This window comes from Streptomyces sp. NPDC007346 (assembly GCF_040703535.1).
Lineage (GTDB): Bacteria > Actinomycetota > Actinomycetes > Streptomycetales > Streptomycetaceae > Streptomyces.
Genome location: NZ_JBEYKR010000007.1, coordinates 56967 through 114637, shown reverse-complemented (window position 1 = coordinate 114637; position 57671 = coordinate 56967). Strand labels below are relative to the sequence as shown.

The window sequence follows — 57671 nt, the reverse complement described above, 5'->3', positions numbered from 1 at the left end:
ACTCCTGCGACGCGCCCTCAACTCTTTCGACCTCCCCGACAGCACGGTCGACCTGCTCGGTTCGGCACTGGCGCACAGCAGTTCACTGCACTCGTCGCACCACAGCCCCGTCCTGCACCGGGAGACCTACCGCCACACCTATCTCCTCACCGACGGTTCCGACCTGACGCTGTGGGAGCTGGTGCACAGCGGCGGCCGGGACGATCGAGCCCCCCGTCGGCACGAGCTCTACGCCGACGAGGGTGACGCCCATATCGCCGCGGCCCGGCTCGCCGGAAGCTTCTCGGACACCTCGGCCTTCGGCGACGAGGCAGGCCGGGGCGACCTGGAGATCCTGACGGTTCTGATGTCCGCTCCCCCGGCCCCGGCGCCCCGGATGTACGCCTCCGACAATTCGGCGGACCACGCCCGCCGGGTCCTGCGCCGCGCGGAGAACAGCGACCGGCCGGACGAGAAGAAGGCGCGGTTGCTCCGGTCCGCCTTCGCCCACCACATCACCCAGGTCTTCGGGCGCCAGTGCCAGGTGGACGGCCAGGAGGCCGGGTTCACGCTCTACGAGCACGCCTTCCTGCTGCTGGACGGCAGCGAGACGAGCCTGTGGGAGGTCGAGCACACGGCGACCCCCGACGGCCGCCACATGTGCGAGGTGTACGAGGACGAGCACACCGCCCGAGCGGCGATGGAGAGCCGCATCGGGATCTGCTGACCTCGCCCCCGCGCCGGGACGCGGGGGCAGCGCTCGCCCACCCCTACGCGGGGGACGCGGGGACGGCGCCGCACGTACGGATGCCCGCCCACCCCCACCGGGGTGAACGGGCATCCGTACGAGCCGAGGGGCCGCGGGGCGCTCGGCCTCAGCCGTTGAGCGCCGGCTCCTTGGTGAGCGGGTCCTCGCCCGCCGCCTCGCCTTCGACGTGCGCCTTCGGCCGGGGCGGCAGCGCGAACATCAGCAGGAAGATCACCACGAGCACTCCGGCCACCCACCACAGAGACTGCTGGAACGCGTCCACGAAGGCCGGGCCGATCTCCTGCGGTGCCAGCCGGTCGCCGATCGCGCCGAAGAAGACCACCGACACCAGCCCGAGGCCGAGCGCGGTACCCATCTGCTGCACGGTGTTGATCAGCCCGGACGCCGAGCCGGCGTGCTCCTTGGGGACCTCGGACAGGACCGCGTCGGTCAGCGGGGCCACGATCAGGCCCATCCCGACGCCCATGACGACCAGCGGAATCGCCATCTGCCAGGAGGTGATGGCCATGCCGTAGTGCTCGGCCTCCCAGAGGTAGATCAACAGCCCGGCGACCATCAGGAGCGCGCCCGCCTGGAGGACCTTGCGGCCGAAGCGGGGCACCAGCTTCTGTACGGAGATCCCGGCGGCCACCGAGACGGCGACGGAGAACGGGATGCCCGTCGTACCGGCCCGCAGCACGCTCCAGCCCAGGCCCATCTGCATGTACAGGGTCCAGACCAGGAAGAAGATGCCGAGGCCGACGCCGAAGGTGAGCTGCACGGCGATGCCCGCGGCGAAGCTCTTGACCCGGAACAGCGACAGCTCGATCAGCGGCGATCCGTCGATGATCGCCTTCTGTCGCTGGTGCCACACGAGGAGGGCGAAGACGAACAGGCTGCCCACCATCGAGAAGTGGCCCCAGAGCGGCCAGTCCAGCTCGTGCCCGCGGGTGAGCGGGTAGATGAGCATCAGCATGGCGAGGGTGACCAGTCCGACGCCCATCAGGTCCAGCCGCATGGCCTTGGGGGCCTTGGACTCGGTGATGAACTTCGCGCCGAGGATCAGACCGGCTATCCCCACGGGCAGGTTGATGAGGAAGATCGGCCGCCATTCGAGGCCGAAGAGGTTCCACTCGGTGAGCAGCGCGCCCAGCAGCGGGCCGGAGACCGCGCCGAGGCCGACGATCGCGCCGAAGAGGCCGAAGACCTTGCCGCGCTCGTGCGCCGGGAAGGTAGCGTGCACGATCGAGAGCACCTGGGGCACCATCAGTGCCGCTGTGGCGCCCTGAAGGATGCGGGCGGCGACCAGAATCTCCGGATTGGGTGCCAGGCCGCAGAGGGCCGAGGCGACCGTGAACCCGGCGATGCCGACGAGGAAGAGCCGCTTGCGCCCGTAGATGTCGCCGAGCCGGCCCCCTGTGATCAGTCCAGCCGCGAACGCGAGCGCGTACCCGGCGGTGATCCACTGGATCGCGGAGACGGAGGCGCCGATGTCCCGGGTGATGCTCGGGATCGCGATGTTGACGATCGTGACGTCGACCAGGTCCATGAAGGCCGCGGTCATCACGATGGCGAGAGCGAACCAGCGGCGCCGGTCGGCAGGTACGGGCTGAGGCGGTGCCGTGTTCGGCAGCGCTGCGGAAGAAGACATGAGAAGAAGATATGCATCCAATAGGCCTGATCGTGACCTGTTGGGGACGCATCCTGGATTCCATGACCGACACTCCGGCACGACTGCTGAAACTGCTGTCGCTCCTCCAGACACCGCGCGAGTGGCCGGGCGGTGAGCTGGCCGAACGGCTCGACGTCAGCCCGCGCACGGTCCGCCGCGACATCGACCGGCTGCGCGAACTGGGCTATCCGGTCGAGGCCTCGCGCGGTTCGCTGGGCGGCTACCGCCTGGTCGCGGGGGCCGCCATGCCGCCGCTCGTGCTGGACGACGAGGAGGCGGTCGCCATCGCGGTGGGGCTGCGGGCCGGGGCCGGACACGCCATCGAGGGCGTGGACGAAGCCTCCGTACGGGCGCTGGCGAAGCTGGAACAGGTGCTGCCCTCACGGTTGCGGCACCGGGTCTCGGCGCTGCAGAACGCCACGGTTCCGCTGACCCGGGGCGACGGGGCCACCATCGATCCGCAGACCCTGACGACCCTGGCCTCGGCGGCCACCGCGCAGGAGCGGCTGAGGTTCTCGTACCGCAGCGGTGACGGTACGGAGACGAAGCGGCAGGTGGAGCCGTACCGGCTGGTGAGCACGGGGCGGCGCTGGTACCTGGTGGCGTACGACCTGGTGCGGGAGGACTGGCGGACGTTCCGGGTGGACCGGGTCTCCGAACCGTTCGCGACGGGCGCCCGGTTCGCGCCCCGGCCGCTGCCCGGGGAGGGCGGTGGGGACGGGCAGGGCGGTGGAGGTGCCGGGGACGGGAAGGGCGGCAGGGCGGGGGACGCGGCGCGCTACTTCGCCCGCTCGATGGCGGGCCTTCAGCCGGAGCTACGGCTCGATGTGCGGTTCGCGGCACCGGCGGAGTTCGTGGTGGCGCGGCTGCCGCCGACGCTCGGGGTGCCGGAGCCGGACGGGGAGAACGGCTGCCGGCTGCGGTCCTCGTCCACGGACTCGATGGAGTGGGTGGCGCTGCGGCTGGCGCTGGTGGACTGCGAGTTCACCGTGCAGGGGCCGCCGCAGCTGGTGGCGCACCTGGAGAGGCTGGGCGCCCGGCTGACCCGCGCCGCCTCGTCCGGACCCGGGTCCGGACCCGGACTCGGGCGCGGAGCACGCAGGCCGACGCCGACATCCACGCCGACACCGACGTCACAGGAATCTGCGCCGTAGGAGCCAAGCCGGCCGGCCTGACATGGGTGAGCCCCGGCGCCGGGGGGGGGTGGGCGCCGGGACTCAGTTCCGGGGACCGGTCGGAAAACCGGTCGGGTGACCGGCACGATCCGGTCGGTGAGCCGGTGCGAACCGGCTTGATGGGGAGATTACGGGTTATCGGCTCACGCCGCAGCGTCAAAGCCCGTGTCGTGAGCCATTCGCTTCAATTCGAGTAGTGCGTGCTTCTCTATCTGGCGGATCCGCTCCCGGGTCAGGCCGTGCTGCTTGCCCACTTCGGTCAGCGTCCGCTCACGCCCGTCCTCGATTCCGTACCTCATCTTGATGATGGAGGCGGTCCTGTTGTCGAGCTTGCCGATCAGGTCATCCAGCTCCTCGCTGCGCAGGAGCGTCATCACCGACTGCTCGGGCGAGACGGCGGAGGTGTCCTCCAGCAGGTCGCCGAACTGGGTGTCACCGTTGTCGTCGACCGGCATGTTGAGGCTGACCGGGTCGCGGGCCCAGTCCAGGACGTTGCCCACGCGCTCGGCGTTGGAGTCGAGCTCGGCGGCGATCTCCTCGTGCTCGGGATCGCGTCCGTTCTCCCGGTTGAACTCGCGCTGGACCCGGCGGATCCGGCCGAGCTCCTCCACCAGGTGGACGGGGAGCCGGATCGTGCGGGACTGGTCGGCTATGGACCGGGTGATGGCCTGCCGGATCCACCACGTCGCGTACGTGGAGAACTTGAAGCCCTTGGCGTAGTCGAACTTCTCGACCGCGCGCACCAGGCCCGCGTTGCCCTCCTGGATCAGGTCGAGCAGGGGCAGTCCCGCGCGCGGGTAGCGGCGGGCCACGGCGACGACGAGACGGAGGTTGGAACGGATGAATATGTCCTTGGCGCGCTCGCCCTCGGCGACCAGCGCCTCCAGCTCTTCACGCGTCGCGCCGCGGGCATCGCTCTCCACCTCTCCGTCGAGGATCTGCTGGGCGTAGACGCCCGCCTCGATGGACTGGGAGAGGTCTACTTCCTTGGCGGCGTCGAGCAGCGGTGTACGAGCGATCTCGTCGAGGTACATGCCGACCAGGTCGCGATCGGCGATTTCCCCGCCCACGGCGCGAACACTGCTTGCCCGGTCGGTCCCACCGGAGGTGGTGGACGAACGACGGGCGACGGCACGGGTTGCCATGCGTGCTCCCTTGCTGAGTAGGTCGCGACACCTTTTCGGGTGCCCTGCATCCGATGGAAACAACGACTGGAATCCGGACAGAATTCCCAAGCCGCCCATTCATTTTCGCGATCATGCAGTACCCTGTCCGGCGCCGACCGCCGGAAACCCGGCGTGGGTACCCGCGTAAGCGCAGGTCAGACCCGTTACGAAGGGCGTCGGCAGCCCTGGCGGGGAGCCGACGACTCCGTTTCGGTGAGGGCTCGCTCACACGGGGCCACTCCCATGGGCCCACTCCCCCGTCCATAGGCCACCCCCCATGGGCCACACCGCCCACGGTCCACGGTCCGCTCGCGAACGTTCCTCACCACGACAAACGTCTGCCGCAGGTCCGAACGTTCCACGCCGCCGATCTCGCGTGTACCCCGGAAGACGACCCGTATCGCCTCGGGGTTGCCCGCGCCCCTCGGGACCTCGGAGCCGCCCGTGTCGCCTCGGGTTGCCCGGACCGCCTGAGGGTTGATGCCCGTAGCGCCCGGGTGTGTCGCCCGTACCGCCCCGGGGGTTGTCGCCTGTGCCGCCCCGGGGGGGCAGGGCCCAGGGCTCGGGCCCTAGGTCCGCAGGAGGAGGTCTCGGCCCCGGTGGACCGGGACCTCAGCCCGATCCGCCCGGCCGCCCGCGCCCCTACCGTGAGGCCCATGACGGACACCCAGCGCGGCCACGCGGACACGTCCGGGACTCTCGACGAGGCCCTGGAACGTATCCACCTGTCGGGGCCCGAGCGTGACGGCCGGCTCAGCAATCACGCGCCGATGGCGGTCGAGGCCCTGGTGCGGCGCGGGCAGGCACCGGCCGCGCACCGCTGGCTGGACCGGTACCGCGCCAAGCTGGAGGACATGCCCGGCTCCGTCGAACCGGTGACCGGTCAGAACTGGCACGAGGCCCTCGGTGACATCCGTCGCGTCGCCGACTGGACGCTGTTCTTCGAGCGGGAGACCGCCGACCGCCCCTGGCGTACCGTCCTCGCCGCGTGGTGGCCCCGCCTCCTGCCCGGCATCGCGGGCGGCGCCACGCACGGGGTGATCCGGGTCGGCCACTCCGTGCGCACGCTGCTGGAGGGCGAGGAGACCGCCCCGCGCGTACGGGAGTTCGCCCACGCCCTCGGTTACTGGGCCGCCCGGTACGCGCCCCTGCCCGCCCTGGAACGCCTCACCGCGCCCCCCGGCGCGGCGGCCGCCCTGGACCAGGTGCCGCTCATCGCCGAGCAGGACGGCGACCTGCCGAGCCGGCTGGGCAGGCTCACCGGGTTCCCCGACTGGCCCGGACGCCGGCCCGAGGGGCCGGAGGCCGCCCGCGCCGCGCTCGGGGAGCTGGTACGGGCCGCCACCCACCGTTACGCGACCCACGGCCACGCCTCACCGATCATGCTGGTCCACTCCGCGACCGCGCCCAACGCGGTCCTGCGCACCCTGCCCGCGCTCCCCGACGCCCTGTGGGCGCCGAGCATGCACGCGGCCTGGGCGGCGAGCGCCGCGGTGACCTCCGCGTACGCGCCCCGCGAGGGGCTGCCGGTCGCGGGGCACGGCACGGCCGCCCAGGGCACAGAGAACACAGAGACCGCAGAGCACACCCAGGGCGCACAGGACCCACAGCACTCACAGGGTGCACAGGACCCACAAGATGTGTTCGCTCGGGCCGCGGCTCACGGCGACGACCACACGATCAAGTTCACCGACACGGCACTGGACGTGGGTGACGAGTCCGCACTCGTCGCCGCTGGGCGCGCGATCGAGCTGAACACGCCGGTCTGGTGAAGCGCCCTCAGCCGAACCCGCCGGCCGAAGGCACCAGCGCGCCCGAACGACCTCAGCCGAACTGCACCGAGCGCTTGGCCAGCCCCATCCAGAAGCCGTCGATGACGCTCCGCCCGCGGTCCAGCTCCTCCTCGGCGGCGCCCAGCGTCACGAACAGCGGGGCGAAGTGCTCGGTGCGCGGGTGGGCCAGTCTTCCGGCGGGGGACGTGTGCTCGAAGTCGAGCAGGGCATCGATGTCCTGGTCCCGCAGCGCGCGGTCGCCCCAGTCGTCGAACTCCGCCGACCAGCCGGGGACCCCGCCGCCCGGGTGCCGCAGGGCGGCCAGGTTATGAGTGAAGAAGCCACTGCCCACGATCAGCACGCCCTCGTCGCGCAGCGGAGCGAGCTTGCGTCCGACGGCCATCAGCTTCTGCGGGTCGAGCGTCGGCATGGAGATCTGGAGTACGGGGATGTCGGCGTCCGGGAACATCTCCACCAGCGGTACGTAGGCCCCGTGGTCCAGCCCTCGGTCCGGGACGTCCTGGACCGGCGTACCGGCACCGCGCAGCAGCTTGCGGACGCTGTCGGCCAGCTGCGGTGCGCCGGGGGCGCCGTACCGCACCGTGTAGTAGTGCTCGGGAAATCCCCAGAAGTCGTAGACCAGTGGGGCCGGCTCGACGGCGCCGAGCGCGAGCGGCGCCTCCTCCCAGTGGGCGGAGACCATCAGGATCGCGCGGGGGCGGGGCAGCTCGGCGGACCATGCGGCGAGCTGGCCGGGCCAGACCGGGTCGTCGGCGAGCGGCGGGGCGCCGTGCGAGAGGTAGAGGGCGGGCATGCGCTCCGCGGTGACAGTCATGGCACTCCCCATCCACTGGTTGCACTGGACACTGATCATGGGTCCCTGAGCCCGGGGAGATGTTTCTCCAGGGGTCCTGCGGAATCCCAGCGGCAGGTTCTTGAACCTTCAAGTTCCTACCTTCGGAAACCTTAGCCCTATCTAGTTAAACTTTCAAGAAAAGGTCGTACAGTGGAGTACATGACCACGGCATCCACCGGCGTGACACGCTGGCTCACCGACGAGGAGCAGCGCGTCTGGCGCGCCTACCTGCATGCCACGACGCTGCTGGAGGATCACCTCGACCGCCAGTTGCAGCGGGACGCGGGCATGCCCCACATCTATTACGGACTGCTCGTCCAGCTCTCCCAGGCCCCCCGGCGCCGGATGCGGATGACCGAGCTCGCCAGGAACGTGAAGATCACCCGCTCCCGGCTCTCGCACGCCATCGCCCGGCTGGAGAAGAACGGCTGGGTGCGGCGCGAGGAGTGCCCCTCCGACAAGCGCGGTCAGAACGCGGTCCTCACCGACGAGGGCAACGCGATGCTCGGCCGGTCGGCGCCGGGCCACGTCGACGCCGTACGGCAGGCGCTGTTCGACCGGCTCACGCCCGAGCAGGTGCGCAGCCTCGGCGACATCATGGGGGTGCTCGCCTGCGGGCTCGAACCGGAGGACAGGGACGCGGATCTGCCCTGGCTCCGCTGACCGCACGTACGCGGACGCACGTCTGCCCCGGCTCCGCCGAGCGGCGGAACCAGGGCAGACCTGAGGAGCGGTGACGTCAGGGCGTACGTACGTCAGGACGTCAGGACGTCAGGACGTCATCGGGCCATGACGCGTCAGCGGGTCACGGCACGTCGGTGGACGGTGACACGCCAGTGGGCGATGACACCTCAGTGGGCGACGACCGGGATGCGGAACTCGTCCTCCGCGCCCTCGGCGTCCCCGCCCGAGGCGCCACCCGTCCCGCCGGGGCCCGTCCCCGGGCGGCCGGTGTTGATCAGGACGACCGCGATGGCGGAGGCGACGACGAGGATGCCGACCGCCCACCAGATCGCGCTGGCGAAGCCGCTGACCATGGCCTGGAGCTCCAGGAGCTTCGGGTCCGTGGCGCGGGCCGCGTTGTCGGCGATGTACGCGGTGGTGGCGCCCGCGGCGATGGTGTTCAGCAGGGCGGTGCCAATGGCGCCGCCGACCTGCTGCGAGGTGTTGACCATCGCGGAGGCGACCCCCGCGTCACGCGGCTCGATGCCGTGCGTGGCCAGGGACATGGCCGGCATGAACGCCGTACCCATACCGAGGCCGAGCAGCAGCATGCCGGGCAGGATGACGGCTGTGTAGCTGGTGTTCAGGTCCAGCTGGGTCAGGAGCAGCATGCCGACGGCGGCGACCAGGAAGCCGGGGCCCATCAGCAGCCGCGGCGGGACCCGGGTCATGAGCCGGGTCCCGATCTGGGTGGAGCCGGTGATCATGCCCGCGATCATCGGGAGGAAGGCGAAGCCGGTCCTGACCGGGGAGTAGCCCTTCACGATCTGCAGGTAGTAGGTCAGGAAGAGGAACAGCCCGAACATCGCGATGACGGCGAGCCCCAGCGAGAGGTAGACCCCGCCGCGGTTGCGATCGGTCAGTACGCGCAGCGGCAGCAGCGGCGACTTCACGCGCGACTCGGTCACGACGAAGGCCAGCAGCAGCGCGGCGGCGGCGATGAACATGGTGATGGTCAGCCCGTCCGACCAGCCGGCCGACTCGGCGCGGGTGAAGCCGTAGACCAGGGCGACCAGGCCGAGCGTGGAGAGCACGACGCCGGGGATGTCGAGCGGCGAGCGGTTACGGGCTCCGGAGGGCTCGCGGATGACGAAGTACGCGCCCGCGGCGGCGATCACGGCGAACGGGATGTTGACGAAGAACGTCCAGCGCCAGTTCAGGTACTCGGTGAGGAAGCCGCCGAGGATCAGCCCGACCGCGCCACCGCCACCGGCGATCGCCCCGTAGATGCCGAAGGCCTTGGCGCGCTCCTTGGCGTCGGTGAACATCACGGCGAGCAGCGAGAGGGCCGCCGGGGCGAGCAGGGCGCCGAAGACACCTTGCAGGGCCCGGGAGCCGAACATCATCGCCTCGTTCTGGGCGGCTCCGCCGAGCGCGGAGGCCAGCGCGAAGCCGACCAGCCCGACGACGAAGGTGCGCTTGCGCCCCCAGAGGTCGGCGATCCGGCCACCGAAGAGGAGCAGACCACCGAAGGCGAGCGCGTAGGCCGTGATGACCCACTGCTTGTTGCCCTCGGATATGCCGAGGTCGGTCTGGGCGGAGGGCAGGGCGATGTTCACGATGGTCGCGTCGAGGACGACCATCAGCTGGGCGAGCGCGATGAAGGCCAGCGCTTTCCAGCGACTGGGGTCGGGAATCCGGGAGCCGGACGCTGGGGACAGCCGGGAGCCGGCCGTTGCGGACGACGGGGTGTCAGCCGTTTTTGACATGGGAGTAGCCACCTAGGGACATGCGAGGGCGCCGAGGACGTCGCGAGGAGAGTCGCCGGTACGTGCTGGCGTACGCGTGATGGAGTACGTAAGTGTGTGAACGTAAAAGGGCGTCGGTTCCACAGGAACGTCGGTCCTACAGGGGCGTCGGTTCTACAGGGGCGTCGGTTCTACAGGTTGTCGGCCATGCCGTTGGTCGTGCCGTTGGTCATGGCGTTGGCCATAAGGAGTCGGGGCGGGCGTCATCGGTCGCGGCGCCTCAGGTTCTCCAGGGTCGCCGCCGACCCGGGCAGTACGGAGCGGGCCGGGGCTTCCAGCCCGTCCAGGAACAGTTGCAGATGGCGGTGGGTGAAGCGGTCGATGTCCAGGCAGGCGATGCCGGGCAGCGGCCGGGTGAGCTGGGAGAGGGCGACGAGTACGTCCCCGACGGCGATGTCGGTACGCAGCCGCCCTGCGGACATGGCGCGCGACACGAGTCCTTCTACGGCCTCTTCGAGGCGGTCGCGCTCGGCGAGCAGGTCGGGATGGTCCCTGTCGAAGACGCCGGAGAGCATCGGGCACAGGGCGCCGATCCGTTCGTCGGCGGCCGCGTGCACGAAGCGGCTCAGCGCGGCGAACGGGTCGGCCTCCGCGGCGACGGCCTCTTCGGCCCTCAGGGTGGTGCGGGAGGTGACCGCGAGCACGACCTCATGGGTCAGGGCGGCGCGGTCGGGGAAGTTCCGGTAGAGCGTGGCGTTGCCGACGCCCGCCCGCCGTGCGACGTCGTCGAGCGGCACGTCCGGCCCGAACTCGACGAACAGCTCACGTGCGGCCGTCACGATCCGCTCGCGGTTGCGCAGCGCGTCGGCCCTCGGTCGGGGCGTACGGCGCTGGGCTGCCGGGGCGGTGGTGTCGGCTGCGGTCTCCACGGCTGCGGACCCTCCCTCTCTGTATCGGAGCCCGGCCAGGCTCCGGCCGGACGATGCGCACGCAGTACGTGGTGACCTGCGCGGTGCGTAGCGATGTGCGCGACGTGTAGCTAAGCGCACGATGTGTAGATGCGCGCACGATGTGTAGCTGGGTGATCCCCACCCGTAACTGGGGACCTGATCCCCGTTTCAGGGGGACATCGATGCAAACGGGGAGGGGCTCCCCGCTTATTTCCGCCTCGTCACGTGACCTGAGTCACATCGCCTGACGGCGAAAACCCTCCGATCGGCGCACCCCAGCGAGCGCTCCCCGACCGCCCGGCACAGGCTGATCGCCAGAGCGCAGTCAGGGCCGGCCGGCTGCCGCGGACCCCGAAGGCGCCTCTATGCAGCAGCCCCGCCACCGGATACGCAGTCACCACCGCCCCCTCGCCCTGGCCGGAGCGACCGCCCTGGTCATAGCCGCCATGGCGTCGGCGAGCACCACGCTCCCCGGGGCCGGAAGGGCCACCCCGGGCCCGGCGGCCACCACCAAGGACTCCGCGCTCGCCCCCTGCCGTATCTCGGCGGCCATGGGCGTCCAGATGTCGGAGGGCATGCCGACCCCGCCCGGCTACGCCCGCTCCACCGGGGAGGTCAGGGCGCTCAACCTGATGATCGACTTCCCGGACGCGGAGGGCACGGACCCGGCGGCGGACCGGTTCGCGGAGTTCTTCCCGCAGACCTCCGACTGGTTCACGACCAGCTCCTACGGCCGGCTCGACTACCGCCCCGAGGCCCCCGTCAAGGAGTGGCTGCGGATGCCGCTGCCGTTCGCGGAGTACGGGGTGGAGCGCGGCTCCCCCTTCGAACCGGGCTACCGGCAGCTGGTCGAGGACCTCGTGGAGATCGCCGATCCGAAAGTGGACTTCTCGGCGTACGACCTGGTCAACGTCCTGGTCACCCCGAACGCCGGCCCCTCCGCCCTGGACACCGTGCTCTCGGTGACCTTCTCCGGCAACAGCGACGCCCCGCACGCGGACGGCGTACCGCTGGCCAACACGTCCTTCGTCTACAGCCGCCAGGACGACGGCTCGGGCTCGTACGCACAGACGGGCTACCGCGTCCTGCCGCACGAGAACGGCCATGTCTTCGGCCTGCCCGACCTCTACACGATGGAGGGCGGCGGCTCGGTGGGGCACTGGGACATCATGTCCGAGGACTGGGGCGCCAACAACGACTTCCTGGGCTGGCACAAGTGGAAGCTCGGCTGGCTCGACAACGAGCAGATCAGCTGCGCCTCCCTGCCCGGCATCAGCGAGCACACGATCGGCCCGCTGGCCACCGCGGGCGGCACCAAGCTCGCCTTCGTCCCGCTGAGCGCCCAGTCCGGCTACGCCGTGGAGGTCCGTACGGCGGCGGGCAACGACGAGGCGGTCTGCCGCCCCGGCGTGCTGATCTACAAGGTCAGCTCCGACGTGGACACCGGCCAGGGCCCGGTCTCCGTCGCCGACGCCACCCAGGACAGCGGCGGCTGCACCCGGCGCCCCAACGTGCACGCGGAGCTGTCGGACGCGCCGTTCCGACCGGGCCAGACGTTCACGGACCGGGCCAACGGCATACGGATATCGGTGCTGGGCGAGGACGAGGAGGGGAACTACCGGGTACGGGTCACCCGCCCGTGAGCCCGCCCGTCTTCCCGGTCCGGGGCCGCCCCGGCCTCCCCGGTCCGGGGCCGCCCCGGCCTCTCCGTGCCGGGCCGCGCCGCTTCTTCCGTGTCGGGCCGCCCCGCTTCTTCCGTGTGGGCTACCCCAGTCTCTCCGTGTCGGGCCGCCCCGTCTCCCCGGTCCGGGCTACGACCGTGATCCGCCCCTCGTGCTCCACAGCGAGGTCGCCCGTACGGAACCAGCCGCCGCTGAACGCCTCGGCGGTCGCGGCCGCGTCACGCCAGTAGCCGTGGAAGAGCGACTGCCCGCGCAGCCACAGCTCGCCCGTCTCGCCGGCGGGCAGCGGGTCGCCCGAAGGCCCTGCGATACGGAACTCGGTGACGGGGGTGGGGCCGAGGTCGTACGCCATGCGCTCCGCGTCCCCCGTACCGCTCCCCGCGCCCTCGGTATCGTCGCCCTCCCCCTCCCTCTCCCCCGCCGCGTCCGTCAGGACCAGCGTGCCGCCCGCCGCCATCGCGCCGTAGAAGTCGGCGAACGCGGCGCGGTGGGAGAACGGGAGCGTGACCGGGGTCTCCGGGGCAGGGCCCATCCCCGGGATGCCCCCTCCCGCCAGCGCGGAGGCGGCGGCCCGGTAGCGGGCGTCGAGCGCGGCCCCGGCCTGGGCGAGGTGGGTGGCCACCGCACCCCGGGGCCGGCCGGAGGGTCCGGAGGGTCCGGAGGGTCCGGAGGCGTAGAGGATCGTGGCGTCGTCCTCGGGCCGGGGCTCCACGTCGGGCGGCGCGGCCAGCGGATCGGGCGCGGGGAAGTCCTCGTACCGCTCGACGCTTACGCCGTCCGGGAGTTGGCCCTCGCCGCCGAAGAGGACCACACGCACCCCGGCCCGCCGGGCCCACCCCGCGACCCTCCCCAGCCGCTCCTCGTCGACGAGCAGCACCCCGGGCTCGCAGTCGTCGAGTACGGGACGGAGCGCGCCCTCGGTCCACCGGGCGTCGAGCGGTACGGCGATGAGCCCGGCCAACTGGGCGGCCCAGAAGGCGATCTGCCACTCCGGGAGGTTCGGCATCGCGACGACCGCCCGGTCGCCGGGGCGGAGCCCGTACCGCTCGCACAGCCGGACGGCCAGGGCGGACGCGGCGGCGAAGAACTCCCCGTACGTGCAACGGCGTTCACCAGCGACCACGAAGGTGGAGTCGCCGTAGGCCCAGGTGGTCTCGACGAACTCCCGCAGCGTGCGCGGCCCGTCGGCGTACTCCAGCGTCCCCCGCTCCCCCCGGACCACGGCGAAGGGCGCACCGGGGGCGGTGAGGAGGGCGTCGGCGCGCTCGGCGCGCTCGGGGTCCGGTTGCCCGGTCGGGGGCGGGGCGGTGTACGGCACGGGCGGCCTCTCTCGCGCTGGCTCGGCAGGGGCGGACGCTACGCGGGCGGGGCCCGCGGGCCGCCCGGCGAGGGGCCGGGGGGGGCGGGGAGCCCTCCAGCGTGTAGTGCCCGGAAGGATACGGGCCGTGGGTCAGCCGGCCACCGACGGGCGGTGGACGGCGGACGGCGGCGGCAGACGGCAACGGGCAGCGGCGGGCAGCGGAAGGCGGCAGACGGCAACGGGCAGCGGCGGGTGGCGGCGGGTGGCGGACGGCAACGGGCAGCGGAAGGCGGCGATCCGCTCGGCGAGGTCCGCGTAGCCGCGTAGCCGCGCAGCCGCCCAGCCGCGCACCCCCGGAACGGGCGCGCCAGGCCCCGCCCCCTCCCGGAGCTGCTGACCAGCGAGCGGCCCGGCGGATGCGGAACGCCGCCCCGGATGCGTACGGTCCTGGGGGCACGCCCTGTTTCCGCCCTTGGCGGGCCGGGTTATCGAAGCGCTTCGATTACTTGGTCTGGACAGGGAGCCGTAGGGCGGATTACTGTTCTGACAACCTGAGGTCAACGTGCAGAGTGCGCTGTCGAAGCGCTTCCCCATCTTGGAGATCCCGATGGTCACCCTTGCCGACGTGGCGCAGCATGCCGGAGTTTCCGCCAGCACGGTCAGCTACGTCCTCAGCGGCAAGCGAACCATCTCCGAGGTCACCAAGCGCCGGGTGGAACGCAGCATCCTGGAGCTCGGCTACCACCCCAACGCGGGGGCCCGAGCACTGGCGAGCAACAGGTCCAACATCATCGCGCTGATGATGCCGTTGCGCACGGACATGTACGTCCCGGTGATGATGGAGATCGCCATCGCCGTCGCCACCAACGCCCGGGAACACGGCTTCGACGTCCTGATGCTCACTGGCGAGGAGGGGCCCGCCGCCGTGCGCCGGGTGGTCGCCAGCGGCCTCGTCGACGCCATCATCCTGATGGATGTGGAACTGGACGACGCCCGGCTCCCCGTGCTGCGCGAGAGCGGCCGGCCCGCGGTGCTCATCGGCCTGCCCTCCCAGACCACCGGTTTCACCTGCGTCGATCTGGACTTCACCGAGGCCGGCGCCCTGTGTGTGGAGCATCTGGCCGAGCTGGGGCACCGGGAGATCGCCGTGATCGGTGAGGCTCCGGCCGTGTACGAGCGGAAGGCCGGCTTCGCGGAGCGCACGATCGACGGTCTGCGCGCCCGTGCACACGGGCTCGGGCTGCGTGTGCTGCACCGGCCGTGCGAGGGCACGTACGCCTCGATGGCGAGCGCCGTCGGGCAGATCTTCACCGAACGCCCCGACGTCACGGGCTTCGTCGTGCACAACGAGCAGGCGGTGGAGCCGCTGCTCAGCCTGTTGCGCCAGGACAGGCGGGCGGTGCCCGAGGACATCTCGGTCGTCGCCGTCTGCCCGGAGCAGGTCGCCCTCCAGGGCTCGGTCCGGCTGACCTCCGTCACCATCCCCGCACGCGAGATGGCCCGTCATGCCGTCGATCACCTCATCGCCAAGGTCGAGGGACAGGCCGACGACGAGGTCGTCCTCCTCAAGCCGGAGCTCGTCGTCCGCGCGAGCAGCGGGCCGGCGCCCGTCAACGGCTGACGGGTGCCGTGCGGGTCACGTGCTCCTGGGGACGGAGAGAACGTGCTGCTCGCCGGCGACGAGCGTCAGGGCGTAGTGGTCGCTCCCCGCGACCACGTCGATCGTGCGGTCGCTCGACGGCCACAGCAGGGCGGTGGCCCGCTCCCCGGACCACCGCAGGTCGAGCCGCGCCCCGAATCGCGTACGGATCCCGCTCAAGGTGCCTTCGGCACACTCCCGCGGCACCGAGGGCAGCAGCACCAGCCGGTCGGGGGACGACTGGACCAGGCACTCGATGAGCACGGCGGGCAGGGTGTGCGCGGCATCCGCGTTGTACACGTCCCGGCCCGGGTAGTGGGCGCTCATCAGTGAGTCGTGGAAGTAGTCGCCGTGCAGTACGTGGCGGAGCGCTCCGCCCGCAAGCTCCTGGTCACGCAGCCGGGCGGCGACCAGGGCGGTGTGCAGGCGGCCGTGCGCCGAATCGTTCTCCGTACCGCGCAGTTCGAGGGCGCGGTGGGCGGCCGCCGCCAGGGCCGGAGTGTCGTACGGGTTGATCTCGTCGAGCGGCCACACCGGGTAGAGGTGGCTGATGTGCCGGTGGTCGTACGTCTCCTCCAGCTCCTGACCGGCCCATTCGGCGAGTGCTCCGTCTTCGTTGATCCGGTAGGGGGGAAGCCGGTCGGCGAGGGCTCGCCACCGCGGGGCGCCGGGGTGGCCGGGGTGGCAGGTGGCGGCGGTGGTCAGGGCGTGCCGGGCTGCGGCGATGTCCATGGTGGCGTCGACGGTGCCCCAGCTCGCGTTGGCGGGCCGGTTCTCGGGCGAGTACGAGGGGACCACCGCCACGGGGGCGTCGGGGCCGCGGCTGACGAGGAAGTCCTCGTAGAACTGGGCGGCCTCGACCAGGGCGGCCGGAAGCCAGGGGTCGGGACGGCCGCTGGTGAGGACTTCGTCGACCAGGGGGTGGAGCAGCCAGTCGGCGCCCGCGGTCCACAGGTGCAGGGGGTAGGCGCGTTCGAAGTGACGGGTGTGACCGCTCTCCCCGTCGGTGTGCGACGGGGCGACGATGCCGCGGGCACCGAATATCGCGCGAGCGTTGTCGCGCCAGTCGGCCAGCTGGCCGCGTACCAGTTCCGCGTGGGCCCGGGACACCTCGGGCAACGCCCCGGCGGCGGCGGAGGACACCTGGAGGTTGAGGTTCGCGTTGGTGGTGAAGGCGCCGGACCAGGCGGTGTCCCAGTCGCCCGTCCAGAGGCCGGTGAGGCGGGGTGGCAGCATGCCGCTGGACGAGAGGAGATGGTAGCGGCCCGCCGCGAAGAGGCGTTCGAGGAGCGCCGGACTGTCCGGCCGGCGCAGCAGCGCGCTGCCCGGCAGCTCTCTCTCCGCCGGGTCCGCCGTCAGGATGAGTTCGGCGCGTAGGTAGGCGTCACGGTGGGCGGGAAGGTGACGGGCCAGGAGCCGTGAGTACACCGGGCCGGTGACATCCGGTGGGCCGGGAAGGACAGCCCCGGCAGCCCCGCCGAGGCCGCCCGGGTCCGCTTTGAGCAGTGCGCGCAGTGCGGCGGCGTGCGCGGCGCCGGGGTCGCTTTCGGCAGGGTGCCGCTCCACCCGGGTCAGCAGCAGGATCGCGGAGGCTCCGGTGATCCGCAGGCTGTCGCCGGCCGCGTCCGCCCGGCCGCCGGCGACGGCCACGAGGGTCGTTCCCGTGAAGGCTGTCCGCCCGTTCGCGTACTCGGTGCGCAGAGTCAGTACAGCCCTGGCGTCGTAGTGCCCGTCCTTCTCGCACACAGCCCCGCACACCGCCTCGCCCACGGCCTCGCCCACAGCACCGCCCACGGCCTCGCACACCACCGAGCGGGCGAAGCTCAGCCCGTCGGGCAGCCCGGCCAGGCGCTCGTCAAGGCTGACGTCGGCGCTCAGCCCACCCGGCCGGCCGGTCACCCGGTGAACGATCACGTCGTCGGTGCGTGAGACGAAGACATCGCTGCGCCAGCCGTCGTTCATCGCGCTCACGTGCCCGGTGGTGAAGTCCACCTGCCTGCGGTAGCCCGGCTCCTCTCCCGCCCCTCTGCGTCGTACGCGGACCTGGAAGGCGGGGTGGAAGGGCTGCACCCACAGGTGCGGGTACCGCGCGCCGAAGTCCTCCGGCGCCCTGGTGTCGCCTGCCAGGAGGGCGGCCCGGAGAGCGGGGAGTTCGGCGGCGAGAGCCGGCGGGCCGACCCCTTCGCTGCCGTTGGGGCGGACCAGGGTGTGGTGGTTGACGACGACGCGTTCGTCGGCCGGGTCGCCGAACACCATGGCACCGTGCCTGCCGTTGCCGCTGAGGAAGGCGTCCTCCCATCGCCGGGCGGGCTGGGGCTCCCACGTCCCGTGCCTCATGCCAGAACCTCCGGGGCTTCCAGGGCCTCAAGGGCCTCAAGGACCGCCACGCCGTGGCGCTCCAGGCGGACAGAGCCGTCCACCCGGTCGCCCGTGATCAGCTCCCGGTACCGGTCCTTGTCCGGCAGGGCGACGGTGATCGGCCCGGGAGCGTGGTTGAGCAGGAAGAGCACGTCACCTCGGCGGATCGCTTCGAGGCCGGGCGGCCGGTTCTCCAGGACGGGACGGGCGCCCGCCTCGTTCGCGACGGTGGCGAGCAGCTCGCTGAGGGCGGTCGGCTCGGGCAGCGTGGAGACGTACCAGGCACGTCCGTTACGCAGCACGGCGGGCATGCCGACCAGCTCACCGCTTCGATAGGTGGCGACGGTCTCGGCTGCCGACAGCTCCAGTTCCTCCGCCCAGAGGGTTCCCTCAAAGGTGTGGAGGCCGTCGCACGTCACCTTCTCGCCCGCCGGCAGCGGCCACCACTCGTGGACGAGGCGGATACCGAACAGATCACGCAGGCGTTCGTCCATGCCGCCGGGACGGATACGGTCGTCCTGGTCCGCGGCGCCGGTCATGAACCCGCACACGAGGGTGCCCCCACCGCGTACGTAGGCGACGAGGTTGTCGACAGCGGCGTCGGTCAGCAGGTACAGGTGCGGCACGACGACCAGGCGGTAGCGGCTCAGGTCGTGCTCAGGGTGGGCGAAATCGGTGGTGACACTCGCGTCCCACAGGGCCCGGTGCCAGGCTCGTACGACGGTGGGGTAGTGCACCTCCGAGGACGGGCGGCCTTCCTGTTCGTCGGCCCACCAGGAGTCCCAGTCGTGGAGGATCGCCACCTCCGAGGTGACGTGCGTGCCCGCGACGCGCTCTCCCCAGCGGGACAGTTCGGCACCGATCTGTTTGATCTCCTGGAAGGCCCGGCCGTGTTCACCCGCGTGCGAGACCATGGCCGAGTGGAACTTCTCCGCGCCCTGCCGCGACTGCCTCCACTGGAAGTGGCAGACGGCGTCCGCACCCCGGGCGACGGCCTGGAGGGACCAGAGCCGGCCGAGGCCACGCGGCTTGGGCACGTTGACGCCCCGGAAGTTCACCGCGCCCGTCGCCTGCTCCATCACCATCCACGGCCCACGCGCCTGCGAGCGGGTCATGTCCTGGATCATGGCCCCGTACTGGCCGGCATGCGGATCGGTGGGGTCCGGGTAGATGTCGACGGAGACCACGTCCTCCTCCTGGGCCCACTTCCACGCGTCCTGCCCGGTCCAGAACGGCATGAAGTTGGTGGTGACGGGGATGTGGGGCGTGTGCGCGGCGACGATGTCGCGCTCGGCGGTGTAGCACTCCAGGAGGGCGTCGGAGGTGAACCGCCGGAAATCGAGCGTGCAGGTGGGGTTGCGCAGGTACTGGGCCTTGCGCGGTGGGATGATCTGCTCCCACGTGTCGTAGCGCTGGCTCCAGAAGGCAGTCCCCCACGCCTCGTTCAGGGCGTCGATCGTGGCGTACCTGTGGCGCAGCCATCGCCGGAAGTGCCGTGCGGTCTCGTCGCACCAGCAGAAGGTGCAGAACTCGTTGTTGATGTGCCACATGCGCAGAGCCGGGTGGTCACCGTAACGCGCGGCGAGGTCCCTGGTGATGGCCGCCGCGTACGCCCGGTAGACGGGTGAGCTGGGGCAGAAGTGCTGTCGCGACCCGTACCAGACGACGGACCCGTCCTCACCGCGCGGCAGGGTCTCGGGGTGGAGGGAGCCCATCCACGGCGGCGGTGAGGCCGTGGGGGTGGCGAGGACGACTCCGATGCCGTGGTGGCCCAACAGGTCCATGAGCCGGTCCAGCCAGCCGAAGTGGCGTTCTCCCGGGCGGGGTTCGAGCTTCGCCCAGGAGAACACCCCGACGGTGACGGAGGTGACCCCGGCCTCCTTCATCAGCCGCACGTCGTCGAGCCACGTCTCCTCGGGCCACTGCTCCGGGTTGTAGTCACCACCCAGGAGGATGTGCGGACCGGTGGCGTCGTTGAGGGAAGGCATGCGGGGACTCGCTTCGTCACGGGGGGAGGAGGTTGTCGGCCGGGTCGGACGGGTCGGGTGAGTCGAACGGGCCAGGCAGTTCAGACAGTTCAGACAGGATCCGCGTACTGGATGCCCCGGCCGTTCGTGCCGAGGTAGACGCGGCCGTAAATGCGGGGATCACCGGTGATCGTCTCGCCGATCCACCCCCACTGGTGTGCGTCGTCGTTGACGCGGATCCAGGAGGCGCCCTCGTCGTCGGAGCGCAGGACTGCGGTGATCTCGTCGGTGGCGCCGACCTGGAAGATCGCCGGATGGTCCGCGCCGGCAGCGGCCTTGCCGAAGCCCAGGGTGTAGGAGGCCCAGCAGCTGAGGACCTTGGTGAAGGTGCGACCGCCGTCGACGGACCGGTACAGACCGTTCCACTTGGCGGAGAGCCAGAGGTGACCGCTCCGGTCGGGGGTGGCGGCCAGACGGAACTGGCTGTCGCCCGCCGGCAGACCGGTGGCGGCGGCGGTGAAGGTCCGTCCGGCGTCGTCCGACCGGAGAACGGTGCCGTTCACCGTGTCGTAGGCGTAGAAGCGGCGCGGGTCCACCGGGTCGGCGACCGGCGTGGCGCCCGGCGGGAAGGTGGGCACTTCCGCCCAGGTGGCGCCGTTGTCGGCCGAGCGGTGAGCGGCGTACGTGGAGCCGTCCCAGTGGACGAACGACCACAGCAGGACGCCGCCGTCCGCGCCGGTCGCGAGGGGGCCGGGGGCCGTTTCCGCGATGTCCGGCCGGCCTGCGAAGGGCTCCCAGGTTCTGCCGCCGTTGCCCGACCAGGCGCCGTTGCCGCTCGACGACCACCCCGCCCGTACGACGTAGGAGGGCTTCCGGGCCGCCATCGCCAGGCCGGTGGCCGAGCCGAAGACGGGGTTGGTGGCCATGCCTCGGGAGGGCGAGGCGGTGAGGGAGTCGTGGTACATGACGCCGATGTCGCCCAGGCCGCTGATCAGGTGCGCCGTGCCCTGCGGAGGGGAGATCAACTGCCGTACGGCGCTTTCCTCCAGGCCCCGGATCTCGGGGGCCCAGTGGACCAGGTCGCGCGTGCCGTAGAGGGTGGCGCCGGTGCCGTAGACGATGTGGCGGGAGTCGAAGGGGTCGATGGCGACCGTCTGGATCCACCAGCCGAACTTGGGCCGGGCCTCGCCCCACCGCAGGTAGGGCGTCTCGGAGACGTCCAGGACGGCCCGCTCCTTCAGGGACTCCCAGGCGCGTCCGCCGTCGGTGGAGCGGAAGACCGTGTCGACCTCCGCCCAGCGGTTGTTGGTCGTCACCACCAAGGTGCCCGGCCGCTGGGAGTCGACCGCGACGCCCCCGTACCCGAAGGTGTCGGGCGCCCCCTCGGAGGCGGTGCCGCCGGGCCGGACGGGGGTGATGTCGCTCCAGGCGCCGGTGAGGGTGTTCAGCGCGTGCACGCTGCCGTCGCTCTGGCCGTTGGGCCCGGGGGCGTCGGCGTAGGTGACGTAGAGCGTTCGGGTCCCGGTGTCGTACGCGGCCCGGATGGGTACGCGGGCCGCCACGCCTTCCGGCTGTCCGGGGACGGGCTCCCAGGTGGCGTCGGCACGGCGGCGGTACAGGGCGGATCCGCCGTCGCCCCATCCCGCGTACAGGGTCCGTCCCGCGGCGACGAGAAGGGTGATGCCCTGTCCGCCCTCCACCGGCTCGGGTCCGAACGTGGAGCGCGCCCACGTGGCGCCGCGGTCGGTGGACTTCCACAGCCCGTCGTGACGGGTGCCGAGCCACAGGGTGTCGCTGTCGGAAGGGTCGACGGCCAGCCGCTCCCCCGCGCCGCGCCCGTCCTCGTTGGCCCCGAGCTTCACCGGCAGATCGGTACGGGACCAGGTGGCTCCGCGGTCCTCCGAACGCAGTACGGCCCCGTTCTCCGACCAGCTCTGGGCGTACGTCCCCACGGCGAGGTAGAGGCGGTCGTGGTGGTGGGGGTCGACGGCCATGGCCTCGACGCCCAGCAGGTTCCAGTCGTCCCAGCCGAGGTGGTCGGTGAGGGGGACCCACGCACGCGTGCGGCTGTCCCAGCGGTAGGCGCCACCGATGTCGGTCCGGGCGTAGGCGAGCCCCTGCACCCGGGGGTGGAAGAGGACTCCGGTGACGAACCCCGTTCCGCCGATGACCGCGGTGCGCCAGCGGTGGCGCTGGGCGGCTGCCCCCGCCTTTCCGGAGGGCGCGGGTACGGGGCCGGGGGGCACGGGGGCGGCGACGGCGGCGGGCGCGGACAGCGCGGGCCAGGCCGTCAGGCCCGTGAGCACACCGGCGGTGAGAACCGTGCGTCGACCGGGCCGACGTTCGAGCATGGACATGACGTAACCCTCTCTTCGTGGGGCCGTTGCGATGCGGAGCGGGGGCGGTGCGGTTGCAGTGCGGGGCGGTACGGAGCAGGTGCGGTTGGGGTTGCGGTTGCGGTTGCGGTTGCGGTACGGAGCGGAACAGGTGCGGCGCAGGTGCGGGGCGGTACCAAGCAGGTGCAGGTGCAGGTGCGGTGCGGAGCGGGACCGCCGTGTCCGCCCGTCGTCAGGGGCGGACGGACACGGCGGCGAGGAGGGGGGCGAGGCGCGTCGACCCCATCGCCGTGCGACGGCGCCTCGGGGGCCGGGGCCCGGGGCGCCGTGGATGTGTCAGCCCTTGACCGCGCCCGTCAGCATGCCCTTCTTGAAGTGCCTCTGGACGAACGGCGACAGCACGGCCACCGGCAGCAGGGCGAGCACCATGACGGCCATCTGGATCGACAGGGGCGAGAGCTGGCCGGTGTTGATGGCCTGCGCCAGGCCCGTGGGGCGTTCCTGCTTGAGGACCAGCTGCATCATCACGTTCTGCAGCGGCATCATGTTCTGGTCGCTCAGGTAGATCGACGCGTTGAACCAGGCGCTCCAGTAGCCGACGGCGTAGAAGAGCGCGATCACGGCGAGTACCGCGCGGGACAGCGGCATGATGATCTTCCACAGGATGCGGAGGTCGCCCGCGCCGTCGATGCGGGCGCTGTCGAGGAGTTCGGGCGCGACGCTCATGAAGAAGGACCGCAGGACGAGGATGTTGAAGACGTTGACCGCGCTGGGCAGGATCAGGGACAGGTAGGTGTCGGTCAGGCCGAGCCCCTGGACCAGCAGGTAGGTGGGGATGAGACCCGCACCGAAGAACATGGTGGCCAGAAGCGTCACCAGCAGGGGCCGGTGCAGCAGCGATCCGCTGCGGGAGAGACCGTAGGCGCACAGGACGGACACCGTCATGCTGAGAAGCGTGCCGACGGTCGTGACCCCCACACTCACCAGGGCCGCCCGGGTGACCTGGCCTCCGCCGAGCAGTTCCTGGTAGGCGACGAAGGTGATCTCGCGCGGAACGACGACGAGCCCTCCGGCCTCCGTGATGGTCTTCACCGAGGACAGGCTGGTGACGATCACGATCCACAGGGGGAAGAGGATCGCCGCGCAGGCCAGTACGAGTACCGTGCCCTTCGCCGCGAGACCCGCCGGGCGCGGCTCCTCCTCCCACACCGGCCGCAGCCGGCCGCGGGAGCCCCCGCGGCGCGTGGAACCCCACACGGTGCTCATCGCTTGTACACCCCCTGCTCGCCCATCATGTGAGCGACCTTGTTGGCCGCCAGTACGAGACCGAGGCCGATGATTCCCTTGACGATTCCGACCGCCGCCGCGTAACTGAAGTCACCGAACTGGATGCCGACGTTCCAGACGTAGGTGTCGAGCACCTCCGCGGCGGTCGAGCCGACCGCGGTGCGCTGGAGGAGGATCTGCTCGAATCCGACGGTCAGGGCGTTGCCCACCTGGAGCACCAGCAGCAGGGCGACCACCGGACGCAGGGCCGGCAGCGTCACGTGCCACATCCGCCGCCACCGCGAGGCGCCGTCCATCGCCGCCGCCTCGTACAGGTCGGGGCTGACGGCGGAGAGCGCGGCGAGGAAGACGATGACGCCCCAGCCCGCGTCCTTCCAGACCATCTCGAAGGTGACCAGGAACTTGAACAGGCCGGGATCGGTCATCAGGTCGATGCCCTCGTACCCGTGCTCGCGCAAGGTCTGGGACAGCATGCCGGCGCCGCCGAACATCTGCTGGAAGATGGTGATGACCAGGACCCAGGAGAAGAAGTGGGGCAGGTAGAGCACCGCCTGCGCCACGGCGCGCACCCGGGGCCGGACGAAGCTGTTGATGAGGAGCGCGAGCAGGATCGGCACCGGGAAGAACAGGGTGAGCTGCACCAGGAAGATCGTCAGGGTGTTCCCCAGCGCCTGCCAGAAGAGGCGGTCCTCCACCATGCGGCCGAAGTGCTCGGCCCCCACCCACGGGCTTTCGCGGATGGCCTGCCAGGCGTCGCCGCCGAGGTAGGGGTCGTAGTCCTGGAAGGCCACCACGTTGCCGAGCAGCGGCACGTAGTTGAAGACCAGGACGAGCAGGACCGCGGGCAGCGTCATCAGGATCAGCGTGCGATCACGACGCAGCCGGATCCTCCAGGGGACGCCTTCGGAGGCGCGGGAGGGGGCGCTGGCCCGCCGCGCCGAATCCGCACCCGAATCCGTACTCGGATCTGTGCCTGTGTCCGTGTCCGTGCCCCTGCCCCTGTCCGTGTCCTCGGGCGGGCCGTCCTCCGGCGGGCCGTCCTCGGCCGGGCCCTTCTTGCTGTCGCCACCGGCGCGTTCGGGACCTGCCACCTTGCTCTGCGGCACGTTCTTTCTCCTCGTTCCCCCTTGGGCCGGTGCTGTCAGGACGCCTGGTCGCCGGTCTCGTCCAGAAGCTTCCGGTACCAGTCGCGCAGCTGGTCACCGCCGCGGGAGCGCCAGTCCGACACCGCCTGCTGCATGTCGCCGACCTTCTTCCGGCCGCGCACGATGTCCTTCTCCAGGTCCTCGAACTGGCTGCTGAGCTCGGCCCAGCGGTTCGGCTCCTGCACCTGCATGCCGTAGAACAGCGGCCGGGTGACGAACGCGCCCATGCGCTGCTGCCAGCGCACCATCCCTTCCGCGACGTCGGGGTGGTTGGGGTAGGCGAAGAACTGCTGAGGGCTCGCTATGTACTCGTAGGTGGCGAAGACCTCGTTGTTGCCGGCCTCGGTCTTGGTGATCTCCTCGCCCTTGAGCGTGTGGTGGACCCCTTCGACGCCGTACGCCTTGAGGCGCTGCTCCTTGGTGCCGTACGGGGCGGCCGTGAAGTTGGCGATGGCCAGGACGTCGCGGATCGTCTGCTCGTCGGCGTTCTTGTTGACGAAGGCCCAGATGTTGGAGGGCGAACCGGCGTAGAGGCGCGGCTTGCCGCCGTCGTGGTGGAAGTAGTCCATGGCGGCCATGGAGAAGTCCGGGCTGTCCCCCCGCTGGACGACGGTCTTGCCGTACCAGTCGGAGATGTCCGCGTTGTACATCCACACCCGGCCGGCGGTGAAGAGGTTGCCGATGTCCCCGCTCTCGGCCTTGGCGTCGGGGTGCACGAATCCGGCGGAGTACAGGGAGCGGGACCATTCGAGCGCTTCCAGGTACTCGGCGGTCTCGATGCGGTGGACCAGCTTGTCGCCCACGAGCTTCCAGCAGGTGGGCTTCTCGTCGAGGACACCGAAGAACTTGTACGCCGCCCAGGTCATGTCGCCGCAGGCCCAGACCCCGCTCTTGGCGGAGGTGATCTCCTTGGCGAGGTCGAAGAACTCCTCGGTGGTGGTGGGCGGTTGGTAGCCCTTGGCCTTGAAGAGGTCGCTCCGGTAGAAGGGCGCGATGTTGGGGATGTCGCTGGCCGGCATGGGCAGGCCGCGGAGCTTGCCGCCGAAGACCGCCCGCTGCCAGGCGCCGGTGGGGATCGCCGCCAAGTTCGGGTACGCCTTGACCTTGTCGCCCGACAGGTACGGGCCGAGGTCGGCGAACTTGTTGTTGATGGCGCTGGGTATCTTGCCGCCCAGCTCCCAGGCGGGGACCACGACGACGTCGGGGACGGAGCTGGAGGCGAGGACGGCTCCGAGCTTCTGCCCGTAGGTGTTGCCGTCCTGGTTCTGCCAGTTGACCTTGACGCCGATGGCCTCGTCCATCGCCGCCCAGTACGGGTTGCCGTTCTTGGGCGAGGTGCCCCAGAGCGGGGCCATGATCGTGACCGCGCTTCCCTGGCCGAGCTTCTCGGGCACGGAGACGGCGAGCTTCGCGGCGGGCAGCGCGGTGGTGAAGCCCACCGCCGAACCGTTGGCGCTCGGCACGTCCGGCTGCACGACGTCGGACCCGACGAAGGCCGGGAGGATGCCCTGGAGCTTCTTTCCCGTGGTGGCGCCCTCGGAGCGGTTGTCGCCGGACGAACCGCCGCACGCGCTGAGCAGGGGCGCACCGCCGGCGACGGCGATCGCCGCGACCGCGGTGGAGCCCAGGAACGTTCTCCGGCTGGGAGCTTTGGTGTCGGGCATGGCATAGCCCCTTTCGTCATGCGGGCAGCCGGCGGGCGTTCGAGAGCGGCCGTGCGCATGCGGGTCGGCAGATGAGGCGAGGGATGAGGCGAGCGATGAGGCGAGCGATGAGGCGAGGCATGAGGCGAGCTGAGACGCACGAAGCGAGGAGCTGAGTCCGACCAGCGGAGTCGAAGCGCTTCGATGTTGCAGCGAGGTTAAGTGAGGAAGACAAGCCGTTCAAGAGTCGCTCCGGAATTCTTTCGTTTCGCTTTGGTTGCGCACCACGCGACGACCCCTTCCAGCACGGAGAAATGCCTAGTCCGGGCGGTTGCGTCTTGACACCCCCTGCGGCCACCTTCAGCATCGAAGCGCTTCGAAACATATGTCGCTCTTCAGTTCGCTCACCCTTGGGGAACCCTGTGACCGACCTCCGGCCGTCCTTCCGTGACGCCTCCCTCTCCCTCGACGAGCGCGTCGACGACCTGCTCGGGCGGCTCACGCTCGACGAGCGGATCGCGATGCTGCACCAGTTCGCGCCCGCCGTCGAACGCTTGGGCGTCGGCGCGTTCCGTACCGGGCAGGAGGCCCTGCACGGCGTCGCGTGGATGGGACCCGCCACCGTCTTCCCGCAGGCGGTGGGGCTCGGAGCCACGTGGAACGAGCAGCTCGTACGCCGGGTCGGTGAGGCGGTCGCCGAGGAGGCGCGGGCCATGCGGGCGGACGATCCGCGGGTCGGCCTCAACGTCTGGGCCCCGACGGTCAACCTGCTGAGGCACCCGCTGTGGGGCCGCAACGAGGAGGGGTACTCCGAGGACCCCCACCTGACGTCCGCCATCGCCGTCGCCTACACCCGCGGCCTGCGCGGTGACCACCCCGTCTACTGGCGTACCGCACCGGTCCTCAAGCACTGGCTGGCCCACAACAACGAGACCGACCGGGACACGGCTTCCTCCTCGGTCCGCCCCCGGGTCCTGCACGAGTACGACCTGCGGGCCTTCCGCCCCGCCGTGGAGGCGGGGGGCGTCGCCGGGGTGATGCCCGCCTACAACCTCGTCAACGGCCGGCCCAACCACCTCTCCCCCCTGCTGAACACGGAGCTGCGGACCTGGACCGACCAGCCGCTGGTGGTCTGCTCCGACGCCGGCGCGCCCTCCAACCTGGCCGACTCCGAGGCCTACTTCGACACCCACGAGGAGGCCACGGCCGCCGCCCTGCGCGCCGGTGTGGACAGCTTCACGGACCACGGCCAGGACTCCTCCGTCATCGTCGGACGTGTCCGCGGAGCGCTCGGCCGGGGGCTGCTCGGGAAGGAGACGATCGACGAGGCCGTACGCCGGCTCCTGAGGATGCGCTTCTGCCTCGGCGAGTTCGATCCCGAACTGGACCCGTACGCGAAGGCCACCGCGTTCGACACGCCGGAGCACCGGTCGCTCGCGCGGGAGGCCGCGGAACAGGCCGTCGTACTGCTCAGGAACGACGGCCTGCTGCCGCTGGCCGAAGGCACGCGTATCGCCCTGGTCGGGCCGCTCGCCGACGAGTGCAAGCTGGACTGGTACAGCGGAACGCTGATCCACCGCTCCACGCCCCTGGACGGGCTGCGCGCCCGCTTCGGCACGGAGAACGTCTCCTTCACCGAGGGCCTCGACCGGGTGCGGCTGCGCACGGCGGCGGGCTGGGTGCGCGTTCCGCCCTCGTCGGCCGGGGCGACGGCGCGAGACGCCGAAGGGGCCCTCGACCCGGCGCTGCTCAGCGGTCGCACCGACCTGGCGCCGCTGACCGTGGGCGGCGACCCGACGGTGTTCTCCCTGGTGGACTGGGGTGACGGGCTGCTGACCTTCCGTGCCCCCGACGGCGCCTACGTGTCGGTCGCCGAGGACGGCCTCCTGCGCGCTTCGGCCGACCGGCCCGGGGGCTGGGTGGTGCAGGAGACGTTCCGGCTGGAGGAGCACGGTACGGGCCACCTCCTCAGGCATGTGGGCACGGGCCGGTACGTAGCGGTGACCGCCGAAGGCCTCAAGGTCGGTGGGGGTGGTGGGGGTGGCGGGGGCGGCGGGGACGGCGAGGGCACCAGGGGCGGCGGGGGCGGCGGGGGTACCGGGGGCGGCGGGGACGGCGGGGGTACCGGGGGCGGCGGGGACGGCGGGGGTGCCGGGGGCGGCGATGTCTTCGACATCGTGACCGTGAGCCGCGGCGTGGACGACGTGGCGTCGGCCGCCGCGGCCGCCGACGTGGTCGTCGTCGCCGCCGGCAACGACCCGCACATCAACGGCCGCGAGACCGAGGACCGCACCACACTCCGCCTGCCCGGCCACCAGACGGAGCTGTGGCACGCGGCCCACGGCGCGAACCCCCGTACGGTGCTCGCCCTCATCTCCTCGTACCCGTACGCCGTCGCCGACGCGGACGCCGCCCTGCCCGCCCTGCTGTGGACCGCCCACGGAGGACAGGCGGCGGGCACGGCCCTCGCCCGGGTCCTGGCCGGTGACGTGTCTCCGGCGGGACGGCTTCCGCAGACCTGGCACAGGGCCGACGCCGAGCTGCCCGGCCTGCTGGACTACGACATCATCGGCAGCCGCCAGACCTACCTGTACTACGAGGGCACGCCGCTCTACCCGTTCGGCCACGGCCTGTCCTACGCCTCCTTCACCTACGACGCCCTGTCGGCCGCGCGCGTCGGCGACACCGTCCAGGTGTCCTTCACCGTGACCAACAGGGGAACGCGTGAGGCGGACGAGGTCGCCCAGGTCTACGTCCGGGCGACGGAGTCGGCCGTGGCCAGGCCACGCAGACAGCTTGTCGCCCACCGCCGGGTGCGCCTCGGGCCCGGGGCGGAACAGCGGCTCGCGTTCGAGGTGCCCGTCGAGGCCCTCGGCTTCTGGGACGTCACTCGTGGCCGCTGGACGGTCGACACGGGGCGGCGCGCCGTCCTCGTCGGCGCCTCCAGCACGGACATCCGGCTCACCTCCGGCCTTCGGATCGAGGGGGAGGAGCCCGCTCCCCGTCCCGTACTGGACAGCGGCCTCGAAGCCGCGGACTACGACGAACAGCGCGGGACCGTGATCGTGGACCGGACCAAGGTGACGGGCGACGCGGTGACGACCATGGACGGCGGCACCGGGGAACTGGTCTTCCGCGGCTGCGACTTCGGGGACGGGGCCGTGACGGCGTCGGTGTCAGCGTCGGCACCAGCATCTTCGTCGCCGTCTTCGTCTTCGTCTTCGTCTTCGTCGGCGGAGGTGGCTGCGACCGGCCCGGCCACGGTGGAACTGCGCCTGTCCGACGGAACGCTCCTCGCGTCGTGCACGCCCGTCGCCGAGGGCTCGTACACCTACTCCACCACCACCGCCGGCCTGTCGCTGTCGGGCGTGCACGATCTGCACGTGCGGCTGCGTGGGCCGGTACGTCTCGCGAGGGTGACCTTCAGCAGCTGAGACCGACGGCTACGGGAACCGCCCGGCACCGCCCCCGGTGCCGGGCTGCGCCGTGCTTGCCCACGGCGGCGGGACCGGCCGGAGGCATGTCGGTACACCTCAATCAGGTCAGGCTCAGGGGCAGGGGGGCAGGGGCACCACCACGTCACCGGCGCCCCGGACACCGTCACCGCCACCTCCACCGACACCGCCACCGCCACCGCCACCGCCGATCACCTCCACGCGGTAGGAACGATCCGTCCCCTCGGCCCGTACGCGCAGGCCTTCCTCGTCGCGGACGATGTGGAAGACCGCCGCCACCCGGCCGGTGAGGTCGGGCACGGTGACCGTACGGCGGAAGGGCGCGCCGTCCGATGCCGGATGGACGCGCAAGGTCAGTTCGTCCAGCCAGTCGGAGTCCGGTCTCTGGTCGTCCGCGCCGAGGGGCAGTACCGCTCCCGGCCGTACGAAGAGCGGCAGGCTGTCGAAGCCGTGCCTCTCCTGCCGCCACACCGGCCCGGTCACCGTCTCGCCGGTCAGCAGATGGGTCCAGGTCCCGCGCGGAAGGTAGTACTCCACCTCGCCGTCCGCGGTGAAGACGGGCGCGACGAGCAGGTCCGGGCCCAGCATGTACTGCCGGTCCAGGGTGCGGCAGGCGGGGTCCTCGGGGAATTCGAGGAGCATGGGGCGCATGGCGGGGACGCCGGTGGCGTGGGCCTCGACGGCCACCCCGTAGAGGTAGGGCATGAGCCGGTGCTTGAGCAGGGTGAACTCTCGGGCGACCTCGACGGCCTCCTCACCGAACTCCCACGGCACCCGGTAGGAGACGTTGCCGTGCAGCCGGCTGTGCGAGGAGAGCAGCCCGAAGGCGAGCCACCGCTTGAACACGTCCGGGTCGGGGGTCCCCTCGAAGCCGCCGATGTCGTGGCTCCAGAAACCGAAGCCACTCAGGGACAGGGAGAGCCCGCCGCGCAGTGACTCGGCCATGGCCTCGAAGGAGGCGAAGCAGTCGCCGCCCCAGTGGACGGGGAACTGCTGGCCTCCGGCGGTCGCCGAGCGGGCGAAGACGACAGCCTCACCACTACCGCGCTCCTCCTCCAGAAGCTCGAAGACGGTCCGGTTGTAGAGGTGGGCGTAGTAGTTGTGCATCCGCTCGGGGTCGGACCCGTCGTGCCAGACGACGTCCGTGGGGACCCGCTCCCCGAAGTCCGTCTTGAAGCAGTCGACGCCCTGGTCGAGCAGCGGTCTCAACTTGCCCTGGAACCAGGTCCGGGCCTCGGGGTCGGTGAAGTCCACCAGGGCCATGCCGGGCTGCCAGAGGTCCCACTGCCAGATGTCGCCGTTGGGCCGCCGGAGCAGATACCCGCGGGCGGCGCCCTCCGCGAACAGCGTCGACTTCTGCGCGATGTACGGGTTGATCCACATGCTGATCTTCAGTCCGCGGGCCTTCAGCCGGGCGAGCATGCCCTCGGGGTCGGGGAAGGTCTCCGGATCCCACTGGAAGTCGGACCACTGGTACTCGCGCATCCAGAAGCAGTCGAAGTGGAAGACGGAGAGCGGGATGTTCCGCTTCGCCATGCCGTCGACGAAGGACGTGACGGTGGCTTCGTCGTAGGCGGTGCAGAAGGACGTGGTGAGCCACAGGCCGAACGACCAGGCGGGCGGCAGGGCGGGACGACCGGTGAGCGCGGTGTAACGGGCGAGCACCTCCTTGGGGGTGGGCCCCGCGACGACGTAGTACTCCAGGGTCTGGTCCTCGACGCTGAACTGGACCTGGCCGACCGACTCCGTTCCGACCTCGAAGGACACCTTGCCGGGGTGGTTGACGAAGACGCCGTAGCCGCGCGAGGAGAGGTAGAACGGGATGTTCTTGTACGCCTGCTCGCTGCTGGTACCACCGTCGGCCTGCCAGATGTCGACGGTCTGGCCGTTCTTGACGAAGGGCGTGAAGCGCTCGCCGAACCCGTAGACCTGCTCGCCGACGCCGAGCGCGAGCTGGGCGGCCATGTGGTGGGCGCCCCCGGGGGTGGTCACGAAGGCGGTGCCCTTGCGCTCGGCGGCGGTCAGCCGGTGACCGCGGTCGTCGACGAAGTCGAGCGTCCACGGCTTGCCGGTGTCGAGGCGCAGGGTGACTGGCCCGCTGCTCAGCTCGACCAGGTCGCCCTCACGCCGGGTGCGGACCGCACTGGTCCCTGCCCCCGCCCCCGGCAACGCGAAGTCGGGCCCGGGGTGGCCCTTGCCCGCGTGATGGGTGATGCGTACGCCGATGATCCCTTCCGCCGGCGAGAAGAACTCGGTGGTGATGAGGGCCGTGTTGAGGGTGTCCCCCCGATGCCGCACGGGCGTGACAGCCGCGAAGGCCGTGATGTGGTCGGCGCTGACGTGGAGGTCGCGCACTTCGGTGGCGTACGAGGCGTGAACGCCCTCGCGCATCAGCCAGAAGCCGTCGGTGAACTTCATCCGGTGTTCCTTGGTGTGAGGATTACGTGATCGGGCGAGGAGGGCGGGCCGGCTCGGTGCGGTACGGCGTTCACCCGTTCCCAGGTGACGGTGCCCCGTTCGATAGGCGGCGGCTCGGTACCCCGACCCGGTCCGTCTGCCGGGCAGCGGCAAGCGCCACCGGTCCTCTCGGCGGACGGCGACGGCCGCGCGGGCCGCCGCCCCGAGAGCGACCGGTTCCGTGCTGTCGGGGAGGAGCGCGAAAGCCGGAAGCACGCGCCGGCTCGTCGAGGGCCCGCAAGAGGGTGGCGGTGGCTCCCGCGCAGGCGGCGCCCAGCAGCTGCCGGGACGTACGGATCACGCTCGACCGGATGAAGGATGCCTTCGACCTGCTGGGGCAGTACGACGAGCCGCGCGGCAACATCCTGCTCCCGACGGTCGGGCACACCCTCGCCTTCATCGAGCGCCGGAGCGCCCCGAGCTGGTAGTCGTCAGCCCCGAGACGGGGCACGAGCAGATGGCCGGGCGCAACGTCCCGCACCACATGGCCCAGGCGCTGTGGGCGGGCAAGCTCTTCCCCATCGACCTCGACGGCCAGCCCGGCGTCACGTACGACCAGAACCTCCGCTTCGGCGGTTTCGGCGGCTTCGGCGGCTTCCGGGCATCGGCGGCCGGCTGCGTGCGCAACCACGCTGATGTCCAGCATCTGAGCTCCATGAGTCGAAACGCTTCGACGAACAACGCAAGCACGGGCATCCGACACCGTTTCAACAAACATGGCGCTGGTCAAGAGATGCGCAAGCCACAAGGCACCAGCCAGATGAGGTGAACGACCTCCGGCCCGCGCACCATCACGCCAATAGTCGAAGCGCTTCATCACCTCCCTGCCCCGGCCCGACCGCCCCACCAACCGCCTGATCGCCGACCAGGCCGCCGCCGGCTAGTCGCCCCCCACCGGACGAACGGCAGCGGCCGGGGGCACCAGCGCTGGAGGCTCGCCCGGAGCCGGGCCCGACGCCGATGCGGCCGACCGGCACGGCCTGCCGACCCGAGAGGCTCCGCAGCACTGCGCCCATGGTTCACGCCTACGGGGCCCACGGAGATCACCCTCCGAAACAGAAGGACCCTTCGCCTCTGCCAGCAACAGGTGGCCCCACCTCTGAGCCACGGCAAACTCGCCGGTCAGCGCGGCCCCGCGAACCATCCGGGAAAACGCGGGCCCGCCGACGGATGGTCATCCGCTACCCTGTTCTCTGGTCGGCCGTTGGCGTGGCTCTTGTCGGGCAGTGATGCTGCCGACAGGCTCCACACCGCGCCTGACCAGCGGCTTGGCCTCCTCGCCGAAGATCCACTCACTGGGTTTTCTCCAAGGTTCCCCCAAGCCTCGCCTTCGTAGCTCAGGGGATAGAGCACCGCTCTCCTAAAGCGGGTGTCGCAGGTTCGAATCCTGCCGGGGGCACAACGCGTTACCGCTCTGACCTGGGGTTTCTCCCCCAGAGAGGGGTGTTACTCGGCCTCGGACTTCTCGTCCGGGGCCGTTTGCGTGAGCGGTGCGTGAGCGGACGGGGGAGTTGCCGCCCCCACCTGGCCCCACGGATCAGCACCAGCCGACACTGACTCGTCGGCCTCGCCGAGCTGTGCGCCCGCTTCGGAACGGGTGTCCTCAGCAGTGACTCGCGCTCGCGGCACGGGCCGGGCCGCGGCCTCCGCGATCGCCAGGTCCGCCTCGGGGAGCAAGCTCGTGTATGTGTCCGATGTGATGGTGATCGAGGAGTGGCCGAGCATCTCCTGAATGCCCTTCAGGCTGGCGCCTGCCGCGTGAGCCAGAGTCGCGGCACCGTGACGGAGGTCGTCGAGCCGGATCGGCGGTAGGCCGATCTCCTCGTACAGCTCGATGAACCGCCGCGTGACGTTGGCCGGATGCAGCAGTTCTCCGTTTTCACGGGTGAAGACCCGGCCCGCCTCCACCCAGGCATTCCCCGTCTCAGCGAACGTCCGGCACCCAGTGCACGAGCGCGTGCAGCGATGACCCGCAGCTCAGCACAGCGCTCCGTCCCCTCGCCCCACGTGGCAGCCACCGTCCAGGCTTCGCGCTCACCGCAAGGACAGAGGCGTTGATGGCGCGAGACTCTTCCGGATGACGCTGTCGGCGGCGCGCAGAGCTGCTGACAGCGCTCCTTGCATCTGGTCCGGGAGGGTCTCTGCCCCGAGGGCGCAAGCCCGCACCAAAGCGCGGCAGTCATGCTCTTGCCGGTTCGTAGAGAGCTCAATGAACAGAGAGTTCGCCAAGTTCTCACGTGCCGCGTAGCCGTCCTCGGCCTCCGTCGCCCTCCGGTGCAAGACCTCGGCGATGCGGTGCGCGGCCGGAAGATTGAGGGCCCCGACCACGTCGAGGACGGTCAGGCCCAGCCGGATATCGAAAACGGTCATTCCCGGCTCGGCCTTCCGCTCAAGGTAGGCGTCTGCCAAGTCCGCCAGGTGACCGCCGACTGGTTGTCCCGCGTCACGGCGCCACAGGGCAGTCAGGCATGCCGTGACAGTCTGCTCCCACGGCTCGCCGGGCACCGTACCGGCGAGGAGCGTCGCGGCGTGTGCCGTATCTCCCGCAGCGAGCGCGGCGAGTACCGCTACTTGGCGTCCATCGAGCATTCGCCTGCCCAGGCCTCGATGGGTCTCCATGTGCGACAGGGCCTCGGACCAGCGTCCCTCGGCAGTAAGAGCACGCGTCCCGTCGGCGAGCAGCACACGCCACAGCCACGCGACGACCTCATGGCGGTCCTTGTCTGTGGCGGTGAGGTCCGCCGGAATCGCAACGCCTTCAAACCTGGTTGGTGTGCCCGCCTCGACAGCTGCGTACAGGTCGAGTAGCCCCTGACGACCCACATCGGCGTGGCCGCCGCGGATCTGGAGGCGGGCGAGATTGACGACGGGCTCCAAGCCGCGAATCGCGCTGACTGCGGGAAGGGGGCAAGCATGGAGATAGGCGGCGGCGTGCTCGTGGCACATCGCGCGCGCCAGGTCGGGAAGGCCGAGATCGGAGGCAATGAGCGCAGCCTGGTTGTAGACGGAGGACGCCACCCCCTGATCGGTCTCCGCCATCGCGGTGTCTGCCAGGTCGACGAGCGCGCGCACGCGCTTCGGGAGGGGAAGGCAGGCGGGCCGGAATCGGGCGACGAGCGGAAAGCGCTGAGCGGTGGATCCGTGCGGGTCCATGGACTCCCCCAGGTGTGTGTGAAGGCGGGTAGGGCGACGGTGGCCGCCGGTTGCACGCCGGAGGCCACCGTCCACTACACGTCGGGTGTCACCGCCAGTCGACGACGATGCGGTTCAGCGGGGTGTCGAGCGCGAAGAGGCCGGCTCGCTGCTCGATCGCGGGGGCGTCGAGAGGCTGGATCTCGAACGTGGCCTCGCGGTTTCGGTACTCCAGGTCCCACGCGCGGATGGCTGCGGCGACCTTCGCTGCCAGTTCATCGCTGCCAGGGCCGTGGCCGATGACCCCGAACTCCCACAGCTTGCCGCCCTCGGGGGTCTTCTTCTCCGACAGACGCCGGGCGAGGTAGGTGACGGCGCCCTTGTCGACGGCTGCAGTCGAGGAGGGGTAGGGGTCCTCGGTGAGCAGAGTGCCCTTGGCGGCTTGCGGGAACAGCATGCGGATCAGGCCGGAGGGGAGTGAGCAGGTGAGGAACAGTTCCATCCACTCCGGCGACTCCATGGCGCGGACCGTCATGCCCGTCCACTCCTCGGTGCGCGGCTCGTGCAGGACGCCGGCGAGGGCTTCGGCGTCGATCTCCTGCCCTGCGGGGGCCTGGAGCCGTACGGTTCCGTCCGTGCTGAGCGGAATGACTCGGCGGTCGTCGTCGGCGATGCCCCGCCTGAGCGGCATGAAGGTGTTCATCTCGCTACCGAGGGACATCCACCGGCCATCGCGCTGCTCGTAGGCGATGGACCGGGACACCGTGCCCTTGAGGCGCTGCGGGACGAGGAGCCGGCCCCTGGGAGCGAGCTGCTGCAACCAGGCATGTGGCACGCCGTGAGCGCCCACGGTGGCGATGATTCGGTCGTACGGCGCACCTTCCGCGTAGCCGAGGGCCCCGTCTCGGGTGACCGCCTCAACGTTGGTGGTTCCGGCGGCGGAGAGATGCGCGCGGGCGCCCTCTACGAGGTCGTCGTCGACATCGAGCGTGGTGACGTGCCCGCTCTCACCGACCAGATGGGCGAGCAGACCGGCGTTGTAACCGGTGCCTGCGCCCAGCTCGAGGACGCGCTCGCCTTGCCGGGCATCGAGCTGGTCCAGCATGAGGGCGACCACGCCTGGCTGGGAGGCGCAAGAGATCGAGCTGCCGTCGGTGGCGTACTTGATGTGCACCGGCGCGTTGGCGTATGCGTCTTCGAGCGGTGCATCGGGCACGAACACGTGACGGGGCACGGTCCGCAACGCGGTCTCCACGCCGGGAGTGCGAACGTTTCCGTCAGCGCGGAGCTGGTCCACCAGGGCGTTGCGGAGGCGCTCGGCATCGGACGTCGAGGTGGTGATCGTGTCGGTGTTCACCCCTTTCACGCTATCCGCGTCGGTCGTTGACTCGGTCGGCGACGCGGTGTGGTCACTCGTTCCCATGACTGCCTCTCGTGCAATGTTGGACAGAGCGCTCTGGTCGTCCCTGAGGAGACCGGCGCGGTTGGTGTGGAAGATGATGTGGTGGGCGATCACGGCTCGCAGGCCGCGTGTGAGAGCGCCTCGTTTCGCGAGGCCGGCGAGTGTGGCCCCCGTCCGCTCGAAAGCGGTCACCCACGCCCCGTGCCCGTGGAGCGGGCCGTCCTGGAGGGACAGGCCGTGAGCATCAGCGCTCATGAGCTTCCGCACGGACGGAGTCAGTTCGGCGACTCGTGCGGGTGACAGAGCGCTGGTGACCGGCCGGAGGCCGGCGACCTTCGCCCATACGTCGCCCTGCTCGAACCAGTCGAGTCCGGCGCCGCGCATCATGGCGCTCGCCAGCAGGACCGCAGTCTCCTTGCGCCCCAGGTGCTCCGGGCCCGGCTGGTAGGTGAGCAGCTGGCGGGAGTCGCTGTGGAACAGTTCGTGGGCGGCGTCCATGGCGTCCGGGCCGCCGAACGCCTCACACTCGGGCTCGTAGACACAGGGCAGCCATGACACGACCGCCCCGTCGCCCACGAGATCGCTGAGCAGCGACTCAATGATCGGGGAGGGATCGTCGGCGAGGTACCGCAGCGGCCAGGGCTGTTTGTTCATGAACCACCAGCCGGTGAGCTGCCCCGCGGTCTCGGCTGTGATCAGGGCGGGCCCGACGCGTTCGTCGATGACGTGCAGGGCGCTCTCGCGGTCGATGAAGGTGATGTTGTGCTGGTGCCAGCGGTCGGGGGGCACGAAAGTCCTTCGGTCGGTGAATCAGGCGATGAGCAGGCAGGAATCCCATGCGGACTGGGGCGGTGCTGCGGTATCGGCAGCGAGAAGAGCCAGAGCTGTTCCGGCGGCTCCGTCGAGCAGGCCGGGCCCCGCTCCGGTGCCGCTGACGAGTGCCGTGGCCACGCGTTCGAAGTCGTTGTCCACCGGGCAGATCGCGGCCAACAGCCCCGGGATCGCAGCTCGGAGTCGACCGACGGTTGAGGGATGGGCGTCTTCGGCTGTGCGGACGGCGATGTGGGTGAGGCCGGCGAAACCGTGGCAGAGGCCGTTGTCCGTCGTGGCTCCGAGCTGATCCGGGTCGGTGAGGGCGGCGGCGAGCGCGTTCTCCGCCGTGATCTGGCGTTCGGTGTCACCGATGGCGAGCGCGGCAAGTTGCTGGGCGCGGGCGAGGCCGGAGATGCCGTAACACCATGACGGCCGCCGGAGCTTGGACGCGGCGCGGCGACCGGTGCGTAGCTCGCTCCGAGTGACCCAATACGGCCAGGCCGGTCCTCGGCCCGTCTCCTCCTGCCAGCGGTCGAGCCAGGCCAGGATGGCGCGCAGTGCTCTGAGGTGCCCGTCCGTAACGGTGCTCTTCCGGGCGGCGAGGGCCAGGAGCGCGAGCACTCCGCCGATGCCGTGTGCCAGGCCGGTGTTGGCGTGCCCTCCGGGGAATCGTTCGTCCGGGCTGCCCGAGGGCCCGGTCGCGGTCCACCAACCCGGAAGGTCCTCGCCGGAGTGCCTGATCGGTTCGGTAAGGCGTACGCAGTAGGCAAGGACAGCGCGCACCGTAGGGCTGCCTGGGTTCCGGCGTAGAAGGTAGGCGCCGTATCCGGTCAGGCCCCGGATGGCGTCGAACTCGGCGAGCTGCGGCAGGCATCCGGTATCGATGCGGCGATGCGCGGCGTCGAGAAGGCGTCTGACGTCGATCTCGATCTGCCGGTCCATCGCGTCCAAGGCGCGCCGGTAAGAGCCAGGAAGATGGTCGGCGGCGCAGGCAAGGGCGTGGGCGAAGGCGGGCATCCCGTAGAAAGGGTGGCTGTCGGGTCCGCTCGTGAGAGGCCCGTGAGTCGCGGCAGCGAGCCAGTCGTGCGAATGCTGCCACGGTCCGAGGCCGTTCGCTGCCCGCTCGATATGGAGAAGCGCGATACCGGGCGGGCCATAGGCGAGATGTTGCCGATGAGCCTGAAGGACGGAAGGCGTCCTGCCGTGGTCGGCGAGCCGCGCAGCAACGGCATCACCCAGGCTGAGCATCGGGAGTACGGTCACACCGGCCTCCTGGTGGTGCGGGCAGTCCACGCCAGAGCAGCAGCGCGAGCCAGGTAGAGGCACACCTCTTCCTCGGGGAAGTTCACCGCGACGTGCCGCACGAAGTGGACGTGCAGAAGGGAGGTCAGGACGTCATCGACGGCGATGCCCTGGGTGTCCGGGCCGGGAAGGTACAACCGGTACGCGGCGAGTGCGGCATCGCGCTCTGCCCAACCCGACACGATGGCGTCTCCGCCCTGGACCTCTCGCAGGGCGGCCCAGTCGTCGGCTGGGTTCGCGAGCCGTACGGCCTCGCTGAATTGCGGGCGGGGAACGGACGCAGGCGCCGTCGGCGAGACGTGGTCGGCCAGCCAGCGCATCGCGGCCTCGGCGCTGCCGAGGAACGCAGAGGCGATGGCGACGGTGTGGGCCGCCACCAGTGCGCGTTGCGCCGGTCTCTGTGGCTCTACGAGCTGGGCCAGGACGCTGCGCGAGTCTGCCCGGAACACCTTCGCGGCCGCCTCCCAAGCGGCGCCGGAGCCCCAACGGCCCATTTCCCGATAGGAGGTGGGGTAGCGCAGGTCTGCCAGCAGGCCGCCGTTGCGCAGGTCGTCGGCCCACGCGCTCACGGTGCGCGCCGTCTGAGCGAAGGTTCTGCGGTCGGGAAGGGCGATGCGTACACGGAGGTGCTGGTCCGGGTCGCGGAAGCGGATGAACCACCACGGCGGGTTGCCCAGCCGTTCGAGGAGGCCGGGGAGGTGCTGGGAGAGCAAGGTGTCCTGGCGGCGAGGGTCTCCGTACAAGGCTGCGAGCAGCACCGACGAAGCGGCGGGAGTCTGCAGCTGAGCCGACGAGAGGACGCGAGCCCGCGTGGGAACGGGCAGGGGCGGCCAGGACGGCGATCGGGTCGCTCTGAGCGGCACCACGATCTCGTGGGCTCGCCCGCCGCACCAGCCGTACGTTTCTGGTGCCGGGGCCTCAATGAGCACGGCCTGGTGCGAGCGGTCGAGGTGTCGGAGCAGGAGCGTCCGGTGGCCGGCTTCGTCGAGGTCGAGGAAGAGACGCCGGTCCTTCTCTACGAGGAGCACGCGGCGAGGCAATCCCCGCTGCGCCCGCCATTCGGAGAGCGCGGTGTCCCACTCAGTACGAGGGCGAGCACGACCGGGTAATTCGGACGCCTCCAGACGCCAGCGCGCCGGGGTCAGCACCGTACGCCCGTGCCGTAGGCGCGGCAGGAACGGCATCGCTGCTGCGACGCCCCAGTCGAAGGCGGTGACCTGCGCGCACTGGGCGCGGGACAGTTCGGCGAGGAACCGCGCCAACGGCGGAGTGTGGGTATGCAGGTTCAGCGCGTTCATACCGACGGCCTCGACGCGGTGCCCCCGTTCCGGAGCGGCCAGGTACATGCGGCGGCCGTCGCACCCCACGGCCAGTTCGCCCGGGGTAAGGACGGTGTCCTTCGGTGCGCGGTGCTCTTGGAGGCTGATCACGGTAGGCAGGACCTGCGGGGCGCGGGTGACATGAGCGCTCTCCGGGAGCAGCGGCGGGAAGGAAAGCTGGGCGGGCACGGTGTCGCTGTCCGCGGCCGGAAGGTCGGCCAGCTCTGCGGCCAGGGCCTGACGCTCGGAGGGTGCCAGTACGCCGAGAAGCCGGCCTGTCGAAACGCCGGCCCCGCGCGACACGCTCACGACCTCCAGCCGGAATCGTCCGCCCTGCAAGTCCTCCACGCTGGCGGCGTGCACGCGCACCCCCACCTCCAGATGCGGCGGCAGTCGTGGCTCGTCGGGCCCCACGTCCAGGACGTCGATCTGTTCGTCAGTGAGTACGACCTCGTCGCGGCGGTCGAGCGCATCACCCTGCGCCAGGCGTACGAGGGCATCATCCCGAGCGGAGACGCGGGGCCGACGCGAACCGTCAGGACTGCCCGGGTAGCCGTCGGGGTAGCCAGTCCCGCTGTCCGCGACGGCCTCCGCGAGCGGGACCATCGTGCCAGTGCCGTACCGCTCGTAGAAGGGCTCGTGGTAAGCGTTCCACGCGGCTGTCCCGTACGGGCGGGTGCTCACCCGGGCCAGGATGAAGGCGGCGCGCTCGATCTCCCGGGCCACTTCCTCGGGTAAAACGAGTTGCGCATCCAACCGCAGGTCAAGTGCGACAGGGTGCCGACGCAGTCCGGGCACGAGGGCCCGCATCCGCGCTGCGGTGCTGTCCCGGCCGCCGCGCGTGGCGCACGCCTTCAAGCCCATTCGGACCGCGTGCAGCTCGCGTGCCGTCTCCGCTACCGACGCGAGGTCGTCGGCGCCGATCGTGTCGAGTTGGTCGAGCAGGTACCCGAGGGCGTCGGTCTCGGTGCTTGGAGCGTGCAGGCTCGTGATGAGCACTCGCCTCCGGACCAGCTCCGCCAGTAGACGGCGCACCTTCTCCAGACCAGCCTCGGGGAACTCCACCCGGAGCTTTTCCACGAGGGCTCCGCAGCGAATAGGCGTCCGGGTCACGGCGAGGACCGCACGCACCGGTTCTGTCAGAGCCAGGGATGCCTCGACCGCGCGCATCCGGCCGTCATTCGCATCGGGTTGGAACGGCACGATGAGCCGGTCCCCCCGGCTCACCACGGTGTTGTTGACGACGACGGGCAGCCGGTCAAGGAGTTCCGGGCAGAACTCCAGCCGTTCGACCACAGCGGCGAGCCACTCGGCCCCCGCTCGACCGACGGCTACGTGCTCTTCGCCCCAGTCCGCACGCACTCGAGGGCCGAACGCCGCAGTGGTCACACCGGCGAACAGACCGAAGGGCGTCGCCCGGTGCTGAGCCCGCAACAGATAGCGGGCTACCGACAGCGCCGCGCGCCGAGCGTCTCGATGGGGAGGATTCTCGGCCGTACATACGGCCCGCACCTGCATGGCCAAGGCTGGGCTGGAGTGCTCCACGGCCTCGGCGGTGGCCTCGTCCGCCCAGACCTCGCGAAGCCACGTCACACAGGCTGGGGAGCCGTGGGGCGAGTGGTCATCCGGGTCAGGGCACGGAGGAACCGACAGAGACCGTCGGGCCACGGCACGCACGAGAGCGGTGGAACCGGCTCGGAACACTGTGGGCTGAGCAACCACCGATGACCTCCATAAGCGTGGGGATGGGCGGCTGGTGCCGCCGCGCGGAGACGCGACGGCACCAGACCGAAGGTGACCTGGGGTTCGAGTCAGGCGTCAGGCGACATTGGTGGTGCAGGCGCCGCAGGTGGAACCGCAGTTGTCGTCGGTCAGGTTGACCAGACCTGCCGGGTCAGCGATCTCCACGAGAGAGACATCCAAGTCGAAGCCGTCTGGCGTCCCCGGAATTTGCGGTCGTACTTCGGTACGGCTGGGCATTACGGTGCTGCGCGTCATGCTGCACTCCTCTTTCATCGTTGGTTGTTGCTGAGCTGGGCTGGAATGCCCACCAGGAGCCGCCAGAGGAGCTATGCCGGACGGCTGGCCCTCGGACCATCTCCTGGCCGCCCGGCACAAGGGGGGCGCGGTCCGCACAGAAAGCTCTGGCCGGACCGCCCGCTCACGCCGGGAAGTCGTGTACGAGGGGCTGATCGAGCGGAGGCCGATCAATGCCCCATGAGGTAGGTGAGGGCCTGTGCCTTGAGACGATCAAGGCACAGCTCACATGCGTAGAAGGGGGCGTGCTGCCCGTCCCACTGAACCGGGCCGAGCCAGATCACCCGCACTCCGGTCCGTTCGCAGCCGAGCCAGCAGTCACCGGTGATCCACGATGAATTCATCGAGGAACGGACCCTCCCCCAGCTGGCCGAGACGGCCGATCCGGCAGCCTGGTATCTGGCGGTGCCGGCCCAGAGCTGAAACGGCGGGCGGGCAGGGCCCAGAAGAAGCGAGGGCATCGCATCCGGGCTCTCACTCGTCGCCCTCGGTATGAAGTTCGGCCCAGACCTCTTTGCCCCGCAGACGTCCGCCTGCACTCTGAAGGTCACAGCCCCAGCGGTCGGCCACAGCCTCGACGAGGAACAGCCCGCGACCCGATTCGTCCTCCTCGCCCGCGTGGCTCAGCTCCGGCAGACGCGACGGTTCCTCGTCCACGATCCCGACGCGTACCCGTGTCACAGTTGGCCGCCCGACAACGAGACGGACTTCGGGGCAAGGGGTATGCCTGGCGGCATTCGCGATCAACTCAGTGACGATCAGCTCGGCGCGGTCAGCGAGGACATCGAGGTGCCACATCCCGAGAACCCCCCGGACGAGCCTGCGTCCGGTCTCGGCCGTGGACGGCACGCACGGGAAGACCTCGCTGTACGTGGGGTGGCTGGCGAGGACCGTCTCAACTGCTTTCTTCAGAATCGGCATGGGATGGAGCCTTCGTGTCGTCTCGGCGCTCGCTCCACCCCTTGTGGCTTTTCAGGGGCGGACCGAGCCGTCAACAGCCGCTCGCGGGGAGTGGCCGACACTCAGATAACTCCGTTGCCTGGAGGGCTGGTTAGGGCGTTCAAGTGCTCGACCGACGGGCCCACCTAGGACGTTTTGACCTGCTCTTTACCTGGTGGGTGGGGAGCGCGCGGGCTACCGTGCCCGCATGGACGCGATCCGCAACACCGTCCTTGAGGCGTGGATGACCGAGCACGGATACAGCTCAAACAGCCTGGCCGACGCCGTGAACAGGGCTGTTGAACAGCTGACGGGACACGTAGGCGGGCTCGACGGGTCATCGGTCCGGGCGTGGAAAGCGGGCCGAGTCACCTGGCCAAAGTCAGCAACACGTAACGCACTTGAGGTCGTCACCGGATTACCCGCCGTCGCCTTAGCTTGTGATTTGAGTTTTTCATCACGCTTTGTGTTTGGTGCTGGTCGGGGGCTTGGTGCGGTAGGCGGGGCGGGTGGCCTTGGGTTTGTTCTTCGACCCTTGAGTTCGCCCGCGGCCGGGCCGGATGAGTTTCGGCGGCTGGGTGAGCGCGGGCAGTTTCGCGCGGAGACGACGAAACCCGAGCCGGACGCGGTAGGGGCTGAGGATGGCGCCCGGCGCGGGGCGGGGGTGCCAGGGCCGGCGCAGGTCGTCGACCAGATGGCGGGCCAGCCGGAGTTGCGCATATGAGGCGATGACCAGGGCGATCCACCGGTCGACAGCCTCGGCCGAGCCCAAGTGCGCGGCTCCCAGGCCCAGATGGGCCTTCGCGAAGCGGTGGAAGTGCTCTTGATCGAAGCGGCGGAAGTACGCCTTGGCGAGCAGGGCGGGATCGGTCAGGACTGGGCCGGCGTGCCACAACCACAGGTCAGCGTGGCGGCCTTTGCCGTGCGGCAGCCGTTCGACGATGACTTGGACCAGGGTGCCGCGAACGATCGGAAGGTCCTTGTCCAGGGGGAAGTCGCTCCACCAGCCCTGACGGGACAGTGCCTGGTGCATGCCTCGCCAGGAGCGAACCCGCACACGGCCATACCGTTCGGAGTCGAAAGCCTGCTCGGTGTCCGGGTCCTGGTGGGTGGTGGGATCCGCCAGGGAGAACTGCGCGCCATGCCGGCGGGGCCGACCGCGGTCTCCCGGCTCACGGACGGCCGGCTCCGCGTGGAAGATCCGGTTGGAGCGCAATCGGACCAGGACCTGAACGGGCAGGCCGTCGAGTTCGGCCGCCAGGTCGGTGCCCTGGTTCCCGGCGTCGAACACCACCAGCGGCAGCGGGTCGCCCGGGGACCAGCGCCCAGTGGCCCGCAGGTCCGTCAGCAGGGCGCGGACCTGGGCCAAGGCGACCTCGGTATGGTGCTCGGTGGGCCGCAGCCGACGGGCCTCGATCGGATCCACCCAGGACGAGGCGCCCCAGCCGATGCCAGCCAGGACGCTGAAGTTCCAGCCGGGCAAGAACACGTCGGGGCCTTTGCCGCGGACCATGACCATGGTCCGCTGATCAGCGAAACGGGCGTCGGGCCTGGCCAGCGGGGTGGTGTCGATAGCGAACATCAACGGCTCGCCCTCCCGCGCCGCGGCCGTGCGCGCGACCAGGGCACGCCGCAGGCGATCGGCGGCGACACTGCCGTGGTGCAGTGCGTCGTAGACCGAACTGTGCTGTCGGTTGAACTCCGGCTCCAGGGAGAGTTCCACCGGCGAGCGGACCGGCCCTGACGTGCACAGCATCGCGTCGGCAAGCTCGAACAGGGCGTCTCCACGCCTGGACAGGCAGGTCCGCAACTCCGCACGGAAGGCAGACAACTCGGGCAGACCCTCGACAGAGACGGGCACAGCAGGAAGACTCTCCATCACGGCCTTTGCTTGATCAGCTGTCAACTCTTGGCGAGAAGACACCATCACGCAAAGGCCGTACTGCTGTCCGCGGAACAGCGAAACCCACAACCGGGCACAGCACCAGCCACAGGTCGAACCTCAAATCACAAGCTTAGGGTTCGTGCCACGGGGCCGGCCTTCGCCCACCCCAGCGCCATCGCAGCAGGAGGAGCCCGACATGAAGCGCCGTACCCTCGTCGGCGGCATCGCGGCGGCGGCTGCCACAGCAGCAGCCCCAGGGGCCGCGGCACCGCGCCGAATCGGCATGAGTGACGTCAACCGGCTGAACAAGCGCTTCGCCGAGATCATCGCCAGCGACCACCGCCACGGTGGGCAACCTGGCATCGAGGAGCGGGCCGCCGCGCTCGCCGACGAAGCTCTCAATCTCCAGAACGCGGGCAGCGCCACGCAGCGGGTACGCAGCAGCCTCTACGCCTCCGGAGCCGCATTCCGCTCGTCTGCGATGTGGGCCGCCATCGACGGCCGGCGCTACGACATCGCGAAGGCGCACATGCGCGAGGCCCAGGCCCTCGCGGAGATGTCGGGGGACCAGGCGATCAAGTTCCGCATCTGGAGTCACGCGGGCACGATGTACCGCCACATGGGTCGCCCCGCCGACGCATGCGCTGCCAACGATGTCGCCCGCAACCTGCACCTCACCCGCCGTGACCCGCTGTTCGCGTCCCTCGGCCTGGCCCGCCAAGGCGCCATCCACGGCACGGCCCAGAACCGGACCGATGCACGTCGCGCGTTCGAGCAGGCGCAGGAAGCCATGCTGCGCGCCGATCCCGCCGACCACCGGCCGGTCTGGTTGCTCGCCTTCTACGACCAGGCCGAACTGGACTCCTTGGCCCTCTCCGCCTACCTGGCGCTCGGCGACTACCCGACCGCCGAATACCACGCCCACCGCTGCCTCGCCTCGCTCCGGCCCCACATGGCCAGGTCCCGAGCCATCACCACGACCCGTCTCGCCCACGCCCTACTCGCCCAAGGCGCCGCCGAGGCCGCAACAGCCACCGCGATAAGGGTCCCCGCAGACGCCGCCACCCGCCACGCCCGCGTGTCTCGCATGCTCCAAGAGTTCGGGGCCGCGCTCCGCGCCACCGCCCCGCGCAGCACCACCGTCCAGACCTGGACCGAGCACACCACCACCTGGAGGACGGCCGCATGACCACGGCACCCGCCACCGAGCTGCGCACCTTCACCAACCTGGACACCGCTCGAGGTGACCTCCTCGACGTGTACGCCGAGGTACGCGCCCCGCTGCTCCACCTGCCGAACTACGCGGTGACCGCGTTCGGCGAACGCATCGACCGGCACTCCACCGAACCAGGCTTCACGGCCGTCCTCGCGTACGCGGCCGGCCGACCGGTCGGCTACGCGTACAGCAACACCATCGAGCACGGCGACCGCTACTGGCAGCGCACCAGCCCGACGCCGGCGGAGAAGTACACCGAGCGTCCGGCAGTGGCCCTGAAGGAGATCGGCGTCGGGCCAGCCTGGCGGAAGACCGGCACCGCCCGCCGCATCCACGACGCCCTCCTCGCCACACGCGACGAGCCGCACGTCACGCTCATGGTCAACCGGGCCGCCGGCGACGGAAAGGTCCACGCGCTCTACAAGTCGTGGGGGTATGAGGACCTCGGACAGAGCCAGCCGTCACCGGCCTCGCCGATCCTCACCGTGATGATCCGCGCCATCCACTGACCGGCGCCAATGACCCCGCCGTCTTCGAACGACGCGACTGCTCTGCCGTATCTAAAGCACTGGTCAGCGCCGGCCGCCTGCATGGCGTCGCGACTCAACGAAAGCTGAGCCACGCCCCGTTCCACGTGACCTCGGGGCCCGCAGTCCTGACTGGTGGTCCAGTGCGCGGATGATCAGGCAGGGGGGCGAACCATGGAAACGTTCGACGTGGGCAGGCTGACGGACTTCGACTTCGAGGCCGTTTGTAAGGACGGGCCTTGACCTCGATCCGTACAGGCTTTCCCTGCGGGTCCGTTCCCTCAAGGTCATAGCCGACGTTGTCCACTGACATCGCGCGGCTCCCAACCGAGCTGGTTGAGGTGCTATTTCGCCGCGATTTCTGCCGCCCTCCATCGCTTCAGTACGGACGCCAGGGAGCCGTCGGAGCGAGGAACCGCCTTCGTCACACGGATTCCTTCGGCCGTGGCCGGGGCATCGGGCGCCTCCTCCTGCGGGGCGGAATCATGCACGAGCCTGCTTTCCGTCTCGGTGAGCTTCCGGCCGTGTGTGCGGGCGAGTTCCTTGAGATGCTCACCGAGCCGAGAACGCAGGGCATCGGACAGCTCGGCGGGACTCATCTCGGCCAGGGCAGCGGCGAGGTCGATGCTACGAAGGCCCGGTACCGCCTTCAGCCCCCGGGCGGCGGCCTGATTGCGCGGCTCGTACAGCGCCGAAGGGGCGCCACCAGGAAAGATGAGGGCCACGTCCTGCGGCTCCAGCGGAAGTGGCGAGTACGCGAACAACGGCCGCCGTGCGGCCATCTCCTCTCTCAGCGACGTCACGAGCAGCTTGCCGGCGGATACGGTCGCCGAAACCACCACGCTGCGCAGGTCCTCGCCGTCGATGCCCAACTGCGACAGCCGCTCGAACACCGGGTCGCCTCCGTGGCGTCCGGCCGGCACGTGACCGTGAACGCCACGCCGTCGGCGGGCGCGTCGGCATGCACCTCGGCGGGTATCCGGATCAGCGGCACCGCGTTCTCAACGGGCTCAGCGAGCAATCCCGCGGCAGCCACCCTGTCGAACGCGAAACGTACGCTTGCCGAACGCACTTCGATCCGGGAGGCAATCGCCGCGAGCGACGTGAAGCCGATGCCCTGTACCCGTTCGAGTCACCGCCGCGCGACTTGGTGGAGTCGGCGCTGCGGCACAGCGCCTCCACGTCCGCCGCGTCCAGAGACCGGCCGTCATCGCTCCAGCGGAACCGGCCCTCCCCAGGCCCTCGACGACCACGGCCGTGGAGCCGGCGTCGTCGGAGTTCTGGAGTGGTTCGTACGGCACCCGGTCGCGGTGGGTGTCGGCGAGCAGCGCCTCCATGCGCGCGATCTCGCGGAAGAGACCCGGCGCCTGCGCATGCTCGCGAACGAGAGTGTCCTGCAAGCTGACAACGGCCGCCATCAGGCCGGTTACAGGTCCTCCGCGTCCAACACGCGCACCACGACATGGGTCGGCACGCCGGACAGGTCGTCCAGGTCGAACGAGCACTGGGCGATCCAGCGCGGCTGCCGCGAGGGCAAAGTGGCACCCTCCCCCACCGGGATCCTCCCGTACAGCGACACCTCATGCTTGTCGAGCAGGAAGTCGGTGTCGTCCAGCACCTCGACCGCGATGCCGGGCATAGGGACCTCGAAGGGGCACTCGGCCTCGACGTCGTACTCGTCGTCGAGTTCGTCGCCCCGCCACGGCTCCATGGCGATGAAGTCGGCCAGCAGTTCCCTGGCCGAGCCGAATGCGGCGAACCCACCGAGGCGTACCTGCAAAGAGGCATCGCGCTTCTTGCCGACGATCGTGGCGTCACACGTGGTGGGCTTCAGCCGCACTGCCTCGTGAACCGTCTCGTCAATCAGCTCGACGGGGAGCGGCTTCGTCTTCGACGAGGGCCAGCTCAGGCCCAGGCCGGTTTCCTCCAGGTCGAACGAGGTCACATGGAGCGCTATCTCCTCGGGCTTGACCGGCTTGGAGCACTCCCAGCTCTGGCTGGACTCGGAGAACCGCACCGGCCTCTTGCCGGCCCTCTTGACCGTCTCCAGCAGGGCATGCGTGTAGCTGACCAGCTCAGGCCGGTCCACCGGGCTCAGTCCCAGCAGAAGGGTGGGTGGGTAGTCGTCGTCCCCCGTGAAACGGTCGGACCAGTTCTCACGCAGGAACCGCGCCGTGCCCGATACGGCGATCTCCTGGTAGTGGGTGTCGTCGAAGCTGTCCGTGACAAGCCGCGCCCGCACGTTCTCGACTTGCCATCCGACACGTGACAAGGCCAACTCATCGACGACCAATACAAGTTCCTCGACCTTCTTGCCCATCGACGACTCACCCCTCCCCTATGCGTCTTCACGGGTCATCCCAGGTATGCGGGTGACGTGCAGACAATAACCCCTCCTCTCACACAGCAGGCCCTCCTGTTCGAAAAGTGCTGGGCACTCCTCGTGCGCCGCCACGGGCTGGCGGTGGCGGACCCGGACCCGGTCCCCGACCCGTTCGCCACTCCGCCTGCCGACTGCTGCGGAGTGGCCCGCCGCGCCATCGTCTCGTACAAGTTGTACGGCGAACTGGCCCTCGCCGTCGCGGAACTGACCGACTGGCACCGCAGACTAGCCATCCTGAAAGAGCGGATGCGCGCGCCCGGCGGTGTCGGGCTCTGCCGCGGGTAAGAACACCCCCACGCGTGAGCGGACGGCTTGAGATGAGCCGTCACGCACTGGTTCTTACCCCCATACCGGGAGGCCCTGATCAGGCGGAATAGCGGCAGCGGCACGCGGAACAGCCAGACATCACCCCGCCAGAATTCGACCCCACTCTTAAAGCAAGTGTCGAGGTTCGAATCCTGCCGGGGGCACAGAGCTTTACCAGCATGAATGACAGAAAGGCCCGGTCAGGGCACATGTCCGACCTGGCCCTCCCGCGAACCGCTGACGCGGGACGATCATCACCGCCGCCCTGGCCGGCCCCCACGCCGTTGGTGTCGTCGAGGGCGCGGCGACGTCCCCGCCGGTACGGGCCGGTGGGGGCGGCTGGGCGGGCGTCAGGTGTACTGCGACCGTGTGTCGACGGCGCGACCTGGGGTCGACGGAGTGCCGTAGCCGGTGGCGGCCTGCCGCAGCGCGGTGTGGGCCTCGCGGCTGCGCTCCCGTGCGGCGTCGAGCCGGGCCTCGACCTCCGGTGCGTAGCGGCCGTCCTGCGGGAGGCCGGGGTCGATGTCGCTCAGGTCCAGCGCGCTCCAGGCCGCTCTTCCGGCTGCCCGGAGCAAGGTCTCGTCGGTGACGGTGAGGGCGAGCCGGTCACGGGCCTCGGTGACGTCGCTGCGGGCCTGGTAGAAGTCGGCCCGTACGACGGGGTCGGGCTCGCCTGCCCGGAGGGCGTCGACCCGGAGCCAGTAGAGCTGGCGGTAGCGGAGCGCCGCGCTCAGGAGCTGGCCGGTGAGGTCGGCAACCCGCTCCCGGTGTTGCTCGCGCTGCCGGCGCCGGTCGGTCACCTGCTGGGTGACGGTGACGAGTAGTCCGCCGGCGAGCGTGCCTATGACGGCTATGACGCTGTCCCACATCAGGTGTTCGGCTCCTCGTAGTAGGCGGCCCGCGCGTCCATGATCCCCTCGCAGTGGTAACGGGGGCGGTCGGGCCGGCGTGCTCGGGGCGCTCGTCGTCGGGCCCGGTGGACCAGTGGCCCCGTCGTAGACGGAGTCCCGGAGTCCATGGTGGTCCCTTCTGGTGGCTGTCCCGTACTACCCGCCCAGGTCAACACGCCATGGACCTGGACTAAACCGGTCAACCTGACAGACGCTTGCGTGAGCGATGTACGAGCGGACGGGGCGGCACGAACCGATCACGCAAGGACCACGGCTCGTACCGCCCCACGTTGGACAGGCAGAACACCACCGCTCGACACGACTGAGCACCCCCGGAAGCAAGAATTCGATCCCACTCCTCAGGCTATAGCGGGTGTCTCAGGCGTCGCCCCCGTGAGTTTCACGCCTCCGCATCCGCGGTTCCGCGGCGAAGGCGGCTGCCGTTCCCGTCGGAAGGGCGGCGGGGGTCAGAGGGAGTGGAGCAGGGCCAGTGTTCGCCTGAGCTCGTCGCGAAGCGCTCGGCCGGCGGCCTCGGCGTCTCCCTGTACGACGGCGTCGACCAGGGCGGTGTGTCCCTCGTCGCCGTAGTTCGGGTGGTCGGAGCGCAGGTTGAGCAGTTCGACCAGGTCGAGGAGCCGTTGTTCCAGCACGGGTACGAACTCGGTGAACAAGCCGGTGAGCACCGGGTTGTGCGCTGCGGCGACCAGCGCCTGGTGCAGGGCGATGTCGGCCTCGACGTATTCGGCGTCGCCCGCTTTCGCGGCGTCCCGGCGGCCGGCCAGGGCCTCGTGCAGGGCGGTGACGTCGTCGTCGGTGCGGCGTTGCGCGGCCAACTGTGCGGCTTCGACCTCCACGAGCATGCGGACCTCGTAGACATCGGTGATGGCCGCCTGGCGGAGTTGGGTGGACCAGCCCTCCTTGGGCTCGGTCGCGGTGACGAAGACCCCGGCTCCTTGGCGCGCCTGAACCAGGCCGGCGCCGGCCAGTGCCCGCAGAGCCTCGCGAACGGTCGAGCGCCCCACACCGAGGGACTTGGCCAGAGTCGTCTCGCCGGGGAGCTTCGTCCCGACGGCCCATTCGCCCCCGGTGATCTGTTCGCGCAGGTGCTCAGTGGCCTGCTCGACCAGAGGGGACGGCCGCAACGCGCCTAGTGACATTCGAGGTTCACCTTCCACACCTCAGGTTGTCTGAGGAGCTGAGTTGTCGTTACTGTACCCCCCATGCTGTTGCACGAGCTTCTTCTCCTCGGCTGCCGCTGCGGGGCCTGACACGACCGGCACCCCGCAGCGGGGTACCGGGCTGCGCCGGTCATCGTATGGCCGAGTGAAAGAAGTTCCGCATGATGGCTTCCTCCCTCCCGAGCACGGCGTTTCCCACCCTGCGCACTCCCTCCGGTGACATTCCGGCGGGCGCGCCCCGGTGAAACCCCCAGCGCCCGAGCGCGATGCCCCATCACCGCTACCAGCCGGCGGACCAGCGGGTCGCGCTGCCCCTGACGGACAGGGCCTGGCCGTCGCGCCGGCTCGAGCGGGCGCCGCTCTGGGTACCGGTCGACCTGCGCGACGGGAACCAGGCGCTGGCCGAGCCGATGGACACCGAACGCAAGCGGCGGATGTTCGACCTCCTGGTCGCCATGGGCTTCAAGGAGATCGAGGTGGGGTACCCCTCCGCCAGTCGGACCGACTTCGACTTCGTACGCCACCTGGCACACAGCGGTGCCGTACCCGACGACGTGACCATCTCCGTGTTCACCGCCGCCCGCCAGGACCTGATCGACCGGACCGTCGCCTCCGTCGAAGGGCTCCCCCGCACCCTCGTGCACCTGTACACCGCGACCGCCCCCGCGTGGCGGGACGTGGTCCTGGGCCGCTCCCGTGCCGAGGTCCACGCGCTGATCCGGGATGCCGCCGCCCACCTCGTGCGTCGCGCCGAGGAACGGCCGGGTGCCGACATCCGGTTCGAGTTCTCCCCGGAGGTCTTCAACCTCACCGAGCCGGACTTCGTCCTGGACGTGTGCAACAGCCTGAGCGAGCTGTGGGAGGCGAGCCCGGACCGGCCGGTGGTGCACAACCTGCCCGCGACGGTGGAGATCGCCACTCCCAACGTCTACGCGGACCAGATCGAGTACATGGACCGGCACCTGGCCCGCCGCGCGTCCGTGATTCTGTCGGTCCACCCGCACAACGACCGTGGCACCGGCGTCGCCTGTGCCGAACTCGCCGTTCTGGCCGGGGCGCAGCGCGTCGAGGGGTGCCTGTTCGGCAACGGCGAGCGCACCGGAAACGTCGACCTGGTCACCCTGGCGCTGAACCTGTACGCGCAGGGCGTGGACCCGATGGTCGACTTCTCCGACATCGACGCGGTACGCGAGGTGGTGGAGCACTGCAACCGGCTGCCGGTCCACCCCCGCCACCCTTACGGGGGCGACCTCGTGCACACGGCCTTCTCCGGCACCCACCAGGACGCCATCGCCAAGGGCATGGCCCACCACGCCGAGCAGGCCGCCGAGAAGGGCCTGCCCGTCGGGGAGGCCCCGTGGGCCGTGCCGTATCTGCCCATCGACCCGGCCGACATCGGGCGCACGTACGAGGAAGTCATTCGCATCAACTCCCAGTCCGGCAAGGGAGGCATCTCCCACCTGCTGCGCACCCACCACGGCCTGGACCTGCCCCGGGCGATGCGGCCCGACTTCTCCCGCGCGGTCCAGCAGGTCACCGACGCCACCGGTCAGGAGCTGTCCCCCAAGGAGCTCTGGGAGCTGTTCCGCACCACATACATCACCCCGGCGCTGGACGGCCCGGTCACACTGGCCTCCTGGAGCGCCACGGAACCCTCTCCCGGCGAGCACCGGTTCAGCTGCGCGCTGCACATCGGCGGCCAGGAGCATTCCTGCCAGGGCACCGGCAACGGGCCGCTGTCCGCCCTCGCCGACGCGCTGCGCGGAGTCGGTATCACCGTCGACATCCTCGGCTACACCGAGCACTCCACCAGCACAGGGCCGGGCAGCCCGGCCGTCGCCTACGCCGAGTGCCGCGTGGACGACGTCCCCTGCTGGGGAGCGGGCTGGGACACCTCGGTCCTGACCGCATCGGTCCACGCCGTCATGTCGGCCGTCAACCGCTCCGGACAGGCCGCCTCGTGAGCGCGACCCCGGTACTCCGTGTGAAGGACGTGGACGTCGTCCGCGACGGCAATCCGATCCTGAGTGAGGTGTCGCTGACCGTACGAGCCGGCGAGCACTGGGCGCTGCTCGGCGCCAACGGGGCGGGCAAGAGCACCCTCCTCAGCCTCCTCGGGGCGCTCGCGCACCCCACCCACGGCATCGTGGAGGTGCTCGGCCACCGTCTGGGACGGGTCGACATGCGGCAACTGCGCTCGTACGTAGGCCATGTGAACCCCCGGCACGATCTGCGCTCGCCCCTCAAGGTCGAGGACGTCGTACTGACCGGACTGACCAATACCGTCGAGCGCGTTCCCCGCCGGCACCCGACGCCCGAACAGGCCGCCGATGCCGACCGCCTCATCGGCCTGCTCGGCCTCGACGATCGCCGCAGCGCACGCTGGCCGACCCTGTCCCAAGGGGAGCGAGGCCGCGCGTTGATCGCTCGGGCGCTCATGCCCAGTCCGCGACTGCTGCTGCTCGACGAGCCCGCGACCGGCCTGGACGTCGCCGGCCGCGAGCAGCTCATCGAGCGGATCGACATGCTTCAGCACACCTACCCGGATCTCGCGTCGGTCCTGGTCACCCATCATCTGGAGGAGCTGCCATCCGGGACCACCCATGTGATGCTGCTGCGTGACGGGCGTTGCCTGGCGTCGGGTCCGGTCGACGAGGTCCTGACCGGCGACCAGGTCAGTACGTGCTTCGCTCACCCCATCCGCCTCACCCGCACCGAGGGGCGTTGGAGCGTGAGGGCCAGCCGTCCGGTCGGACGACGGGTCGGCTGAGGTGGAGGCGCACCGGTCTCCGGCTGCGTCCGGCGTGGACGTCTACGAGATCTCGTAGCCGCTATTACGTAGCCGTTGCCTCGGAGCCGTAACCTCGGAGCCGTTATCTCGTAGCGGTTCCAACCGGGTCCTGGCGCCTGTCGGCCGCAAGCCGACCTTGCAGTCGGGGAGTTGGCCTTGCGGGGCCGGAGTTCGCCTTGCGGGGCGGTAGGTGGCCGGGCTTCGGCCGCCTGCTCCGGCGAGAAGCCGGTGTCGCGGAGCCGTACGGGGCCCTGCCCCTCCCCCCTCTCGTACGGGCATATGCGGCAAGAGCATGGGCGTGCGGCAGGTTGCCGACTAGAGTCGCTCCATCACTGCTGGTTAGGGGGCCGGGGGCTGGGTGTGCGTACGCCGAGCCGCTGGTGGGGAGGGCCTGTAGAGCATGAGCCGTCGCTCCGATGGGTTGGTCGGTGTCTGGGCTGAAGTGCAGCGCCAACAGCAACGTCAACAACAGGCGCAAGCCGAGTACCAGCGGGATCTGGACAGGCGGCAACGCGCCCATCAGCGGGAGGTCGCCTCCAGCTATCGCGAGCAGCGGCGGGCGCGCCGGGAGATGCGCGAGGCGGAGGCGCGTCGGCGTACGGAGGAACTCGACGCGCAGGTCGAGTCGTTGCGGCGGCTGCTGGCGGAAGGGTGCCGTGCCCCGGCGTTCAGGGCGGGCGCCCTGGTCAGGGCGGAGCAGGTCGCGCCCTTCGTGCCGGGGCAGCTCGCGCAGCCCATCCGTATGCCGGAGCAGCATCAGTACCAGCCGCAGGGCGGTTGGACCGCCACCCGGCGAGCCCAGACGCAGGCGGAGGCGCGGGCCTCGTTCGAGCGTGACCGGCAGGCCGCCCAAGCCGCGGAGGCGCAACGTCTGCACCGGCTGGCCGTCTACCGGCAGCAGTACGAGCAGTGGGCCGAGGAGCAGTTGGGGGAGATCCGGCGGCACAACACCGCCATCGCGGAGATGACGACGGGGCTGCGCAACGGGGACCCCGAGGCCGCCGTGGAGTTCTTCTCCGCCGCCCTCTACTCCTCGACCGGATGGCTGGAGAGCCTGCCCCGCCAGGTGTCGGCGGCGTACGACGCCGGGGCACGGCAGTTGGTGCTGAACTGGGAGCTGCCCCGGTACGACGTCGTCCCGGAGGCGAAGTCGGCGCGCTACATGATCAACGCGGATCAGGTGAAGGACTCGCCCCGGCCGGTCACGCAGCGCCGCACCCTGTACCGGGACGTCCTCGCGCAGTGTCTCCTGCTCGTGCTGCGCGATCTCTTCGCCGCCGACGAGTTCGGTGCGCTGGAATCGGTCGCGCTGAACGGATTCGTGGACGATCACGACCCGACGACCGGCCGCCGGGGGCCCATCTTCCTCGGTACGGTCATGGCTCAGCGCTCGACCTTCGCCGCGCTGCACCTGGAACAGGTCAACGCCGTCACCTGCCTGGTGGAGGGGCTTCGGGGGCAGCTGTCGACGCGTCCCGACCAGTACGCGGCCGTGCGGCCCGGCCGGGTTCCCGAGGACGTCGGGAACGGGGTCGTCACCCACGGGGACGACGAAGAGCCGGATCTGTACGAGATGGACCCCATCGCCTTCGAAGAGCTGATCGCCGGCCTCTTCCGGGCCATGGGCATGCAGGCCGTGACCACCCAGCGCTCGAACGACGGCGGAGTGGACGTCGACGCGCTGGACCCGACACCGATCCGCGGCGGCAAGATCGTCGTTCAGGTCAAGCGTTACCGCAACACCGTGCCGCCCACAGCCGTCCGTGATCTGTACGGCACCGTCCAGGGCACCGGGGCCAACAAGGGCGTGCTCGTCACGACGTCCCGCTTCGGGCCCGGCGCCCACACCTTCGCCAACGGCAAGCCCCTGGAACTGGTCGCCGGCTCCGAACTGGTCGACCTGCTCCACCGCCACGGGCTGCGCGGCCGGCTGGGCACCGGGGGCGGGGCGGGGGCCAGCACCGGGGGCGGGGCCGGCGACGAGGGCGGAGCCGGTGGCCGTGGCCGGCCTGGCGACCGTGCTGGTACTGGCACCCGTAGCGGGCCTGGCGGCGGGGGCGAAGCCGGCGACGGTCGCGGGACCGGCCAAGGTGGCGGGACCGGCGGCGGTGCCGGAACCGGCGAAGGTCGCGGGGAGGGCTCCGTGCCCGACCGGCGAGCGACGCCGGACCGTGTGAGCGGCGCCGATGACGACGACCACAACGTGTTGGGCATGTACTGGTCGGGCAACGTCGCCCTGGACGTCTGCGCGCTCGTCTGCCACGGCAACCAGGTCCTGGACGACGACCACTTCGTCTTCTACAACAACCCCCGTACACCCGACGGTACGGTCCGCGCGCTCGTTCCCGTGGCGCCGGACAAGGCCGCCGTCCAGGTCTCCTTCGACGCACTGCCCGAGCGTGCGGACCGCCTCGTCCTCATCGCCGCGGTCGATCCCGTCGCCAACCCCGATGCCGATCTCCGCGAGTTCTCCGACGCCGGCATCCGGCTGCTCGACGCCGAGGGGACAGCGCTCGGCCGGCTGCGCGTCTCCGACGGCCGCGACGACGAGACCGCCCTCGTCCTGGGGTCCTTCCGCCGGCGCGCGAACGGCGACTGGGAGTTCGTCCCCGGTGGCCGCGGCTACCGGGGCGGGCTGGAGGAGCTGGTCCAGGATTACGGCATCGAGGTGGAGTAGGCGCCCGCCCTACTTCACACAGACCTCGTCCTTCCTGGGCAGCTTGCCCGTCGCCAGGTACCGGTTGACCTTGTCGTCCACGCACGCGTTGCCGTACTCCCCGTACAGCGCGTGGCGGTTGGCGCCCTTGAGGGTGAGGAGCTTGGAGCTGGGCAGCTGGTCATGCAGGGCGACGCTGCCCCGGTAGGTGGTGCGGGGGTCACCCGTGGCGGCGACTATCAGGGCCGGGGCGTCGTGGCGTATGCGGGTGGGGTTCTCGCGCGGGGAGTCCCAGAACGCGCAGGGGCCGATGTTCTCCGTGAGCGGGCCGAACAGGGGGTGCGCCGCACGGGAGCGTTCGATGTCGCGCCAGTAGAGCTCGGGGTTCCGTGGGGCCGGTACGTCACCGCAGATGATCGCCGTCTGGGCGCTGCCGAAGGCCGAGTCCGCGCCGCTCGTCGCGAAGCGCAGCATCTCGGCGAACTCCGGCGACGGGATCGCCTGTTGGCCCTTCGCCGCCTTGGACAGCACGGAGACCTGCTCGGCCAGGAAGGCCCGGGACGGGTCGGTGTCGTCGGCCACGCCCATGAAGAGGAACGTCGGTATCTGCGTGTCGTCGAGCCGGAACACGTCCGGCGCGGTGCCGATCGTCAGGGGGCCGCGCGCCGCCCTCGCCATCACGCGGTCGACGGTGGCGAGCACAGCGGTACGGGTGCGGCCCAGGCCGTAGGTCGTGTGACGGCCGGCCGCCCAGGCGGCCCAGGCGGAGAGGGCCTGCTCGTTCTCCCGTTCCGTGTTCTTCAGCAGGCGGGGGCCGTACGCGCGCGGGTCGATCCCTCCGTCCAGGACCATCCGGTCGTAGCGCCCGGGGAACATCTGGGTGTAGACCGTGCCCAG

39 protein-coding genes, 1 tRNA gene and 1 pseudogene (2 of these 41 cut by a window edge) are annotated in these 57671 nt (G+C 70.4%); 15 read left to right on the top strand and 26 right to left on the bottom strand.

Translation table 11 applies throughout. The features are described from left to right. Positions 1–706, top strand: partial view of a DUF6227 family protein gene (locus tag AB0917_RS04285; RefSeq protein ID WP_366817921.1) — the 3' portion only. Its footprint begins 41 nt before the window's first position; the window shows 706 of its 747 coding nt (coding positions 42–747); its start codon lies beyond the left edge, outside the window; its stop codon occupies positions 704–706. A 148-nt stretch (positions 707–854) separates the two neighbouring features. On the opposite strand, the gene AB0917_RS04280 is transcribed toward AB0917_RS04285, so the two are convergent. After that, the gene (locus AB0917_RS04280; protein ID WP_366817920.1) at positions 855–2378 is read right to left on the bottom strand and encodes an MFS transporter; all 1524 of its coding nucleotides are present in this window, start codon (positions 2376–2378) and stop codon (positions 855–857) included. Positions 2379–2440: 62 nt separating this feature from the next. Between AB0917_RS04280 and AB0917_RS04275 the strand changes: the two genes are divergently transcribed. After that, the gene (locus tag AB0917_RS04275) at positions 2441–3553 is read left to right on the top strand and encodes a transcriptional regulator (protein WP_366817919.1); all 1113 of its coding nucleotides are present in this window, start codon (positions 2441–2443) and stop codon (positions 3551–3553) included. A 164-nt stretch (positions 3554–3717) separates the two neighbouring features. Here AB0917_RS04275 and AB0917_RS04270 read toward each other — a convergent pair whose 3' ends face one another. After that, positions 3718–4719 carry a sigma-70 family RNA polymerase sigma factor gene (locus tag AB0917_RS04270; protein WP_366817918.1) on the bottom strand — a complete coding sequence of 334 codons (1002 nt, stop codon included), beginning with the start codon at positions 4717–4719 and terminating at the stop codon, positions 3718–3720. Positions 4720–5396: 677 nt separating this feature from the next. Between AB0917_RS04270 and AB0917_RS04265 the strand changes: the two genes are divergently transcribed. Continuing rightward, a complete protein-coding gene (locus AB0917_RS04265; protein WP_366817917.1) occupies positions 5397–6512 on the top strand; it encodes a questin oxidase family protein in 1116 nt (371 codons plus the stop codon). Between the two features lie 52 nt (positions 6513–6564). On the opposite strand, the gene AB0917_RS04260 is transcribed toward AB0917_RS04265, so the two are convergent. Continuing rightward, positions 6565–7347, bottom strand: a complete 783-nt coding sequence (locus AB0917_RS04260) for a class III extradiol ring-cleavage dioxygenase (protein WP_366817916.1) — start codon at positions 7345–7347, stop codon at positions 6565–6567. A gap of 171 nt (positions 7348–7518) precedes the next feature. Between AB0917_RS04260 and AB0917_RS04255 the strand changes: the two genes are divergently transcribed. Next, complete coding sequence (locus tag AB0917_RS04255) at positions 7519–8031, top strand: MarR family transcriptional regulator (RefSeq protein WP_366817915.1); 513 nt, start codon at positions 7519–7521, stop codon at positions 8029–8031. Between the two features lie 188 nt (positions 8032–8219). Here the strand turns inward: AB0917_RS04255 and AB0917_RS04250 are convergent, their stop codons facing one another. Next, complete coding sequence (locus AB0917_RS04250) at positions 8220–9800, bottom strand: MFS transporter (protein ID WP_366817914.1); 1581 nt, start codon at positions 9798–9800, stop codon at positions 8220–8222. A gap of 242 nt (positions 9801–10042) precedes the next feature. Further along, complete coding sequence (locus AB0917_RS04245; RefSeq protein ID WP_366817913.1) at positions 10043–10708, bottom strand: helix-turn-helix domain-containing protein; 666 nt, start codon at positions 10706–10708, stop codon at positions 10043–10045. Positions 10709–11094: 386 nt separating this feature from the next. Between AB0917_RS04245 and AB0917_RS04240 the strand changes: the two genes are divergently transcribed. Then, positions 11095–12372: a M6 family metalloprotease domain-containing protein gene (locus AB0917_RS04240; protein WP_366817912.1), complete on the top strand. Its 1278-nt coding sequence runs from the start codon at positions 11095–11097 to the stop codon at positions 12370–12372. Between the two features lie 121 nt (positions 12373–12493). Here the strand turns inward: AB0917_RS04240 and AB0917_RS04235 are convergent, their stop codons facing one another. Next, complete coding sequence (locus AB0917_RS04235; RefSeq protein ID WP_366817911.1) at positions 12494–13729, bottom strand: AMP-binding protein; 1236 nt, start codon at positions 13727–13729, stop codon at positions 12494–12496. A gap of 589 nt (positions 13730–14318) precedes the next feature. Here AB0917_RS04235 and AB0917_RS04230 point away from each other — a divergent pair. Continuing rightward, a complete protein-coding gene (locus tag AB0917_RS04230; RefSeq protein ID WP_366817910.1) occupies positions 14319–15332 on the top strand; it encodes a LacI family DNA-binding transcriptional regulator in 1014 nt (337 codons plus the stop codon). A 15-nt stretch (positions 15333–15347) separates the two neighbouring features. On the opposite strand, the gene AB0917_RS04225 is transcribed toward AB0917_RS04230, so the two are convergent. The 6 genes from AB0917_RS04225 to AB0917_RS04200 all read right to left on the bottom strand — a co-directional run bounded on the left by AB0917_RS04225 (position 15348) and on the right by AB0917_RS04200 (position 26107). After that, positions 15348–17687, bottom strand: a complete 2340-nt coding sequence (locus tag AB0917_RS04225) for a glycoside hydrolase N-terminal domain-containing protein (protein ID WP_366817909.1) — start codon at positions 17685–17687, stop codon at positions 15348–15350. Next, positions 17684–19696 carry a beta-galactosidase gene (locus AB0917_RS04220; protein ID WP_366817908.1) on the bottom strand — a complete coding sequence of 671 codons (2013 nt, stop codon included), beginning with the start codon at positions 19694–19696 and terminating at the stop codon, positions 17684–17686. Before AB0917_RS04220 ends, AB0917_RS04225 begins: the two co-directional genes overlap by 4 nt. Before the next feature lie 89 nt (positions 19697–19785). Then, the gene (locus tag AB0917_RS04215) at positions 19786–22026 is read right to left on the bottom strand and encodes a 1,4-beta-glucanase (RefSeq protein WP_366817930.1); all 2241 of its coding nucleotides are present in this window, start codon (positions 22024–22026) and stop codon (positions 19786–19788) included. 321 nt (positions 22027–22347) lie between these two features. Then, on the bottom strand, positions 22348–23277 hold the full coding sequence (locus AB0917_RS04210; RefSeq protein ID WP_366817907.1) for a carbohydrate ABC transporter permease: 930 nt from the start codon (positions 23275–23277) through the stop codon (positions 22348–22350). Beyond that, positions 23274–24404 carry an ABC transporter permease subunit gene (locus tag AB0917_RS04205; RefSeq protein WP_366817906.1) on the bottom strand — a complete coding sequence of 377 codons (1131 nt, stop codon included), beginning with the start codon at positions 24402–24404 and terminating at the stop codon, positions 23274–23276. Before AB0917_RS04205 ends, AB0917_RS04210 begins: the two co-directional genes overlap by 4 nt. Positions 24405–24439: 35 nt before the next feature. Continuing rightward, positions 24440–26107 carry an extracellular solute-binding protein gene (locus AB0917_RS04200; protein WP_366817905.1) on the bottom strand — a complete coding sequence of 556 codons (1668 nt, stop codon included), beginning with the start codon at positions 26105–26107 and terminating at the stop codon, positions 24440–24442. A gap of 401 nt (positions 26108–26508) precedes the next feature. On the opposite strand from AB0917_RS04200, the gene AB0917_RS04195 reads away from it, so the two are divergent. Beyond that, a complete protein-coding gene (locus AB0917_RS04195) occupies positions 26509–29520 on the top strand; it encodes a glycoside hydrolase family 3 C-terminal domain-containing protein (RefSeq protein ID WP_366817904.1) in 3012 nt (1003 codons plus the stop codon). 114 nt (positions 29521–29634) lie between these two features. Here the strand turns inward: AB0917_RS04195 and yicI are convergent, their stop codons facing one another. Continuing rightward, on the bottom strand, positions 29635–31959 hold the full coding sequence (yicI, locus tag AB0917_RS04190) for an alpha-xylosidase (RefSeq protein ID WP_366817903.1): 2325 nt from the start codon (positions 31957–31959) through the stop codon (positions 29635–29637). Positions 31960–32261: 302 nt separating this feature from the next. Here yicI and AB0917_RS04185 point away from each other — a divergent pair. Both AB0917_RS04185 and AB0917_RS04180 read left to right on the top strand, forming a co-directional pair. Further along, positions 32262–32629, top strand: a pseudogene (locus AB0917_RS04185) (xylose isomerase); the annotation flags it as partial. 695 nt (positions 32630–33324) lie between these two features. Further along, a tRNA-Arg gene (locus tag AB0917_RS04180) sits at positions 33325–33397 on the top strand. 47 nt (positions 33398–33444) lie between these two features. On the opposite strand, the gene AB0917_RS04175 is transcribed toward AB0917_RS04180, so the two are convergent. The 8 genes from AB0917_RS04175 to AB0917_RS04140 form a co-directional block, all read right to left on the bottom strand. Continuing rightward, complete coding sequence (locus AB0917_RS04175; protein ID WP_366817902.1) at positions 33445–33906, bottom strand: tyrosine-type recombinase/integrase; 462 nt, start codon at positions 33904–33906, stop codon at positions 33445–33447. Positions 33907–34032: 126 nt separating this feature from the next. After that, a complete protein-coding gene (locus tag AB0917_RS04170) occupies positions 34033–35151 on the bottom strand; it encodes a hypothetical protein (RefSeq protein WP_366817901.1) in 1119 nt (372 codons plus the stop codon). Positions 35152–35239: 88 nt separating this feature from the next. Next, complete coding sequence (gene fxlM, locus AB0917_RS04165; RefSeq protein ID WP_366817900.1) at positions 35240–37321, bottom strand: methyltransferase, FxLD system; 2082 nt, start codon at positions 37319–37321, stop codon at positions 35240–35242. A 21-nt stretch (positions 37322–37342) separates the two neighbouring features. Continuing rightward, the gene (locus tag AB0917_RS04160) at positions 37343–38638 is read right to left on the bottom strand and encodes a lanthionine synthetase C family protein (RefSeq protein WP_366817899.1); all 1296 of its coding nucleotides are present in this window, start codon (positions 38636–38638) and stop codon (positions 37343–37345) included. Then, the gene (locus AB0917_RS04155) at positions 38605–41559 is read right to left on the bottom strand and encodes a lantibiotic dehydratase (protein WP_366817898.1); all 2955 of its coding nucleotides are present in this window, start codon (positions 41557–41559) and stop codon (positions 38605–38607) included. The genes AB0917_RS04160 and AB0917_RS04155 overlap by 34 nt, the downstream gene beginning before the upstream one ends. A 225-nt stretch (positions 41560–41784) precedes the next feature. Beyond that, entirely contained in the window at positions 41785–41964 is a 180-nt protein-coding gene (locus tag AB0917_RS04150) for an FxLD family lanthipeptide (RefSeq protein WP_366817897.1), read from the bottom strand. 513 nt (positions 41965–42477) lie between these two features. After that, positions 42478–42924 carry an ATP-binding protein gene (locus tag AB0917_RS04145; RefSeq protein WP_366817896.1) on the bottom strand — a complete coding sequence of 149 codons (447 nt, stop codon included), beginning with the start codon at positions 42922–42924 and terminating at the stop codon, positions 42478–42480. A 475-nt stretch (positions 42925–43399) separates the two neighbouring features. Further along, entirely contained in the window at positions 43400–44803 is a 1404-nt protein-coding gene (locus AB0917_RS04140) for a transposase (protein ID WP_366817895.1), read from the bottom strand. Positions 44804–45110: 307 nt separating this feature from the next. Between AB0917_RS04140 and AB0917_RS04135 the strand changes: the two genes are divergently transcribed. After that, positions 45111–46016, top strand: a complete 906-nt coding sequence (locus AB0917_RS04135) for a hypothetical protein (protein ID WP_366817929.1) — start codon at positions 45111–45113, stop codon at positions 46014–46016. Continuing rightward, a complete protein-coding gene (locus tag AB0917_RS04130; protein WP_366817894.1) occupies positions 46013–46552 on the top strand; it encodes a GNAT family N-acetyltransferase in 540 nt (179 codons plus the stop codon). Before AB0917_RS04135 ends, AB0917_RS04130 begins: the two co-directional genes overlap by 4 nt. Positions 46553–46914: 362 nt before the next feature. On the opposite strand, the gene AB0917_RS04125 is transcribed toward AB0917_RS04130, so the two are convergent. Together AB0917_RS04125 and AB0917_RS04120 are read right to left on the bottom strand one after the other, a co-directional pair. After that, positions 46915–47463, bottom strand: coding sequence for a hypothetical protein (locus AB0917_RS04125; protein WP_366817893.1), 549 nt, complete (start codon positions 47461–47463; stop codon positions 46915–46917). 533 nt (positions 47464–47996) lie between these two features. Beyond that, complete coding sequence (locus AB0917_RS04120; RefSeq protein ID WP_366817892.1) at positions 47997–48842, bottom strand: hypothetical protein; 846 nt, start codon at positions 48840–48842, stop codon at positions 47997–47999. Positions 48843–48947: 105 nt separating this feature from the next. On the opposite strand from AB0917_RS04120, the gene AB0917_RS04115 reads away from it, so the two are divergent. After that, the gene (locus tag AB0917_RS04115; RefSeq protein ID WP_366817891.1) at positions 48948–49238 is read left to right on the top strand and encodes a hypothetical protein; all 291 of its coding nucleotides are present in this window, start codon (positions 48948–48950) and stop codon (positions 49236–49238) included. A gap of 371 nt (positions 49239–49609) precedes the next feature. On the opposite strand, the gene AB0917_RS04110 is transcribed toward AB0917_RS04115, so the two are convergent. Together AB0917_RS04110 and AB0917_RS04105 are read right to left on the bottom strand one after the other, a co-directional pair. Then, positions 49610–50128, bottom strand: coding sequence for a hypothetical protein (locus tag AB0917_RS04110; protein ID WP_366817890.1), 519 nt, complete (start codon positions 50126–50128; stop codon positions 49610–49612). Positions 50129–50616: 488 nt separating this feature from the next. Further along, positions 50617–51306: a FadR/GntR family transcriptional regulator gene (locus tag AB0917_RS04105; RefSeq protein WP_366817889.1), complete on the bottom strand. Its 690-nt coding sequence runs from the start codon at positions 51304–51306 to the stop codon at positions 50617–50619. A gap of 287 nt (positions 51307–51593) precedes the next feature. Here AB0917_RS04105 and leuA point away from each other — a divergent pair, with 287 nt between their 5' ends. From leuA to AB0917_RS04090, 3 genes are all read left to right on the top strand, one after another. Further along, positions 51594–53291 (top strand): 2-isopropylmalate synthase, encoded by a 1698-nt coding sequence (leuA, locus tag AB0917_RS04100; protein ID WP_366817888.1) that lies wholly within the window; start codon positions 51594–51596, stop codon positions 53289–53291. Beyond that, the gene (locus AB0917_RS04095; protein ID WP_366817887.1) at positions 53288–54097 is read left to right on the top strand and encodes an ATP-binding cassette domain-containing protein; all 810 of its coding nucleotides are present in this window, start codon (positions 53288–53290) and stop codon (positions 54095–54097) included. Before leuA ends, AB0917_RS04095 begins: the two co-directional genes overlap by 4 nt. A gap of 421 nt (positions 54098–54518) precedes the next feature. Beyond that, a complete protein-coding gene (locus AB0917_RS04090) occupies positions 54519–56795 on the top strand; it encodes a restriction endonuclease (RefSeq protein ID WP_366817886.1) in 2277 nt (758 codons plus the stop codon). A 9-nt stretch (positions 56796–56804) separates the two neighbouring features. On the opposite strand, the gene AB0917_RS04085 is transcribed toward AB0917_RS04090, so the two are convergent. Beyond that, positions 56805–57671 carry the 3' portion of an alpha/beta hydrolase gene (locus tag AB0917_RS04085; RefSeq protein ID WP_366817885.1) on the bottom strand. The gene runs 744 nt beyond the window's last position, so the window shows 867 of its 1611 coding nt (coding positions 745–1611); its start codon lies beyond the right edge, outside the window; the stop codon is at positions 56805–56807.

What these genes read in the sequence shown, in the direction of transcription:
- AB0917_RS04280 (WP_366817920.1), bottom strand. Translation starts at nt 2,378, where the DNA reads ATGTCTTCTTCCGCAGCGCTGCCGAACACGGCACCGCCTCAGCCCGTA.
- AB0917_RS04275 (WP_366817919.1), top strand. Translation starts at nt 2,441, where the DNA reads ATGACCGACACTCCGGCACGACTGCTGAAACTGCTGTCGCTCCTCCAG.
- AB0917_RS04270 (WP_366817918.1), bottom strand. Translation starts at nt 4,719, where the DNA reads ATGGCAACCCGTGCCGTCGCCCGTCGTTCGTCCACCACCTCCGGTGGG.
- AB0917_RS04265 (WP_366817917.1), top strand. Translation starts at nt 5,397, where the DNA reads ATGACGGACACCCAGCGCGGCCACGCGGACACGTCCGGGACTCTCGAC.
- AB0917_RS04260 (WP_366817916.1), bottom strand. Translation starts at nt 7,347, where the DNA reads ATGACTGTCACCGCGGAGCGCATGCCCGCCCTCTACCTCTCGCACGGC.
- AB0917_RS04250 (WP_366817914.1), bottom strand. Translation starts at nt 9,800, where the DNA reads ATGTCAAAAACGGCTGACACCCCGTCGTCCGCAACGGCCGGCTCCCGG.
- AB0917_RS04240 (WP_366817912.1), top strand. Translation starts at nt 11,095, where the DNA reads ATGCAGCAGCCCCGCCACCGGATACGCAGTCACCACCGCCCCCTCGCC.
- AB0917_RS04230 (WP_366817910.1), top strand. Translation starts at nt 14,319, where the DNA reads ATGGTCACCCTTGCCGACGTGGCGCAGCATGCCGGAGTTTCCGCCAGC.
- AB0917_RS04225 (WP_366817909.1), bottom strand. Translation starts at nt 17,687, where the DNA reads ATGAGGCACGGGACGTGGGAGCCCCAGCCCGCCCGGCGATGGGAGGAC.
- AB0917_RS04220 (WP_366817908.1), bottom strand. Translation starts at nt 19,696, where the DNA reads ATGCCTTCCCTCAACGACGCCACCGGTCCGCACATCCTCCTGGGTGGT.
- AB0917_RS04215 (WP_366817930.1), bottom strand. Translation starts at nt 22,026, where the DNA reads ATGCTCGAACGTCGGCCCGGTCGACGCACGGTTCTCACCGCCGGTGTG.
- AB0917_RS04210 (WP_366817907.1), bottom strand. Translation starts at nt 23,277, where the DNA reads ATGAGCACCGTGTGGGGTTCCACGCGCCGCGGGGGCTCCCGCGGCCGG.
- AB0917_RS04200 (WP_366817905.1), bottom strand. Translation starts at nt 26,107, where the DNA reads ATGCCCGACACCAAAGCTCCCAGCCGGAGAACGTTCCTGGGCTCCACC.
- yicI (WP_366817903.1), bottom strand. Translation starts at nt 31,959, where the DNA reads ATGAAGTTCACCGACGGCTTCTGGCTGATGCGCGAGGGCGTTCACGCC.
- AB0917_RS04170 (WP_366817901.1), bottom strand. Translation starts at nt 35,151, where the DNA reads ATGGACCCGCACGGATCCACCGCTCAGCGCTTTCCGCTCGTCGCCCGA.
- AB0917_RS04150 (WP_366817897.1), bottom strand. Translation starts at nt 41,964, where the DNA reads ATGACGCGCAGCACCGTAATGCCCAGCCGTACCGAAGTACGACCGCAA.
- AB0917_RS04145 (WP_366817896.1), bottom strand. Translation starts at nt 42,924, where the DNA reads ATGCCGATTCTGAAGAAAGCAGTTGAGACGGTCCTCGCCAGCCACCCC.
- AB0917_RS04135 (WP_366817929.1), top strand. Translation starts at nt 45,111, where the DNA reads ATGAGTGACGTCAACCGGCTGAACAAGCGCTTCGCCGAGATCATCGCC.
- AB0917_RS04130 (WP_366817894.1), top strand. Translation starts at nt 46,013, where the DNA reads ATGACCACGGCACCCGCCACCGAGCTGCGCACCTTCACCAACCTGGAC.
- AB0917_RS04110 (WP_366817890.1), bottom strand. Translation starts at nt 50,128, where the DNA reads ATGTGGGACAGCGTCATAGCCGTCATAGGCACGCTCGCCGGCGGACTA.
- AB0917_RS04105 (WP_366817889.1), bottom strand. Translation starts at nt 51,306, where the DNA reads ATGTCACTAGGCGCGTTGCGGCCGTCCCCTCTGGTCGAGCAGGCCACT.
- leuA (WP_366817888.1), top strand. Translation starts at nt 51,594, where the DNA reads ATGCCCCATCACCGCTACCAGCCGGCGGACCAGCGGGTCGCGCTGCCC.
- AB0917_RS04090 (WP_366817886.1), top strand. Translation starts at nt 54,519, where the DNA reads ATGAGCCGTCGCTCCGATGGGTTGGTCGGTGTCTGGGCTGAAGTGCAG.